The sequence below is a fragment of the Trichocoleus sp. FACHB-46 genome (genome assembly GCF_014695385.1).
Lineage (GTDB): Bacteria > Cyanobacteriota > Cyanobacteriia > FACHB-46 > FACHB-46 > Trichocoleus.
The window spans coordinates 173,015-227,244 of sequence record NZ_JACJOD010000028.1; the positions used below are offsets into that span (position 1 = coordinate 173,015).

The window sequence follows — 54,230 nt, forward strand, 5'->3', positions numbered from 1 at the left end:
GAAAACTTCAACAAAAACCTGCAACTGGTAGAGCGAGTGCAGCAGATTGCGGCGGAGAAACAAGTGACTCCCTGTCAGTTGGCTTTGGCTTGGTTACTAGCTCAAGGTCAAGACATTGTGCCCATCCCTGGAACCAAGCGGCGGCAATATTTGGAGGAAAATGTGGCAGCGGTGGATGTCACGTTAACACCAGAGGAGTTGGCCCGGATTGATGAGGTGGCCCCAAAAGGGTTTGCGGTGGGCGATCGCTATCCGGATATGAGTACAGTCAATCGCTAGCTCGAATCGCTGAAGCTAGCGCAAGGCCCAAGCCAAAAACCGCTCGACATAATAGAGAGTTACCTGGCTCCCCAGCCCTTGAAAGACTTCATCAAAGCTGTGCTCGGCCCAAGGAAGCTCTAGCAGGGCTACGGGGCTGCCCACAGACCGCAATCGTTGGTACATGCCCTGGGCAAATTTGACTTCCACCAGATGATCGCGCCGACCATGGACGAGTAATGTGGGGGGTAAAAGTCGACTGACATAGGTGGCGGGGGAAGCCTGGCGATAGAGCGCTGGTTTCTCAGTTGGGGTGCCGCCCAAGAAAGCTCTTAAAGCTGCCCGGACATCGATTGGGTCAGGTTCAGGCGGATCGGCGTAACCTGCTGTCAAGTTGAAAGGGCCGTAGTAGCTGACCACCGCTCGAATCGGCAGAGCGTCGGATTGGTAGGCTGCTAGCATCGCCAAGTGCCCACCAGCAGAGCGACCCAGTAAAGCCATGCGATCGCCATCTGCTTCATATTCAGTGGCATGTTCGCGCACAAAAGCTAAGGCGGTGCGGACATCCTCTAGTTGCGCTGGAAAAGGGTGCTGAGGCGCATGGCGGTAGTCGATCGCGAAGACCGTGTAACCTCTGGCGGCCATGTAACGGCTGAAAACAGCATTGGCTAATGGGCTTCCCCCTCGCCAAGCTCCCCCATAAATCACCACTAAGGCTGGATAGCGACCCACTTGAGGCGGTCGGTAAATATCTATGCTGAGCTGCACACCGTCTGGTTTGGCAAAAGGGATGTTGGGGTCATAGCGCACCGGACTAGCTGGAATTCCGGTGAAAACCTGCTGCAAAATAAAAGGTTGCGATCGCGGTCTCTCTAGATCTCCCTTGGTACTTTGTGCCGCCTGTCGATCTAATTGCTGGCTCACCTGCTCATAGCTCGCCCCAAAATTTGCTTGCAGCTCATCATTGTTTCGTTGTGATGCAAGGGGTAGCTGTAATAGGGGTAGCATACTTAGCCCCAGCCCCACCAAGCCCAGCAACACAGCTAAGCGTTGGAGCCAACTCCGGCGCATCCCTAGAGATGCCAGCAGGCAAGCGATCGCATTAAACCCGATCAACCAAGGGCTTAGCTCTGGCGTCGCTACTCCTAAAGGTAGCAGAGCTAGGGTTGGCGCAGGCACGACAATCCAAGCGCTCAGAAACAAGGTGACGCTACTGAGGAATAAGGCCAAACAAGCGTAAAGAGTTCGTAAAACGGACGGCATCCAAAATTACCTGCTTTGTCAGGGGATCATCATAATTAGGGCAGAATATTTCGACTTTGCTTAAAACTTTTTCTATTTCGCGCCAACCTCTATCTAAAGGAATAGGTTGCACTGAATTCGCTTTCGTTTATAAGGAAAGTACGTAAAAACCATATGACTGATAACAGTACTTAAACACTACTTAAACACTAAGTCTTGAGGGAAACTACATGCGTTCTACCATGCTTGCTTTTTTTGGCGCAGGGCTTGGAGTGCTGGTTGGGGCGGTTGCAGGTCAGGCTCAAACCGCTAACTCACCAGAGGTACTGCCCGGTAGTGTGACATTGTCCAGTCAATCTCTTCAAGGCGTACAAACTCGCAGCCTGAATGACTTTAAAGCGCCTAAGTCTCGAGTGAATCTGGAGTTACGTGGCAATTCCAATTCTGTACGTCCCTCTGCACCAGGTTTCAAAGTGCAAGATCGAACAGTGGTGATTGTAGAGCGATCGCGTCCCTCAGAAAAAAACTCAACGGTGTTCTTAGATGACGTTGGTAGCGATCGTGAGCAACGGTTTAAGGTGCAGTATCAGTTAACGGACCAGTAGTTGCAATTTTTCCTATTCTTCCTAGCAGTGGTTTTTTGCTGGAGCTACAAGCGATCGCCTGATTAATAGAGATTGTGCGATCGCTTCTTCTAGTTGTTTTCAGCATCAGAAATCTATTGACTTTGCTGCGCTAAAAACTTCTGATTGGATCGTTTCACTTTAGCTATCCAGCGACGGTATGACGACAAGATCTCCGAATAGGGAACCGTAGTGTCAGACAACAGCTCAAACAGGGAAGTTGGAAAATGCTGCGGTAATAGTTGATGCAGCACTTTGCCCAATTTCTGTCTCACTATGAGTTCCAGAAATAAGGATTTAGATAGCGGAAATGGACTATCAGACAGTTCTACCAAAGCATGAGCATCGGGTTGGCGTCGCGTACTAAAATCTGGTAACACTAAGTTTAAGTCGTCAGAATATTCATCTAATAGACGATCCAATACTTCTACATCCTCGAAAGCAGCATTGCCTCCCTGACCCAAGGAGGGGGAAACGGCGTGAGCGGCATCGCCAATCAGTAACACGCTGTTGCCATAGTGATAATGACTGCAACGGATGGTGAGCACCTGGGAAACAGGACGATTGAGCAATGCTTCCGCTTCGGCATCAGTAATGAGTGGGCTTAAATCAGGAAAATTCTGATGGAAAAACTCTAAAACTTGAGTAGTAGTGTTCAGCTTCACAAACGAATTGTTGTTGCAAGAAAAAGTAATGACGCCACTGGCGATCGCCTCGCTGGTAGGAACCGCTAGAACTGTGGTGCCATCCTCCAATCGCCAACTATGGATATGTTCTGGTTTGAGGTCTAGTCCTGCTGGCTCATTTCGTCGTAATGAAAAAAGAGTTTTGTAGTCGGTAGGCACACACTGGGCCTCAAGGGTAAATTCCTCTGTGGGCAAAAAGTGATTTCTGATTACAGAGTGCGCTCCATCAGCTCCAATCAGCAGGTCATAATCAGCCCTCAACTCCTCTGCCACGCTGTTTTCAGTAATGCTTTCAAAGGTAATGCTCTGCCGCTCAAAATGTGCGGCAATACATTTACAGTTGAAGTGGAGAGTGAGGCGATCGCTCTGGTCGGTTTCGGTGAGCTTTTCTAATAAGGTGATGACTAATTGGGTGCGATCGAGGGCAAAGAGTGGCTTCTGGCGAGATAACGTTCGCATTTTCCCTTTTCTACCATGCACCACTGTTCCCCAAATTGCGGTCCCTTGGGCTTTGACGCTATCTTCCAACCCTGGAACCTGCCTTAAAGCATGGAGGCCTCTGGCGTTGAGGGTCAGGGGGTAGGTGCGAGCTTTTTCAAAGGAGACACTGCGGGGGTCAGGACGGCGATCGTAAATTTCAATCTGATAAGCTTCCTGCCGCCGCAACAGATAATGAGCCAACAGAATCCCGCTCGGCCCAGCTCCGACAATTACAACTCTCTTCGCCATTGCTCCACCTCAAATTCGCGCTGATAGAACACTGATAGAATTAGATGCTACAGCCAATCTGCTAATGGTAGGCTGCTAACGGTTGAGTTGCTGGTCTTATGTCTGTTTTTGCTGAGATACAAAATGCCAACGCCTTGATTGTGGGTGCAAATGGAGGCATTGGTTTAGGGTTTGTGCAGAAGTTGTTGCAGGACGATCGCGTTACCAAAATCTATGCGACTTATCGTCAACCCGAATCTGCAAGTGAACTATTGGCGCTAGAACGCGAGCAGCCTGAGCGGTTAGTTTGTCTCCCGCTAGACATTACAGACGAAGCTCAAATTGCTGAATGCAGCGATCGCATTAAAGGTCAGGTAGACAAACTACATTTGGTGATCAACTGTGTCGGCATTTTGCATGAGGGAGATTTGCAGCCCGAAAAGAGCTTGCGCCAAATTAATCCCGATCATTTAATGCGCTACTTTCAGATCAACAGTATTGGAGCGGTGCTCCTGGCTAAGCATCTATCGCCTTTGTTCGCTCATAGCGAGAGAAATGTCTTTGCCACGATCTCCGCCAAAATTGGCAGCATTGGGGATAACCAGTTGGGCGGCTGGTATGGCTATCGGGCCTCTAAAGCGGCGTTGAATATGTTGATGCGGACTGTCGCGATCGAATATAAGCGCAAAAGCCCCAACACGATTGTAGTAACGCTACATCCTGGCACCACTGATACTCGTCTTTCCAAACCATTTCAGCGGAATGTGTCGCCCGAAAAACTGTTTCCAGTAGAGCGAACTGTTGCTCAGTTGTTGGCTGTGATTGAAAATCTAGAGCCTAAAGACAGCGGCGAGTTTTTCTCCTGGGATGGTAGTCGCTTGCCTTGGTAAAAGCTTGGTAAAAACAGGCTTGGCGTATTCAGCATTACAACAAGGTTTTACGAGTGAACAATTCTCCAGATAGAATCTTGTCTCTGCCTGTAGTGGAAGTTAGGGCTAGCGATCGCCAGTACGCTGCATAGCAGTAGCTGCTAACAAAGGTTTCACTATGCAAACGAACACCTCTAACTTACTTCAGCGCCTTGACGGTGCCGAACGACTTTTTGCCATGATTCTTGGTGTAGTCTTTTTAGCCGTTGGCATCGCTGGATTTATCCCCGGCTTGATTGCTATGCCTGCGGTGGCGGGAGATGCACCGCTCTATGTTCCCGACTTGTCTTTCCCAGATGGGTATGGCAACGTCTTTGGTCTGTTTCCTACTAACTTCTTGCATAACGCGGTTCATATTGCGGTCGGTGTTTTAGGTTTGGCTGCTGCCACCAGTTTCTCTGGATCATTGGTGTTTAACCAAGGATTTGCGATCGCTTATATCCTGATTGCCATCATGGGTTTGCTGCCAGCGACTAATACCACTTTTGGCCTCATGCCTATCTTTGGTAACAACGTTTGGTTCAATGCTCTGACTGGATTGGCCGCTGCTTATTTTGGTTTCATTAAGCCCCTCAAAGTTCAAGAGCAGATCACTTCTGCACCTAAAGCGTAGGTATGAGATAAGCGCGAAATAAATACAAGATAGGTGATAGGTGCGATCGCTATCTTGTAGAGTTTTCAGCATAAAGCTTTTGATTTTATTTCAGCTGACTTAATCAACTCTTCTTTTTAACTTTTCTCTCCATTCGCTCTCCCCCGACAATAAGTTTATGGGAGAGATTTTCTATGCTTCATCGAGAGAGGGAATTAGGGCGATTTGAGGCAATATAATTCTTTGGCAAATTTGTCTTTGCAGCGTAGGCTACATCTCTAGATTGATGAGTTGCCTCAGCGGAATCATAACAATGTAGGGGCTATTAACAATTCTGCAAGCGTTGTGCTGTAGCCAACTTTGCAGATAAAGAAAGTGATGGAAGAAAGTATGACTGATAATCAACAAAAACGTGCCCTAGGAGCTTTTTCTACTCGTTCAGCGGTCGAAACTGCGCTCCATGAGTTGCAAGCTACTGGTTTTCCGATGAATCAAGTGTCTGTGATTGCTAAGAACGCAGACGAAAGTCAAGAAGTGAGTGGCGCTCATATGCAAAGTCAGGTTGGCGATCAAGAAGTCGGAGCGGGAAACGCCACTGCTTCTAACTTGGCCTATGGGGGTGCTGCCGCTACGGTGTTATTGGGCCTGACCAGCCTCAGCATCCCTGGAGTCGGTGCTGTATTGGCTGCAGGTACCTTAGCGGCTTCTCTGGTGGCTAGCGTCGCAGGTGCTGGGATTAATGCCGCTTCAGCAAATAGCGTAGTGCAAGCGATGGCTGCGTCAGGAATTGCTAAAGAGCAAGCTGAGATTTACAGCGATCGCTTGTTGCGAGGTGATTATGTGGTGCTAATCGAAGGGAGTGATGCTGAGATTCAGCAGGCAGCAGATGTTCTAAGTCAGAAGAGTATTCAAGATTGGGGCATCTACGCAGCAGCAAATGCTTGAGTTATGCTTTGGGTGTTCCTAAGCTAATCGCACACGAGGCTCAGTAATCGTGACATCAGATTCAGCTAAGTTTGGCGAACAAACCCTCAATAAAATGGCGACTATGGCGATCGCTAGCATGATCAAGGATGCCGAAGAAGTGGATGTCCAAATCAAAACCGATGTGAGCAAACTGGCTCAAGGGCAAGTTGATTCGATCGCCATTAAGATCCAGGGTTTATTGATGCAGTCTAGCTTACGTCTGGAGGAATTTTACCTCCAGATCAATCGAGTGGCAGTTAAGCCTTTCAGTGCAATGTTCGGCAAAATTAAGCTGATGCATCCGGCTGATGGCACGATTCGGGTAGTCGTTAACGAAGCTAGCCTCACCCAAGCTCTGAATTCTGCCTCGGTGCGGAAGAAGTTGCCATCGCTGCCCCAGCTGACTAAAACTCAGGCGGGAGATCACTCAATTCAGCAAGTGAAATGTTATTTGCTGAGTGATGGCCATCTGGCCTTTAACGTGGGCTTGAATACACCAGATCCATCACTGCCGTCTATGTCTTTTACAGCGACACCCGAGATTGGCAACGATGGGCAAGCGATTGTGCTGCAAAATCTATCACCTGTGGATCATCCAGGCTCTTTGGCTGAAATCACGGCGGCTTTAGTGGCTCAAATTAGTGACCTCCTCAGTTTGCCTGAGTTTAAGCATCAAGGTATGTCTGTGCAAATTCAGCAACTGGAGGTGGTCACTGGCAAGTTAAGCTGGGAAGCGATCGCTTCCATCGATCAATTTCAGTCTACATAAGATCTGCCTCTATCTATCCTTAGATTAAAGCTTTATCTTGTAACCTCCTTCCATTCCGCCTGTATTCCTGCTATGACTCACTTTGGTATTATTTGTCCGCCCTATCCGGGGCACTTGAACCCCCAAGCAGCCCTGGGTCGAGAGCTACAAAGCCAGGGGCATCGAGTGACATTGCTGCAAATCCCGGATGTTGCTCTCAAAGTTCGCTCCGAAGGGCTAGAGTTTTATCCGCTTGGAGAATCTACTTATCAACCTGGATCGTTAGCCAAAACGTTTCAGCAGTTGGGTCAGTTGAGTGAAATGGAGGCGCTTAACTACTCTGTGGATTTTTGCCAACAGGTGACGGAGATTATTTGTCGGGATGCGCCAGGGGCGATCGCTGAATTAGGCATTGAGGCTTTGCTAATCGACCAGTTAGAACCAGCCGGAGAAACGGTAGCAGAAGGCCTGCATCTTCCCTTTGTGACTGTTTCCTGTGGTCAAGCAATTCATCGACGAGCAGATGTACCTCCTTTTTTTACGCCTTGGCGCTACCGAAAAGCTTTGTGGGCAAAGCTCCGTAATCAAGTCGCCTACTACATGCTAGACCGCAACTGCCAACCAATTCTCGATACCATCAACCACTACCGACAGCAGTGGAATTTGCCACCTTATCAGGGCTTATATTCCACCTCAACTCGATTAGCTCATGTTAGCCAACAGCCTGCGGCCTTTGATTTTCCTTGCCCCAATTTACCCATAGACTTCCACTACACTGGGCCTTTTCGCAATCCGTCTCCCTGTGGCGTCGATTTTCCGTTTGAGCAGTTGACGGGACAACCGCTAATTTATGCCTCCTTAGGAAGCATCCAGAACACTAAAGCTGCCCTGTTTCGGGCGATCGCGGCGGCTTGTGAAGGCTTAGATGTGCAACTCTTAATTGCCCATGGAGGTGGCATCAGTGCAGAAGATATCCAGAGTTTCCCTGGTTCTCCTTTGGTGATGGAGTATGTGCCGCAGGTAGAAGTATTAGCCAGAGCTAGCTTAACGATTACTCATGGTGGTCTCAACACAGTTCTTGACTCTCTCACTCATGGTGTGCCTTTAGTGGCGATTCCCATCACTTTCGAGCAACCCGGAACAGGAGCGAGAATCCGCGAAACAGGAGTTGGAGAAGTATTGCCGTTGAAGCGTTTGAGGGTAAAACGTCTAAGAAAAGCCATCCAACGAGTTCTCACCAAAGAGTCCTATGCCCAGAATGCTGCTAGAGTTCAACAGTCTATCTGTAACTCAGGAGGTGTGCACAGAGCGGCTGAGATTATCGAGCACGCTGTGAAATCTCAGGTGCGAGATTTATCTGAAGTGGCATCTCGTGTACCTGCGAATGTTCTACCCAGTGCCCAAGCAACGTTGTCAGAAAAGTAGATTGCTGTGGTTATGGATAGAGACCGCCTCCAGAGACTAAAAGAAAATGCTGGTAAACGTTCAATCGCTTGCCAGCATTCTACCTACAGCTCCAAAACTTCTTGGCACTCTACAGAAAACGCAGAAAACAGAGACTAGCCATGATGTTGTTTAAACAAAGCGGCCATTCGACTGCTTCCGTCTAATGCCGATCACTGCGGGCTTGGGTGGGCCTTCAGGATTTCCCTGGATATTGCTGGGCCAGTTGCTTCCCCGTAACAGCGATCGCCGTTGAGTGAACAGAGTACCGTCCAAATTCAGCATCTCAATATCCCGGCTGAGAGGTACTTGAGGGCTGAACGGACAATCTTCACCGGGATGCTGTACCGAAAGAATTAAGGTATCTCCCACAAAAGTTGGTCCTGTCATTTCACAGCGGAAAGGACCGTAGGCGAAGGGCACCACTGTTCCAGCATCCGGGCCGCTCATGGGAATGAAGAAGAGCCAGTTGTTGCCAAACACACCAATCAAATTAGAAGTCTGGACATTTTTGTTGGAGTCGGTTTGGCTCGGTGCGGTTGCCCCCACCACACTATGCTCGATTAGGAGTGGATTCGCGGCTGCACCCACATCAAAGCCATTGTGAGCGGCTGTAGACATATCGGTGACACCCCAGACATTCCCTTGACTGTCAAAGGCCAGGTTATCCGCATTGGCAAAGCCATCACCATTCTCGGTGCCTGCTTCTCCTCCCTTGGCTAAGCGCTCCCAACGGAAGGAAGTACCTGTGCCATCAGCGCTATTCTCTATAATCTTGAACAGTTCGCCGGAAGGTTGGTCGTCTCTAACGTCAGGGCTGTATTTGGAGACGACAAAGATACGGGAATCCGGATAGCCATCCCCACCTGGAGCCCCGTCGGTATAAGCGATGAAGACTTCTTTGGTGCGGGGGTGAACTTCGATATCTTCGGGGCGGGCTGTGGGAGTCGCACCAATTAGGTTGGCGGCTAAGAAGGCATCCACCAAAACCGCTCCTTGAGTGGTATAGAAGTCTGATAACTTCTTGTTGCGGTAGTCAGGCAAGAATGTCGCTTCGTTGGTTGTTTCAACGTTGAGCGAACCTCCACTGCTGGTTTGGCCTGCAATACCAACGCGCTTAGGCAGCGGTAAACGACCATTTCTGGTAGCAGTGCCCAAAGCCGCAATCTCGACCGAGGCGAGCACAGAGGGAGAAATCGGGTTGGTTGGTGCATTCAGCAGCAGCGGAATCCATTCTCCAGTGCCATTCGCGTTGTAGCGGGCCACATACAAAGTGCCATCTTCAAACAGGCGACTGTTATTTTTGTCGTTAGGAGACGTGACTCGGCCAGTGCTGACAAACTTATAAGTATGGCCACCTCGGCGATCGTCGCCCATGTAACCCACTAATTGCTTGCCCGCTTCCACTCGCATCGCAATGTTTTCGTGGCGGAAGCGACCCAGCGCCGTGTGCTTGCGGGGACGGAAATCAGGATTTGCTGGATCTATTTCTACCATCCAGCCATATTTCTCACCCACTAAGCCAAAAGCCTCGCCCGTGGTGCCTGGAGTGTAGCTGGCTTGAGTACCATTGGGTTGTACCGCTTCTGTGACCCCGACAAAGAAAGCTGCCGCTCCTTGGAAGTTTTCCTCCGCCGAAAGCACCGTGCCCCAAGGTGTAGTGCCCCCAGAGCAGTTGAAGCCTGTACCAATAATCTTAGTTCCTAACCCATCTGTACTGAGGTTGAAGACCTGAGTGGCAGCAGGTCCCGTACCGAGCAGGTAGTTTTGATCGCCTTGCTGATAGCTCTGAGTGCCCCAAGCTGTGATCCCTTTGTATGTGTCCGATCGCTGGCTGTTGATTCCCAAACCAGACAAACCATGCAGGCGGCGGTTGTTAGCATCTCCTTTGACGACACTAAAGCGATCGCTACGGCTTTGACGAGAAATTCGGACCACAGAGCCGCCGATGTTATACAAAAACTCACCGAATAGTTGCAGGTTTTTGGTGTTAGGCAAATCTTGGCCCACAACTAACGGATAAGAGCTAGGCGTTCCCTGAACATCTGCGGGCGCTTCTGGAGCCAACCCAGAGAAGGGGAAGGAAATATACTCGTGGTTGACCCAGAGATAGCCATCACTCAAACTTCGGTTGGTAGGAATGAAGGCGGTGTAGTCGTTGTTGTAGCCAAAATAGTCTTCTGGATTGGGGAAGACGCGATCGCCCCAACTCACAATGATGTAGCGCTCATACTCTGGCGGCACTACCACATCGTCTAACACGGTGTAGCTAGTAAGCCTGGTGTCAGTCGTTGGATTTAAAGTCTGACCTTGATTAATTCCTGTCGGTAGGTAGCTGGGCTGCTCTTGGTAGATAGGCAGAGGATGCGGTAAGCGTAGCGGGGTTAGTTTCAGAGGTTGAGCTGCTTCAGCAACACTAGTGTCAGTGCCAAATAGTTTATTGCCGAGGGTAGGAGCCAGCACGGCAGCACCAGCACTGCTCCCGAAGAAAATTAGCAGTTGTCTGCGGGTGAACTTGGACATGAAACTCTCTCTTTAAGGATCACTAGGAACTTTTGGGCTCAAAGCATTCTTCGCATCCAAGCTGAGCTGTGACAGACAAAAACCAAGGTTGAGTGGTTTATTGACTGGCCCTCATTGATTAACTCAATCCGTATTTTTTACGAATTGGGTGCTTGTAATTGATACATTTACCTGCCCCTCAGAAACCATATCTTGAAGAAATTAAGGTCAGTTAATCTTCGGGTTAATGAGGACTTGAATTTCTATTAATAACTTCTTAATATGCGATCGCCCTTCAGCACGCCCTTCCGGCAAAAACCCATATCCATTTCTTTAGATAGACTAACTTTTGCTGTAACTATTCCAAAAGCATGGTGTTTGATAATAAAGGCAAAACTTGACTTGGCATTAATTCAAGATTAATCAGCTTTTAACCCATTCATCCTTTATTGAGGAGAGGTAAGTAAAATTGCTGGCATCATTTTATTCAAAAACCCATGATCAAAAATACTTTCGGTTTTACGGCGCTCGTTCTTCTAACCAGCCTGGCTTTTCCTACAGCCGGGAAAGCAGACGTGGTTAACGGTAGTTTTGAAGAGGGTTTTAAAGGTTGGGAAACCATTGGTGAAACAACGATTGAGACGGAGCAATTTGGCAGTGGTCCGGTAGAAGGGAAATCTCAAGCTTTCTTGTCTACTGCTTATCAAGAGTTACTTGGTTTTGATACCCAAGGAAACGAGATTATCGGGGGTGATGCCGCGATCGCATCTTTTGTCACAGGCTTTGAAAACTTGGAAGAGTTTTTGAATCTACCCTCATCTTTTTTGTCCGACAATACTTTATCTAGTCTGGCAACCGGAGAAATTATTGAAGGCTCAGCAATTAAGCAAACTTTCAAGGCTAACGCAGGCCAATCGCTCAGCTTTGCCTGGAACTTCCTGACTGAGGAGTTTACTCAGGCAGTTGATAACAGCTCTTTTGAAGATTTCAATGATTTTGCTTTCGTGTCTCTACAGCGCCAATCTGACTTAAATACTGTGTTGCTTCCCTTAGCCGATACCCTAAATAGCTCTTTTCAATTTGCTAACCATGGCTTGTTCTTTGGGGAAACTGGCTTCCAGGAGTTCTCCTACACCTTTGACCAATCAGACACTTACACCCTCGGAGTTGGAGTCGTTGATGTAGGGGATGGCGACTTCGTTTCTGGGTTACTTGTGGACCAGGTAGATGTACCTGAAACAAGCCCAGCCGTAGGTTTAGTGGCCTTAGGTGCTTTAGGTAGCCTATCCATCATGAAGCGTCGTTGGAAGAACAGCTAGAGTCCAAAATTGATCTGGTGCCTGATCGATTGCCGCAGGCGTTAGGAGCTGAGAACGGACGACAACAGCTCCTAACGCAACAGTTGGCAGTAAGCTGGTTTACGGCACTTGTATCAATCCATCATGGCAACGATTAACGATAACTACCTCAAGCTCAAAGCAGGCTACCTGTTCCCTGAGATCGCTCGCCGAGTCAATGCCTTTGCTGAGGCCAACCCAGCAGCAAAAATTATTCGACTGGGGATTGGGGATGTCACCGAACCCTTACCTGAAGCTTGTCGCGCCGCGATGATTCAAGCGGTGGAAGACATGGGCGATCGCGGTGCCTTCCGAGGCTACGGTCCAGAGCAAGGCTACGCCTGGTTGCGGGAGAAAATTGCTCAGTTCGACTTCCAAGCTCGCGGTTGTGACATCAGCGCCGATGAGATTTTTATCTCGGATGGTTCGAAGTGCGACACAGGTAACATCCTAGATATTTTTGGCGACAACAATACCATTGCGGTAACTGACCCAGTCTATCCCGTCTATGTCGATACCAATGTCATGGCAGGTCACACGGGCGCAGCCAATGACAAAGGCGAGTTTGAGGGCTTAGTGTACCTCCCTGTCACCGCAGAGAACAACTTCACCGCTGAGATTCCCACTCAGAAGGTAGACCTAATTTACCTGTGCTTCCCCAACAACCCCACAGGCGCAACTGCTAGCAGAGAACACCTCCAAGCTTGGGTAGACTACGCCAAAGCCCACGGCTCGATCATCTTCTTTGATGCTGCTTACGAAGCCTTTATCACTGATCCAAGCATTCCTCACTCCATCTACGAGATCCCTGGAGCTAAGGATTGCGCGATCGAATTCCGCTCCTTCTCCAAGAATGCTGGCTTTACCGGAACTCGTTGTGCCTTGACTGTGGTGCCCAAAAACCTCAAGGCTAAAGCTGCTGATGGCTCGGATGTAGAACTGTGGAAGCTGTGGAACCGCCGCCAATCCACTAAGTTCAATGGCGTATCCTACATTGTGCAGCGAGGGGCTGAAGCGGTTTACTCAGAAGCAGGCCAAGCCCAAACTAAAGCGCTTGTTAGCTTCTACTTAGAAAACGCCAAAATCGTTCGCGAGCAACTCACTGCTGCAGGATTAGCGGTATACGGTGGTGTGAACGCACCTTATGTCTGGGTGCAGACGCCCAACAATCTCTCTAGCTGGGACTTCTTTGATAAATTGCTACAGACCTGCAATGTCGTCGGCACGCCTGGTTCGGGCTTTGGAGCTGCGGGTGAGGGCTACTTCCGCATTTCTGCCTTTAACAGCCGTGAAAACGTAGAAGAAGCCATGAAGCGGATCACCGAGAAGTTCAAGGCATAATCAATCCAGCCAGGATATAGGTGGGCGATCGCATACATCCATCAACGCGAGATGCCTAAATTAAACTTGGCACATCCAGTCTAAAAACTGAGGTGGGCATCATTTAGCCCACCTTATAGCCCTCACAACTCAGCCAGATATAGCAATCCGCAACAGGTTATAAGAGCAGGTTGTAAGGATAAGAGAAAAAGCAGTAGGCAGGCTTAAACCTTTGGCTAGCAAGTTTCAAGGTTTCATCCAGAAGTACATGCAGAAATGACAGTAAATTACATAGAAATGTAACTTTTCTGCCTTGCCATCCAGTATTTCTACAAGACTATGATGACTGAGTACTGAATATTTCACGACCTAGCATGAAGCAAGCTGTATTAGATTGCTGTTTAAGCAATGTGGAGGGGTGGATATGGACGTAAGCCTGATTATGTCTAACATCTTGAATCCACCAGTGCTGTTTTTCTTCTTGGGAATGACAGCGGTTTTTGTGAAGTCAGACTTGGAAATTCCGCCACCGATTCCCAAGCTGTTTTCACTGTACTTGCTGTTTGCGATCGGTTTTAAAGGAGGGGTAGAACTTGCTAAAAGTGGGCTGAATCAGGAAGTGTTCCTGACGATGCTGGTAGCAATCGTGATGGCGTGCTTAGTGCCTATCTACACGTTCTTTATTCTGAAGATTAAGCTTGACGCCTATAATGCTGCCGCGATCGCTGCAACTTACGGCTCGATTAGTGCCGTCACCTTTATTACAGCTAGCTCATTCCTACAACAACTAAGTATTGACTTTGATGGCTACATGGTGGCTGCCCTAGCTCTGATGGAGTCTCCAGCGATCATTGTGGGATTGATCTTGGTCAATCTCTTTACTCAGGATCAGACAGAGCGTGATTTTTCTTGGCCTGAAGTTTTGCGAGAAGCATTTCTGAATGGTTCAGTTTTCTTGCTAGTTGGTAGCCTGATTATTGGCTTTTTGACGGGGGAGCATGGCTGGAAAGTCTTATCTCCCTTTACACAGGATATGTTTTATGGCGTCCTGACCTTCTTCTTGCTAGATATGGGTTTAGTCGCCGCTAAAAGAATTAAAGATTTAGAGAAAACTGGTCCATTTCTGATCTCATTTGCCATACTGATCCCAATACTTAATGCTGGAATTGGGCTGCTAATTGCCAAGCTGATTGGGATGCCTCCAGGAAATGCCCTCCTATTTTCTGTGTTGTGCGCTAGTGCCTCTTATATCGCTGTGCCAGCCGCCATGAGGTTAACGGTTCCAGAAGCTAATCCGAGTCTATATATCTCTACGGCTTTAGCTGTGACATTCCCCTTTAACATCATTTTCGGCATTCCTTTGTATTTGTACGGGATCGATTTGCTATGGAGATAAGATCATGCATGTGGTAAAAAAAATTGAAATTTTTTCAGACTCCGTAGAGTTAGGCAAAATCATCAGCGCCTTGGAACGAGGCGGGGTTTCTAGTTACACCGTGATTCGTAATGTGGCAGGCAAGGGAGTGCGTGGCGGCGTATTTGATGACTCTGCCGTGACGATGTTAGACAACGCTTATGTCATCGCCTTTTGCTCGCCTGACATCCTTAAATCTGTTGTGGAAATTGTGCGACCTATTCTGAATAAGTTTGGGGGATCTTGCTTTATTTCCGATGTGATGGAGATCCGCACTATGAAGTGTGTGTCTTCTCTATAACAGGGCGATAACAGGGCGATCACCTACTAGTTGATTGCTAAAAATAATCAGTCATTCGTGAAGAAAGGTGAGAGACGCGATGAAACAAATGAGTCAACGGACGAGTCGCCGAGAGCTATTAAAGCTATTTGGAGTCGGTGGAGTTGGCTTGGTCGCTGCGACAGCTACTAGCTTGAGATATGCTGAGCCTGCCTATGCCGATCAGTCCACCGCTGAGACTGAAAATTCTGAGGCAGTGAGTTCAGAGGCGGCATTACAAAGACTGCTGGATGGCAATCAGCGGTTTATGCAGCAAAAACGGCAATACCCGCATCAAGCAGCGAGAGATTTACAGGCAGTGGCAACGGTACAGCATCCCTTTGCCACTTTGCTGACTTGTGCTGACTCACGGGTACCTGGAGAAATTATTTTTGACCAAGGTATCGGTGATTTATTTGATGTGCGTGTCGCTGGCAATGTCGTTACCCCAGAGGTCTTGGGCAGCCTAGAGTATGCGGCGGCTCTCTTAGGAACTCGCTTAATTATGGTAGTTGGGCACGAACGCTGCGGTGCTGTGACTGCGGCGATTCAAGGAGGGGCGCTTCCGGGCCACGTCAGTACGTTTGTCAAAGCCATTAAGCCCGCGCTGGCCAGCATTAAAACTAAATCGGCTGATGTCAATCAGCAAATTGATCAAGCGGTGACTGCGAATGTGCAGTATCAAGTTGAGCAGCTAAAGCAAAATTCTAGTGTGTTAGCCCAGCTAGAGTTGGAGCGCAAGCTAAAGATTGTGGGGGGACGATACGACCTAGATACAGGAGCCGTGACTCTCGTTACCTAAGATTTCTCAACAGATTTCATTGTTCAGCGTAGGCGATCGCCCTTTGAGTTAAAGGTGGATCGCCTACGCTCTTCTGTAGAGGCAAATTTGTCAGAACTAGAAGGCTAGCAAGCTCAAAACGCTACTGGGGCCGAGATGCACTTGCGAGTAGTTGGGATACGTCTGCGTGCAGCAAAGCAATCTCTGGCTCCTGTTGGATAGCGCGATAGTACCGCTTTTCTAACGTGGTCCTCCCATCCTGAGCAGGTCGCAGCATTTGGCGAGCTTGACTAAGTAGCTCATTAGCGGCACCGACTGTAATTGGCTCCTTCGCACTGAGGGCTTCATCAATCTGAACAATAAATTGAGAAATGGGACGGAGCCAGCTAAACCAGTCGTGATTTACAACCAGCTGAAAGTACTCACCCTTGGACTGGATGCGGCCAAAGAACTGCTCATAATTAACCCGTTCAAACTCTAGTAGAGCTTTGTGTAAGCGTAGTAGAGCAGCACGAACTTCCCGTAATCTTTCAATGCTGTTTTCTAGGGGTAAATTGTACACAGACATTGGTAGTGGCTCGATAAACACTGCTTTGATCTTGGCACATTCCGACGGGCCTAGAGGGAGGTTTTCCCTACAGTCCTACTACCTAAACTCACCTGGATCAACGCTGATTGGAAAGGTTATTGGGAGAGAAAACCCACGAACAGCAAGGGTAAAAGAATCAGGGCAGATACGATCAGCAATAGAGTTCCAGGTTCGAGCTTGATGATATTTTTCTCAGGATTTGGCATTGTGTTGCTTTCCTTCGCGATCGCCATATTGTCACAGCCTACCTGATCCTGGCTGACCAATTCAGCGCCGTTAGGTTGAAAAGAATCGAGTGACCTGAGGCGATCGCTCAACCTGCTTAACCGCAAATCAGGTAGGCTAATCTACGGGCAATTTTGTGGCGATTTTGCGGCAGCTAGCCCACGCTAATGCACAGAGGAGGGTTGAGGTGATGAGGAAGCTTTACTTCTTAGTTCCGGGGACAGGCGGCAAATTTGCCTGTGGTGGGCTGTGGGCAGAATTAAAGACTCTCAATCTCGCTCAACAAATTTGCTCTGCTGAAGTCGTCACGTATCGACAGCGGGAAAACACCACGCTGTTTTTAGACGATGTGCTACAGCAGAAGAACTTAGAAAACATTATTTTTGTCATTAGTTGGGGCTTTGATGTCGGGAAATTGGCCACCAGGCTCAAACCCTATCATGTGATTTATCATGCTCACAGCTCTGGTTATCCGTTTAACCTACCGCCTGAGATTCCGATCATTACCGTGAGTCGTAATACGATGGGTTATTGGGGCCAGCGATCGCCGAACTCGTTAATTTATTACCTGCCCAACCAGATTTCTGATCAATTTCAAAATCTCAATCTTGAACGCGATATTGATGTGTTGGTTCAGGTGCGAAAATCTTCAGAATATCTGCTGCAAGTCCTCATTCCAGCCTTGCAACAACAGTGTCATGTTTGTGTGGTTGATTCCTACGTCGCAGATCTAGACAAACTGTTTAACCGTGCCAAAGTCTATCTCTATGACTCCGCAGAATATTGGGCGCAGCAAGGGGTAAGCGAAGGATTCGGCTTGCAACCAATGGAAGCAATGGCCTGTGGCTGTCAAGTTTTCTCCAGCGTCAACGGTGGCTTATCCGATTACTTAGATCCTGGATTTAATTGTCATAAAATTGCTGGCTACTCCTTAGAGTACGACGTGCAACGCATTCTTAAATTGGTTAAGATAGCAACACCAATTAATTTGTCAGATCAGTTTTTCTCTGAGTATCGTACTGCGAATATTATTCAGCGTCTAACAGTGATTTTGCAAGAAGTGAATGAGTTTTTTGATCACAAGCAAAATCACTCCTCCAATATTCCTAGCTTGACTAAAACGCGAGTTAAAACACTGCAACTACAACGCATTTGGAACAAGCTAAAACAGAAATATTTTCGGTAGCTGTCAGCAAACTGATGTGGATGGTTGCAGTCGTTTCGGTCTTAACCCTTCGGGTGCAAATCCTTCGCGTTAAGTTAGAGATACTGCCAGCCCTGCTCAACTCAATCTTTCCATCTTTGGTGCCATGTCCCAACCCACTCCTACCCCAACCGCATCCAGCGAAGTCAAGCCCGCATCTGTTGGGACGGCAAAAAAAAAGCGTAGAGCTCTCCCACCTAAACTGATCATTCAGTTTGGTAAGTTTACCTGGAGTACCATGTGGCACCTGATGATGTCCCAACTGGCTCCTCGGAATCAATCGGGAGCCTATGTGCGGCCTAGCAGCCAATTCCGCAACTTTATTAGTACAGCGGTAGATAATCCTTACCAACCTGCAATTGGACGCTACAAACTCTATGTAGGGCTAGGGTGCCCTTGGGCGCACCGGACTCTCGTGGTACGAGCCCTCAAGCAACTCGAAGATGCGATCGCCATCACCATTGTCTCTCCTTCCCCTACTGAGGGAGGTTGGGTACTCAACCAGCCAGAATTAGGATGCCGCAGCTTGGCAGATCTGTATGAACTCGCGCAACCAGGTTATAGCGGACGTTGTACAGTTCCGGTGCTTTGGGATACGGAAACCAACACTATTGTGAATAACGAAAGTGCCGAGATCATTGTGATGTTGAACTCGGAGTTGAATCAGTTCGCTCAACAACCAGCTTTGGATCTCTATCCCTCAGATCTCCAGAAAAAGATTGATGCTTGGAATGAGAAAACCTATGACGCTGTGAACAATGGCGTGTATCGTTGCGGTTTTGCCCAAACCCAGGCTGCGTATCAAGAAGCTTGTGAGGAGTTGTTCGGAGCTTTAGATGAGATTGATGCGGCTTTAGAAACGAGCCGTTATCTCTGTGGCGATCGCGTAACTTTGGCAGATGTGCGTTTGTTCACTACTTTATTCCGCTTTGATGTAGTCTATTACGGGCTGTTTAAATGTAATCAGCGCCGAATTCAAGACTATAAAAATTTAGGGCCTTATTTGCGCGACCTTTACCAGCTTCCAGGTGTAGCAGATACCTGCAATTTAGAGGCTGTAAAGCAGGACTACTACGGCAATTTGTTTCCACTCAATCCTGGTGGCATCATTCCTCTAGGGCCTGATATTACCAATCTCTGGGAGCCACATGGCCGCGATCGCCTCTCTAATATCAGATGACACCACATCTTTGTAATACGGGAGCAACGATATTTTGCAGGAACTGTTTCATATAGATACTTAGTTCCTGAGGAAATGCTTGGAATTCTTCGCTAGTACTTGGGGCAAAACGAACCCCATGTTCATGAACTAGTTTCTGTGCCGCTATCTGGCACTGGTTGAGATAGGCCCGCGCTAACCTGCGTCCGGGACACCACACTTCGTACTTAGCTGAAACGGTTCTTCCCGAGTCATCTTGACGATAGCAATCATGAATATCGACGAAGACTAAATTGTTAGGCTGCGGCACTTTTGTATTGGTTAAAATTCCATCCAGCAGACGAACTCCATAAATTCGCATCAAATCACGAAATCCTTCGCCGCCTGCCACGCGAAAAATCGCATCCAAAATCGCAGAATCCTCTGGTTTAGCTTCCAGGTACTCCTTCAGCGTTTCTTCCGTGCTTTTCAACATCGCTAGGACGAAGAAAGGTGCCGTGCTATGAACGTAATGATGAATCACCCTATCCGCAAAGGGGCAATTGGCATGTTTACCAACAATAAACCCTGTAAGTGATGTGAGGGCTTCGTTGATATACCGCTCCTGTTCTTCAGTAAAAGTAGACTCTACCGTACAGGTTTTAGCACCACCTAAAAATGCGTAGGCTTTTAATCCATATTTACGAACATACATAGAAGTAACGCCTGCTCGTTCGTACCCCCCTCGTTCGATGGTAACTGTATTAAATCTTTGCCGAATATTTTGAAACAGAGTGTATGTATACTGTAGCCGCGTCTGAATAGCGTCGTAAGAATTTGTGTCTGTCATATCGCTTCAAATTCTGCCTCTGTTTAGAAAGTGTTTGTAAATGATTGTTTCGGCCTCCCTAAGTCTTCCTTTTTAAAGAAGTTAGGGAGAATCATACCTACAGACTGTTTCAGCCTCCTCAAATTCATGTACAAACAGCTTTTAACACTTGAAGCAGCCAATAATAGCTACTCAAGGTAAGCAAAATTGTCAGCCCAAAGGGTGTCAGCAAGAAGTCTACAAACTCTAATACAACTAACAGTGACTTCAGCAGTCCTAAAGATAGTTCCATCGCATTTCCTTGGCAAGTTAGCGCTTAAAGTAAGAGAGATAAATAATAAAAGATTCATCTAAAGATATTCTTTCCTTCACCATGCCAACTGTTCCCATGCTGTCGCAGTACCCTCAAGGGTGATTTTTCGGTCACTATAGCCTGGTGTCTGCTCTCCCAATGGAGTGAAATGTTACAATTCTGGTTTTTGAAACTTTCATGATAGACCGCGATCGCCCTACCTCAGTTAATTTTGCTTCTCGTCAGATTCGTTTGTGCCTGGATACTGCTGATCCAAAGCAGTGGCAGATTTGGTTACCTACAGGTCTGTTTTACGGCATCACCACCAATCCGCTGTTGCTAGAGCGATCGCAGGTGCCTTGCACAGTAGAACAATTAAAACTGTTAGCTGAACAAGCTTTCGCCCTAGGAGCCCAGGAAATCCAACTCCAGACGTGGGGTGATACTGTAGAGGCATTGGTGAGTACAGGCCAACGCTTGGCAGCGATTGATCAGCGAGTCGTGGTGAAGGTTCCGATCACCCAAGTTGGAACGACAGCAGCAGCACAGTTAATAGCGGCAGGCATTCCCATCACGTTGACTGCTGTTTATGCGGTCCACCAAGTTCTGATGGCTGCGGCGCTAGGAGGCGCCTATGCGGCTCCTTATTTGGGTCGGATCAACGATTTAGGTCGTAATGGACGAGAAGATTTAGTGGCAATGCAGCGATCGCTCGCTGGGGTTAACAGTGCCACTCGTCTCCTAGTTGCCAGCATCCGCAGTGTAGACGACATCACCTTTCTTGCCACTCACGGGTTAGATACGTTCACCTTCTCTCCCGCGATCGCCGCTGCCTTTTTTGAAGTTGCTGCTACTGAGCAAGCCGCCACAGATTTCCAGCAAGCAGCATTACGCATGGGAGCCAACTAGCCGGATTACGATCGCGTTTCTAACGGTCCTCGCGTTACCCCTAACTGATTTTGAAGTCGTAATTCTCGCCAAAGTTGGGCACCCGTGATCTCTCCTTGCAGCAGTTGTTGATAGCGCTGGATGGTTTGTGCGACCTGCTCTGACGCTTCATTAACAAACTCAATCCGGAAGTGCCGCACTCCTAGCTTCAGGAGATGTTGCACATATTCGGCCCCAGTTTGTGCTGTGCCATTAAACACAGTGTTACGACAGCCCACATCGGCTTGCAAGATATGTTCTGTGCCCACGCGATCGCGTAGTGTTACTTCATGTTCCTCACAAGGTCGGCCACAGTTGGTATAGTCCGTGCCCTCAGAGAGAAACGCGCAGAACACACAATGCTCCATGTGAAACATCGGCATATGTTGATGCACAGTCACCTCAAACCAATCAGCAGGGCAGCTAGTCAACAGCGCTTCCAACTGAGCCATGTTCAAATCATAAGAAGCCGTGAGACGCTCCAACCCATAGCGCTGCTTGAAATAACCTGCGGTCAAGGGATTGGCAACGTTGAGAGAGAAATCACCAATACAGCGATCGCCTCCAAAAAATTGCAACTGGTCATAGTTCCGCACCAGATAACCATCCGCATCGCAAGCTTTTACCTGTTGCAGAATCCAGTTCTCCCCAGCTTTGGTAATGCGCGGCGGGGCGACATAGATAGAGGGAAGAGATGAAAAAGCTTTCTCATTCTTCTCCTTCCTCACCATTTGGACTGCATCTCGGTAAGCTCTTGGATCTTCAAATTCGCAGTAGAGGGTTTGAATTCCTGCCGCCAAAGCTGCTTGTAACTGTTTCAGGTTTCGGACTAGAACTACAAGTTCGGGTGTCTGCACCTGTGAATTAGCCTGAGCTTTGAGCGTAGAGAGAGGTTGAGATAGTAGCTCTTGCCAAGAAGCTGGCGATCGCAATTGCCAACGTTTGGGTTGCGCTCTCAATTCCTCTAATTGAACGACTATCTCCCGCCGTAGTCGATTCAACTCACTTACGGGCAACATGACATTTCCAGTTATGTGGTTAGTCAGCCCCCCCAGCTCGAAAGGAGTGTTACCCAGCCGCCCTAATTGTTCTTGCAAGCGCTCTGTGGTCAAAGGCTTGTTGTGCGCTTCGACCAACGGCATGGTGGATTCCACCTGAACCACATGCCCCAATCCATCACGGGCGATCGCAATTAGGGATTGCCCAACCTCACCGTGAACTTCCACCTGAATGGGACGCTGAAATTGGGGATGCTCGCCGGAATAAGTTTGGCGAATCTCCCGATCGAGTTCGGGGTCATTGGTTTTCCAAACGCGATCGCCCACGTGAATACGGCGGAGGTTCAGCGCCTCGCGACCGAAAGTTAATGTAGCTTCTGGTCCGCGCAAATCAACGGTGTAGATGCGGCCCCCTTCTTCCTTCGCCTCTGGATGACCGCTGTCAAACACAATGCCATCTCCAGGTTTCACCGGAGCTTCCAACCGCACCGTAATCTGCTCTTGACGGATACGAGTGATTTCGCCCAAATACACTCCCCGCTTCTTGCCAAAGCGAGCATGCACGAGTTCTTGATTATCAATGCCTCGAAACCAGCCCGTCGAAAGCCCCCGCGAGAAAGCCATCTCCAAGTTGTAATGGTCTTGATCTCCCTGTTCAACTTGCCGCTCAGTCTGCCGAGGCTCTCTACTTCCCCCTTCCCCCGCAGGAAAGGGGGCTAGGGGGTTAGGTTCTCCTAGATCAGCCATGACGCGATCGAGAGCTTCACGATAGACCCGTGTGACATTCGCCACATATTCCGGTGCTTTCAAGCGGCCTTCAATTTTTAGGCTAGTGACTCCGGTTTTTACGAGTTCTGGCAATACATCCAACCCTGCCAAGTCCTGAGGGCTGAGTAAGTATTTGCGATCGCCCAGATCCACCGTTTGCCCATCGGCAATCAGCTCGTAGGTCATGCGGCAAGCTTGAGCGCACTCACCTCGGTTGGCCGAGCGTCCCCCTAGTGACTCACTGGTTAGGCACTGGCCCGAATAAGCCACACAGAGCGCCCCATGCACAAACACTTCCAGCGGCAACGCCACTTCTTGCTCAGCAATCTGGGCTTGAATTTTGTTGATTTCTTTCAGAGAGCATTCCCGCGCCAACACCACCAAATGGCAGCCGAGATCTTTGGCGAATTCCACTCCTGCGGCGCTGGTGACGGTCATTTGAGTGGAGGCGTGAATGGGGAAATCAGGCGACAGATGCCGAATCAGGCGACAGATCCCCACATCTTGCACGATCGCTGCATCTACTCCAGCGGCAATGATCGTGCGGAGATACTGCTCAGCTTCGGTGAGTTCGTTGGGAAAAATCAGGGTGTTGAGCGTGACATACCCCTTAACGCCGCGTCGGTGTAGAAACTCAATCAGCTTGGGCAAGTCAGCTTCGGTGAAATTTTGCGCTCGCATGCGGGCGTTGAAGCGATCTAAGCCAAAGTAAATCGCATCAGCTCCATTTTCTACAGCAGCTTTGGCACAGTCCCAATTTCCCGCCGGAGCCAGCAGTTCGGGGCGGTGAAAGGTAGATGAGCTGGAGTCAGTGGCTGGGTGAGCAATATTCATGGGAACTGGCACGAATCAGATGGCGATCGCCAACCGCGAGGGAGTCTTTAGCCATCATATCGTTGTTAGTTTTGAGTCAGGGGCGATCGCTCAGGATTGTTAATTTGAGATTGCGCGATCGCCCTCTGACTAGTTCGGTTAAGCTGCACCCTGATTGCATGGTGGAACTACAGGTTGGTGACCACGCCTGCAAACTTCAGCAAATCAACCATTGTGAACTTGCCACCGTTGCCCAAAGTTGGCTGCCATGCCGGGTCTTGCCGCACGTAGGAATGCCGGTCTCCTTCTAGCAGACCAATAAACACCTCAGCGACAATGCGACCACCTACTGGACCCAAACGCTTGCCATCGTCACCGAGCACATCCGCTTCCCGCAAAATGTAGAACCACAAAGGAGTCCGAGTCTCCAATTGATAGGGTTTGAGGTCATCTAAATCTCCTGCGGAGAGGATATCTTCTTTCATGGCTTTGGCTACCCGCTGTCCTGACGGCATACTGAAAGTAAGTTGCCGTAGCAAGTTACGCTGGGCCAATGATTGCGGCTCTGCACCCGGAATTCCGGGCAGGTCAAAGAGCACCGAAGAAAGCTGAGTATCAATTTTTTTGTTGGGGCGAACTCGCTTATCCCCAAAGTCAAAGAAGGTTTGCCAGTCGATAAACCGACGAGCCGCGCGTTTGCCACCCCGTAAGTCATTGGGGTCGGAAGCATCTGAACTGGGTGAACCCTGACGGCCATCGTCGAAGATTAAAGCGATAAACTGGCCGCTATCGTCTGCCTTGGGGCCAAAGTTAGCGCGGTAGCTGGGGCGCACCTGAGAATGTCCAAACCGATAAGCTGCGACAGAAAACTCAACCGGGATAAATGGTAAATTGCGCCAATCGTAGAACTTCCGTCCTTTATCCAGTACCTTCTCCACTATTTTGTGGCCGACTGTGGCAGGGAGAAATTCATGAATAATAATCCACTGGTAATGCCATCGTACCAAGCGCTGGGCCTCGGCAAATATCTCCATTGGGTTGGACCAACCCGTTTTTGTTTTCACATGGTCCACCACTGCATTATGAAACTTGAGAAAGGCCAGATGGAGTTGCGAGACAATCAGGTTTTCATCGTTGCGAGGATCGCCAATCAAGGCAGTATTCTGGCTATTTCGTGGCAAATCGAATTTTAGTTTGCCATCACGAGCGATCGCATCGGAGCCAGGAATCGGTTCCACCAGGAATTTAATCCCCCCACCATTGCCAGATTGGTCGTACAAGTGAGGTGAAGCATTGGGTCCAGAACCGTATAAATTATCGAGTTCTAGGAAGGGTGCCCGAAAGTTGGCGATCGATTCCGGGTCTTGTTGCCGCTCCAGACTGGAAGTTGTATCAAAGGTCATATCATGATCGAGGAACTGACCCAAAAACGTGATTCCAGCGGTCAAATTAGGATTATTAGGATTCTCTACATTCTTCGCTGGGTTAGTGATGAGACCGACTGGATCGTCTAGATCGTCCTTGGGGTCCATAATGCCACCCTTTTTGCCAATGTCCTTCAGGGCTTCCCGGAGCTGGGGGCTATCCATTGCGAAAGGGGGAAGTGAAGGAAAAAGCCGTCCGAACTTGCCTTGGTCGTAGTAAGTGGAGCGAGGAGGATTCTCACCACCGAGAGGCATTTGTCCATGACGAGTCATAATTTATTCTCCTAATGTTTAGATCTCTATTCAAAATTTGCTGATGGTGGGTTGCCCTCACCCGAATCAGCGAAAAGTGTATCGAATCTAACTATTTGGACCCAGGAAAAACAAAATTATGACAAGTCTGCACAGTCTTTGAAGCTACGCAAAGTCCCTGGACCAGTCACTCGCCAGCCGCAAAGTTATATTAAATTTGTCTGCTCAACGGCGATCGCTTCAGGGGCACATTTCCCTCGCAGCAGATACGTGTTCATCTCTCCTTTTCCCTTAATGACGATACTGCCTCGCTCCTCAAAAACATACTGCTGTTTCAAGCACTCATAGGTAGTCTCGCTGACCTGAATCTCTCCTGGCAAGCCTTGGGATTCCATGCGGCTGGCGGTGTTGACGGTATCGCCCCATAGGTCGTAGGCAAATTTTTTCAGGCCAATAATCCCCGCTACCACAGGCCCAGTATGAATCCCTGTGCGAATCTCCAGCATATGTCCTGTCTGAGTGTTGAGCTGCTTCAGCGCTTGGTGCATTGCCAAGGCCATCTGGGCGATCGCGGAGGCATGATCGATGCGGTGTTGGGGCAGCCCAGCCACCACCATGTAAGAATCGCCAATGGTTTTAATCTTTTCCAGCCCATGATATTCGGCTAACTCATCAAAGCGGGAGAAGACTTGGTTGAGTAGGTTGACCACCTCAGACGGTGACATTTGGGTTGAGAGTTGAGTAAAGCCGACAATATCGGCAAATAGCACCGTCACTTCCGCGAAACTATCGGCGATCGTCTGTTGTTGTTTGAGCAAGCGCTCAGCAATGGAGGGAGGGAGGATGTTGAGGAGTAACTGTTCCGATCGCTGCTGTTCTTGTCTGAGCCTGTAGCGAGTTTGGAACTCAGCTTTAGATAGGCGCTCGTAGAGATACACCACCAAAGTTGACATGAGACAAATCCATCCCATGTCGAACAGAAAACCTGTGGCTGAGATGTTGGCAGGCAAAAACTGCTGGCTCACAAGCCAACTAGTCGCAAAGAAGAAGGCATAAGCTCCCAGTTGGGAAAGGAGATGGAGCCGCCAACGAAATGGAATAATTGTGGCTTGGGCAAAGAAGGTAATTGTCCAACCCTTTAGATCCGGAATGATCACAGGATCAAGGGTTGAAGGGACGTTGGTGAGCATGGTGATGGACCAAGAGAGTCCTAGAAAGGCGATCGCTTGCTGGCGCTTTCCGACAGGCAATTGCAGCCAGACCAGCCAGCTCGCCATGCTCAACGCTGTCAGTAAATTCTTGAATACAACTGCATTCAAGGAGCGATCGCCCAACATCATTTGGATTAGGTACAGCCCTGTCAACCCTGAAAAGTAGAGTAGCCCCAATCCCAAACCTAAACTTAAACGCTTGTAGAGAAAGCGCCGTCGCCACGCCCAGTAGTTATTAAACTCCACCTCGCTAGGCGCTTCCAGTAGGGTGGGTAACCATTGCCTGAACTGGTGAATGAATTTTCCCACGGGCTTCTTCACACTCTTTGGCTCTCCAATTGGATGGGTCCGCTACCACCCTAAATACTGGCAGTATTCCCAACTCAAAACCCTATAGATTCATTTCCGGGGCCATCCTCGGAGATACTAGAGAAGTAACTAGTACAAACTGGCTGCACCAAGCCAGGTATCTAGCCGTTTTCTAAAGGATCGAGTCCTGTGTCATTGATCGCTGCGATTGAGACTGTCTTTCACAATCCTCCCATTCCCTTTGAGCCAGCCAAACACTCACTGAAAGCTTGGGCGACTTACTGCCTTAGAGATCGGGGCTTCAAGGTCGTATATGCTCAAAATGCTGACTTTGCGATCGAACCTCGTACCGGGGACAAGCTCTACTTTAAGGTCAGCCAGAGCGAACCCGAAGCTGAGGGTACTTGTGGTTGGATTGTGTGGAACAGCTCTACTAGCCAGGCAACGGTAATTCCTCCTGCCTCAGCTTAGGCAGGGTTTAGGCTGGGGCGATCGCGCCCTAAGCAAGCTTACGAAAAATCATTAGATGTTGTTGCGGTAGTAAGTTTTTGGTTTCTTGCCAAACTAAACCTACTGCCTGCATCTCCTTCTTGACCTGCCGCTGAGTCATTTTGTGGAGCGCTTTGATCGCAATCAGGGGATTCTCACCTCGGTATTCTACGAGTACCACCCTGCCTCCGGGTTTGAGCGATCGCACCAGCGCCGTCATCATTTCTTGGGGATACTCAAATTCGTGATAAGCATCCACCATTAACGCCAGATCTACGCTGGCAGGAGGAAGATGCGGATCTTGCACCGTGCCCAGAACGGGTTCAACATTGGTTGCTTGGTTTTCCTGCTTGAGAAAGTTGAGAACCTCAATCATCTCCGGTTGCACCTCAACCGCCAAAACTTTCCCGGTTGGCACCAACGGACTGAGCCGAAAACTAAAGTAGCCAGTGCCCGCTCCAATATCTGCCACCACATCCGACGGTTGGAGATCCAGCGCTTCTACGACTTTTTGTGGTTGCTCTTCCCAACTGCGACTAGAACGCTCTAGCCAAGCGGCTCCCTGATGGCCCATCACCTGAGCAATCTCTCGGCCCAAGTAGATTTTGCCGATGCCGTCAGAACGGTGGCGATCGCGCTGCTGGTAAATACTGGCGACATCTGCACTAGCGGCAGCAGGCAGGGGACTGACAATGGTGAGCCATAGCCCCAAGCCGATGATGACCAGACACGCGATCGCCCGTTTAACAAGAGCTTTTGATAGCAGAGGGCGATCGCTGATGCCACTCACGCTCATACTTTGGATGCTTCAGCCTCGAGTGCTTCTGCCTCTGAGGCGCGTACCTCACTGACCACCTCATAGGTTCTCAGGCTCGGCGGGCTGACGAATAGGGGTAGCAGTTTTTTCAGAATCGATTTATAAGCATCATTGACGTTGGCTTTCATGCTGTCTTCGCTATCCCAAAGAATCACCGAGATGCCTTTGTCAGTGCCTTGTTCTTGCAGCAAATAAGCTTCCTTAAACCCTTCCCCGTAGGTTGAAACTGCTTCGTCATAGAGGCGTTTCGCTTCGGTAAAGGTGCCCGCATGGAACTCGCCAATCGCAACTTGGGCAATGCGGTGGTTTAAACAATCGTTGAAATCTGTCATGGTAACTTTCGCAGTGAAATCAAAATTTAGATTTGGACAGGGTAAGAATAGCTGGCCCAGCCTTCTAGCTCAACCCTCTGGCTCAGTCTTCTGGCTCAGCGCAACCCCACCAGTCTAATGTGGTGTAATACTAGCAATCATCATTCCTGAGACTGCCATCTGGCATGATGGTGTTACAGAACTTAGCGTCACTTAAGTCTGCTCCCTCTAGCTGAGCTTGGTGCAAATTTACCTTGCGTAGGTTGGCCCAAGATAAACGAGCATGGCTCAAATTGGCCTTTCTCAGGTCTGCTCCGCTGAGTTGAGCGTGATTTAACACTGCTTTGCTCAGGTTAGCGGCACAAAGATCCGCTTGAATTAAACTAGCTCGGTGGAGATTGGCTTCGCTCAGATTGGCCCCTCCCAAAATCGCCTTGTTGAGGTTGACCCGCTGCAAACGAGACTTGCTTAAGTTAGCCCGATACAGGTTGACGCCATCGAGGTTGGCATCTTCTAGGTTCACTTTCTGCAAGTTGCTCTTAACCAAACTGGCGCGGCTGAGGTCTACTGCCCCTAATTTCAGCCGTTGCAGGTTGGTTTGGTTTAAGTGAGTTTGGCTAAAATTGCGTTCCCCAGATTGATAGCGCTGCTTCAGTTCTTCAGTATTCATAGCGATCGCTTTCACCCAGTTAAAGATCTCGCTTTTGTAGTGGCAATCCAAGTGGCAATCCACTACAACCTTCCAGCATTAGCTGTTGATTTCTAGCGTACTGCGAAGTTCACTGGGTAAAGACGATTATTGCAAAAACTCTACTAACTGCTCTAACTTGGCCCAAGCAGCTCCACTTTGCAGAATATCTTGAGCGATCGCCACGCCTTTGGCATAAGCTTCCAATGGGTTAGCCGTTTCAGGCAGTTGCTCGCCCACTTGTAAAGCCAAGGCCGCATTCAGAGCCACCGCATCCCGTTGAGCGGTTGTACCTTTTCCTTGCAACACTGCTTTCAAGATCGCAGCGTTTTCGGCTAAGTCCCCGCCTTGCAACGCACTGGTGGGCGCAAACTCCAACCCCAAATCTTGAGGATTCAGCGTCACTCGCTGCACCGTTTGGTTAGCCAACACCGCCAAATCTGTCACATCTGCTAAACCCGCTTCATCGAGTCTTTCCCGTCCATGTAGGACGATCGCTCGCTGGATACCGAGTTGATTCAAAGCGTCCGCGATCGCATCCACCAGATGAGGATCGCACACGCCAATGACTTGTCCGGTGGGTCTAAGCGGGTTCACTAGCGGCCCCAACAAGTTAAAAATTGTGCGAACTTTTAGGGTTCTACGCAGTGGAGCCACTCCCTTCAGGGCTGGGTGCCAACCCACAGCAAACAAAAAGGTAATGTCCACGTTTTGTAGAGCCGCTTGCACCTGTTCTGGACTAGCAGCGAGATTGACGCCTAAGGCTTCCAAGACATCCGCCGATCCCACTTTGCTAGAGGCGGAACGGTTGCCATGCTTGGCGACAGACACCCCAGCCGCTGCCGCCACAAATGCCACTGCTGTAGAGATATTGAACGTTGAAGCGCCATCTCCTCCGGTACCGCAGGTATCGATCAGGGGCGTTGAAAATTTTGGCAAAGTCATGCCACTCGCCGCAGACTGGGACTGCAATACCTGGGCCATTCCTGCTAACTCAGTTGCAGAAACTCCTTTGGCCTGAATTGCCGCCAAAATTGCGCCCGACAACACGGGTGGAATTGTCTCGCTCAGCCAGCCACGCATCAGCGTTGCAGCCTCCTCTGTTGCTAGAGATTGACGGTCTAGCAGTTGTTGGAGCAATTGAGGCCACAGGGGCGAGTCAGCGGTTAACAAGCTAGAGTCAGCAGCCGAGGTGACAGACATAGGAGAGACAATTAGGGCGATGAGTTCCTTACGTATAGTACAAGCTGCTGGGGCAGGTTGCGAGGGTAGCTCTGAGCGATCGCAAGTGACAAAAGTTCGGTTAATCAATTCTTTACTTGCTGTTACTAAAGTTTGGGCAAAAGTTTAGTTCTAAAACTCAGACAGGATGATAACTTCAGAGTAATTAGCCCCAGTCGCGTGAGTGCGTGATGAATCGATTTTTGGTCCTAGGTGTTGGCAGTTGGATTACTTGGAATTTCCTCCTCTCTTGGGCGCAAGCTCAGCCTATTTCCTACCTGCCCTGTCAACCCATCGTGACTGGCTTCAATACCACTCAGCAAGGCGATGTGATCGTGCTTGGGCAACGGAGTGGCTATTCCTATGTGGTCGCAATTCCTTCGCAAAGCCGAGCCACCTTGGATGCAGTGCGGCAATGTGTTCCTGATGCTTTCATCACTCGCTCTAAACTAGGCCCTTATGTTCATGCGGGTTCTTTTCCGACTCGGGCTGGAGCAGAAAGTTTATCTTGGTTCCTGCGATCGCGAGGCTTAGATTCACGAGTGGTCTACGTTCGCTAATCCCAATGACGGCTGCTAGGTGGCTTTTGTTGGCTCAGGTACGTTCATTTACGTCGTGTTAACCCAGCCTTACTGCCTCATTAATCTCCAGTTGCTAATCTGATCAAGGCCTCTGTGCTACACCGACCTTTGCAGAAGTGAGTGATGAAGTTGGTTGTGATTGATCAGCAATCAACTTCCTCCCTGGAGATGAATGAAACGATTGCAGCCCCAAACGAATTTTCGTCGCTGTCGAGCTATAGCTGGTTTGCCGCATCTCGCCTTAGGCTTTTGCTGCCTGTTAGGAAGCTTTAGCGCGATCGCTCCTGCAACTTTAGCGGAAACCCAACAACTCAGTTTTACGCTCAACACCGTCGGCAACCAAAGCTTTGATGATTTGATGCAGCAGGCGGAATCGTTGGCTCGAAACACAATTGAGCAAACTTTTGCCAACAACCCTGAGACGACAGCCGTTGCCGTGAGTGTGCTAGGGGAGCGCAATGGTCAGGAAGTGCCGCTCCTCTTGACCAACGTCTCGCGTGTGAGTTGGCAGCAACAGCCAAGATTGCAACCCTGGACCAAATATTTCAGCCGTCCTTCCATTACGCTCCTAGGCTTCTTAGAGCCGCAAACTACTCAACCTGCCACCGCAACGGCTAGCTTCGTCTCCCAAACCGCCAGAAGCCGATTGGAAGATACCCCTGGCTTTCGAGATGATTGAACTTGAAGATAGGGCTAGTAACAATTTGCAGTTCGTAATTCGTAATTTGAAATCCTAGCGAGTGAGTTGTTACGCTGGAATGAACTGCTGCTAGATCTCGCGAGAGGGAGACATGGCACCTCATCTAGGCCAAAATACAGGGCAAGATACAGGGCAAACAGATATAAGCACCTCGCAGTCAGCGATCGCGACCTACCTAGACGCTCACATTGCCACCGAGCGATTTATGGGGGCGGTGTTGGTAGGGCGAAGAGGAGAGATCCTGTTTAGCCAGGGATATGGGATGGCTAACTGGAAACATAGCGTGCCCAACACAACCCACACCAAGTTTCGCTTAGCCTCGCTTACAAAGCAGTTTACCGCTGCCGCAATCCTGCAATTACAAGCACAGGATTTGCTGGATGTGCAAGCAGCGATCGCCACTTATCTTCCTGACTATCCGAACGGCGATCGCATTACCATTCATCAATTGTTGAATCATACAGCTGGCATTCCTAACTACACTGCCTTTCCAGACTATGCAACCCAAAAACGTCTATCTATGTCTGTGGCAGAGGTGGTGGCTTGGTTCAAAGACAAACCGCTGGAGTTTGAACCCGGAGATCAATATCGTTACAGCAACTCTGGGTATACGTTGTTGACCCACATTTTAGAAACGGTATCTGGACAGCCCTATGCAGAGTATCTGCGATCGCACCTTTTTGAACCTTTGGGAATGACGAGTTCAGGTTATGACACTGATTGGGATATATTGCCGCATCGCGCCTCTGGTTATGACTTGACAGATACAGGGTACGGTAATGCTGAGTTTATTGATATGTCAGTGCCAACCGGGGCAGGGGGACTGTATTCAACGGTGGAAGATCTCTATAAGTGGGACCAAGCATTGGATACAGAAGCCGTGTTGGGCGATCGCGCCAAAGCTCAGATGTTTGCCCCAACAGTGCCAGTGAGTGAGGCAGGGAAGGTTTATTACGGATACGGCTGGATTGTGGCTGAGCAGTTAGGTCGTAAACATATCACTCATGGCGGTGCCATTGATGGGTTCCGCACGATTATTTCCCGGTATCCCGATGAGCAAGTAACGGTGATTGTGCTGTCCAACGTGAGTAGTGCGGCAGTGGCGGAGATTGGTGCTGGTTTAGCAGCGATCGCATTCGGAGAGCCTTATCAGTTGCCTAGGGTATATCAAGAAGTGGCGATCGATCCGGCGATTTATGCAGGTTATGTGGGCGAATATCAGTTGGCCCCAGAAAAGATTTTGGCGATTACGGCAGAATCAGACCAACTTCTTGTTCAGCTTACTGGCCAGGGAAAACTCAAAATTTACCCCACTTCTCCAACGCACTTTTTCTTGAGGATTGTGGATGCTCAGTTGACTTTTGAAATAGATGAGCAAGGTCAAGCTCAGAAGGTAACTTTGCATCAATCTGGTCAAGATTTACCAGCGCCTAGAATGCCTCAATAAGGCAGTTATTCTCCAAACTTTAGAGCGCCCAGGAATCAAGGCTCAACGGCTAACACGAAGATTAGCAACCAAAGCCACAGCTCTTTATCGAACACCGATGTTTAGTTTAAAGCCACCTGCGCCATCGCGTCGTGCCTCTGCCCGCACCAACCCTACACGTACCAAGTAATCTCCATTGCTGGGTAAGTTCCCTGTCCAGTTCGTCCCCACATATAGGGTTTCTCCTTGGGGGCTGAGCACAGCAACCTGCATATAGGTGCTATTGCTGCGTAGATCAACAGTCATCCGCTGGCCTGCTCGCGCATTCAAGAGATAGTCTCGCGTTTCATATCCTCGAACACTGCCGTTAACAGTGGCAGCAGAAGTTCCTGGCGCAAAAGAAACTCGCTGGATAGGATTGCCGTTGCCCCTGTCGAGCATCAGCAAGTCATTCCGCACCCATCCTCTAACTTTGGATTTGGAAAACTCTACATAGTGCCAGGCGTAGCCATCTGTACCACGAGCTGATCTCAAAATTTGGACGCGATCGCCTGGTATGCCATAGCTAGGTGCAGGGGCACTGGTAGAAGGTTGCGATCGCACGTTGATTTGGCTTCCTGGGTTGCCTCGCAGTGTTCCCATTTCGATTGCCAATGCTGGCAAAGCCAAACACAGAGACAACACCAGACCACCTGCCATTGCTGAAACCGATCTCAATTTCATAACTTATCCTTTTAGAACTGTACTTCACAGATAGAATCAGCAACGTACAGTTCTTTTTCGGGAATGGCTAACGTTTTTAATAAGATCGCTGTCACTCAATCTAGCTGCTACGCATCAAGTTAATTTTGCCCAGATAGATCTATCTGGCTCTGCATTATGGCTACTAGGAGCGATCGCGTTTAGGGAGTCTTACCAGTTGCCTACGGTACATCATGCAACCCGTTTAGGGGTTGAGGACAATCTCTTGTGGTTGCCGCTACACTTATCATCCTCATGCTGTGCAGTGCCAAGATTTTAATGTGATGCCAACACAAGATTCATTCAATGAGTTTCCACACTTTGAAACTACAAGGTTGCATCTACGTCCAATTATGGTTTCAGATGCAAAAGATATTTATGAAATATTTTCCAATGATGCCATAACACAGTATTACGATGTTTCTACTTATACATCGGTTAACCAAGCTGAACAATTTATTGCTCGGATGAATGACCGCTTTGCTACAGGGGAGGGTATACGCTGGGCTTTGGCTTTGAAATCCACAAATCAACTAATTGGCACTTGCGGTTATAACGCCATCTCTCAACGGAGCCAGCGTGCGATTATTGGCTATGAACTTAAACAGATTTTTTGGGGTCAAGGCTATATGCCTGAGGCACTTCAGGCAATTCTTCGTTATGGTTTTGAAGAACTCTCCCTAAATCGCATTGAAGCATTTGTGATGCTGGACAATCACCAGTCAGTTTGCATGCTCAAGAAACTGAGGTTTGTTGAAGAAGGTATTTTAAGAGAGTATGGCTTTTGGAAATCTAAGTTTTGGGATTTGCACTGTTTTTCCTTGCTAAAGCGCGAATTCTGTGACAGAGCATGAATATCTACTGACAACGTTAGCTCCCGCCAGGGGACTGGATTAGTGGTAGTTTGCAACTGGAAATTATGCTCGGCTGCCAGTTCAATAAACTTCTTGGCGATCGGGCGTTGGGGGTCGCTGATATAGGCAGTGCCGCCAGGAGCTAACAGTTGAGCGATCGCCTGCAAAATGGGCGCATGATTCCGCTCCTCATAAAGCACATCAGCCGCCAAGATGTAGTCGAACTGTTGAGTTAAGGTGATGTCTCGCCAGTCGAGCCATTGGGTGGCGATCGCGACTTGATTGGCGGAGGCGTTGAGTTGGGCAAAGTCTAACGCTTCAGTAAAGTAGTCCGTGGTGAGCATTTGGGCTCCGGCGATCGCGCCTGCCACACTCACCACCCCTACACCAGACCCTAACTCCAAGCAACGAGCTTGCTGAAACTGAGGGTGAGTGAGGATAAACTCAGCCAAGGCGATCGAAGCAGGCCAGATTTCGGCCCAGTAAGGCATCCGCTCGTCTTTCTGGAAGTCGTCGGGGTCAATTTTGTCTAGAAGTTCATAGTTATTGGCGACGTTAAAGATGGTCAGTTTTTTACCCGCGATCGCATAGGTGGTTTCAGCTAATTGGTACTCAATTGCTAGCTTTTTCTGAAGTGCTTGATTCATGCTCAGTCTGTACTCTGGGCCTTTATTTTAGCTGCCTGGATACAACTTGACTGATCTTGGGTGGGAAAGGTGGCGATCGCTCTCTCATAGGAAATGCCAATGCTAGTCTCTATTTACAGATAATTGCAGGAGATTTCCTATGTTTGGGAAAAAGAAGTCACAACCGGAGCAGCCTACACAATCACAATCCATCGATGGCGCAAATGTAGTCGGGAGTCAGGTGCAAATGACTCAGTCAGGACGAGATGCTACAGCCAATCAGGCGGGAAATTTGGCGGCACAGCAGCAAGGACTGACTGGAGGAGATGTAGTGAAGTTGCTGGAAGAGTTGGAGACGACGGTGAAGGCAGCGAAGTTACCTGCGGATCAGGAAGAGGAGGCTTTAGACTATCTCAAATCGGCAAAGCGGGAAGCAAAGCGGGAAGATGCCGATAAGGATACTGTGGCAAAGAACCTCAAGCGCGTCGGGGATGCTCTCGAAACAGCAGATAAAGCTACGCAGGTATGGGATAAAGCGCAGGAAGTGTTTAAGAATATTGCGCCTTGGCTAGGTGGAGCGGCAAAATTCCTGAGCTTTTAGCGGCTTTGAGGGTATTTTAAAACCAAGCTCATGCTGCTTATTGAGCGGCACAGCTCTCCAAGTGAGCGACTGAGGCGTTGCAGATCGTGTCGCGACAAAACTGGAAAATTAAATGACCTTTCCTGACCCGTTTCAAAAGCAATCGATCGCTAACAGTAGTTTTAGCAATAGCAACACGCAACAAACTCAAGCTGGACGCGATGCCTTGAGCTTTCAAAACTCTAGGGACAACCAGATAATCATCAACAATGTGATGGGTTTGTTTGGCTCTAGAGCATCTGAGCCACGAGTCGATTGGGATTGGGCTGCAAAGATTCTTCAGCAGCAACGGGTGGAAGTGCGAAAGCGGCTCAAGGATACGCTGGCACATCAGCAAGCCATGATGGAGATTAGCCTAGAGGAACAACCCCAGCAGGTAAATCGATCGCCCTTAGCAGCCGTGAGGACGTTAAGCATTGAAGGGCAAGCAGCCCAGACTCTTAAAACAGAGCAATTACTGATTGAGGTGTTTGGGCGAGAAGACATTGAAGGCAAACTACTAATTTTGGGCACACCAGGGGCAGGGAAGACCACAGCACTGTTGGGATTGGCCGAGCAACTGTTGAGCGGAGCGATCGCCAACCCCCGCACCATTATTCCTGTAATCTTTGAGCTGTCTACTTGGAAGAATGACAACCAGAGCATTCGGGATTGGTTAGTCGAGCAGCTTTATAACAACTTTGGCGGTGATGATCGGCGTAAGCTCAAACGTTATGAGCAATGGCTAGAGCAGCGCACATTGTTGCCATTGATGGATGGGCTGGATGAGTTAGGGCTAGATCGGCAGAAAAAATGTGCGGTCAAGCTGGAAGAATTTGCTCAACATTATCCGCAGCTTGTGGTTTGCTGTCGGGTAAAAGAATTTGAAATTGCTGGGGTGCGATTAGGCAATTTGCGTGGTGCTGTCTGTTTGCAGCCCTTGAGTGATGAGCAAATTCAAGCTTATTTGCAAGCGGTGCATCGGGCTGAGTTATGGCAGCAAATTCAAATAACGCCAGAGATGCGGCAAATGCTATCACCAACCCCAGAAGGAGAGCCTGGACTGCTGCGCGTGCCTTTATTTGTGGCGATGGCAGCGGCAATCTATGACCTGAAGCAACCGTTTCGCACTAAAGCCGAACTACTGGAAGCGTACATTGAGCAGCAGTTGAGCTATGACAAACGACAGAGCGATCGGCGCAAAGAAAATCGGCAGACGAAATGGGCTTATAAGACGGTGGGACGGGAACCCAAACAATTACAAACACGAGCCTATCTGAGGTGGTTGGCCTGCCAGCTACAAGAGCAAAACCAAGTGGAGCTGCTAATTGAGCAGATGCAGCCCAACTGGCTTGACCTAGCCCAATATATGTCTCTGTATTGGCTGCTTGTTGGGTTGATTATTGGGCTAATTACGGGGCTAATTACAGGGCTAATTACTGCGCTGCTTGTTGGCCTACCTCTTGGGTTGATCGCAGGGCTAATTACTGGGCCGCCTTTTGGGTTGATTATTGGGTTCGATGATATTACACCGGTCGAATCCTTTCAATTTTCGATATCGAATACAGGAAGCCGAGAAATTTTTCGAAAACTCAGGAGCGGACTGGTTAGTGGCTCGATTATTGCGCTAGTTATAGGACTAGCGGGCGGTTTGACTATTACTTTGGTTATAGGGATAACGGGTAGTTTGACTATTCCGTTGGTTATTGCGCTGCTTGGTGGACCCATTGGTGGGTTAATTGGTGGACTCATGAGTGGGTTAATTGGTGAGTTGACTGCTGAGCCGAAAGTTCGGTTGAAGCCAAACCAAGGCATTCGCAACTCTTTCTACAGCATGTGGCTCATATCGTTCTTGAGCTATCCCTTAGGGGTAGCGCTTGCCACAGTAGGACTACTGCCAGTGTCGGTTGCTCGTGCAAGCAGTGGAGCTCAATCCTTTGAAGCTATTCTAACGATCATCTCTCAAAGCGTTTTGGATTCACTCATTCCTGGTATTTTTGGAGCGCTATTATGTGGTTTTCTCTACGGTGGTGGTAGGGCCTGCATCCAACACCTTTGTCTCCGTCTTGTTCTCACCCGTACTCACGCTACCCCTTGGAACTACGCCCGCTTTCTCAACTACTCCACAGAGCGTCGTCTGCTTCAGCGGATTGGGGGTCGTTATCGCTTCATCCATCGCGAACTCCTCGATCATTTTGCAAGTATCCCTCTCCAACCCCTCTCCGTCTCGAGAGAGGGCTTTTAAATCCATGATCCTCCTTCCATTGCAGGGAAGAGGACTGGAGAGTTAGGTCATCTGCTAAGGCTGCACTAACCAGATAAAAACTCGGCAGGCTAGGGTTACGCGATCGCTAATTTGCCCTGATTTGCCTGATTTCCTCCTCAAACTCCTGTAGAGTCACTTGGTTTATTTTGAGGAAATAAAAATGGGTTGGTTAGATCGCATCTTTGGCAAAGAAAAAGCCGCTGCCGCACCCGCAGCACCCGCAACAACTCCATCCGCTCCTACCTCAGCACCTACACAGACTGCCGCTTCTGCCCCAGAAACCATTCCGCCTGAACGAGTTGGATTGAACGGCGAATATGACCAAAGCGGCTTAGCCAAGCGAGTCGCTCAAGCCTTCGATCGCGACCCTAACGTTGGCGACATCGAAACCCTCTGGGTTGCCCAAACAGGCAGCACCGTCGTCCTCAAAGGTACAGCCCCCAACGAGCAAGAACTGCAAACAATGGTCGCGATCGCCCGTACCATCAACGGAGCCACAGACGTAGACACCAGCCAAGTCACCATCGGCGGATAAGAAAAAGACAGTTCATAACTAACGAACAAACATCGAAACACCCACAAAAAATCTCGTTTGGAGGGGGTCTGGGGGACGCAACCGTCCCTCAGCGGGGGTCTGGGGGCAAGCGCCCCCAAGCATTTGGCTTTCGTCAAGAGACATAACTGTAGATAGATGGGGTTGTGTGGAACAGGCTTTGCCCGTCCAACACGAACGTAGTAGGTACTTACCAAGGACTCCCAATCATCGTAAAAGCTGACCAATAGTAAGGATTAGAGAGATCCTTCGTGCCCAACTCCGCCAACTCCGGCGGCAGCGTCACACTCTCACTAGCACTCTCCAACTTACCTCGGTCTACTCGAACCTGACCGCGAATCATCGCCAACTGAGCTTGACGTAACGCTTCCGTCTTAATCGGAGCAGTCTTCAGTTTTTGATAAAACTCCGTCATCAGGGCCAGCGTCCCTTCATCATCCACCGCCCACAAGCTCGCCAGCACCGATTTCACCCCTGCCTGGTACGCTACCCCCGCAAACCCTAACTCTGCTTGGCGATCGCCCAATGCCGTCCGACAAGAACTCAGTACCAACAACTGCACAGGCGGATCATTCCAACCCAGCTCAGGCAAATCAGTCAGACTTAGTTTCCGATCCCAAAGCTGAATATAAGAGTTGCTAGGGCTACCTGGCTGAAACTCCGCGTGAGTCGCCAAGTGAATAATTTCAAACGGTTGTTTCTGCCGTTGCGCCTCCAAGTTTCTCAGCGTAAACGCTTCATTTAAGAACGATTGTCCCGCCCAGCCTGCTTGAATCGCTGACAACTCCACAGGCACCGCAGGCAACGGTTTTTGGTCCTGAAACTCGGAAGCTCCCATCGCTAGCACTTCGGACTGCTTCAAGCCCTGGTAAAGCGTTTCAGTCAAGCTCAAGCTTGGCATTATGCCCAAGCTATATTGCTCCACCAAGAACTGCTGCCCGGTATGCAATGCCGCAATCGGCAGCGATCGCAGTCCCTCATCCATGATGAAGGCAATATTCTCCACTTTTCTGGCTTTCAACTCGGCCTCCAGAGGGGCAACGAGCCATTGGTAAAGTTGCTGTGCCGCTGGCAAATAATTCGTCGTATCACGGTTGGCAGGGTCCGTCAGGTCGTCGCGAAACTGCTGCGCCATCTGTAACACTTTCGCTCGCGATGCTCCCGGAATGCGCTGGCGAATTGGGTTGCCCTTGGCCGTAATCAGAATCAGTTCCAGTTGATCGTCGTCGCGCGGTTGAGGCTGACTAGGATTAGCCGCTAAGGCTTGACCTGGTAGCAGAGCGGCTGGCACGAACGTGGCATACAAGATTGCGGGTTTCACCCCGGTGGCTCGCTCAACCAAATCTAGGTGCTCGCAAATATCAGTCAAATTGTTGTTGGGACCGCGCCTAGGTTTGCTGAGATAAGTCTCAAATTCCTGGCTCACCCGCTCCTCCAAAGCGTAAATGTCCAAATCCAGCGAGTTGCAAGGTAAAGTAGCCAACTCCAAAGACAACTGTCGGGGTGGACCTTCTAGAGGGGCCGCTAGATCTGAGCGGAAAGTAGGTGGTGGCGGTGATACTGGTGGCTCTGGCTCTGGCGGTGGTAGTGGTGACACCGGCGGCTCTAGCACGGGCGGTTCTGGTACCGGTGGTGGCACTGGTGGTAGCGGTGACACCGGCGGCTCTGGTGGTGGCGGCGGTGGCGGTGGACTGCCAATGTTGATAGCGATCGCTGTAGGAGTCGAGAGCGACACAGCATCACTCGCCGCGAGGGTAAAGGCGGTGGCTAGCCCTGTGGCCCCCGCAGCAGGGGTATAAACCAATGCATCGCCGGGAGCCAGCACGGTTGTCCCAGGTATGACAGGCACTCCATTCACGGTCAAGGTTCCAGCCGGAACAGAGTTAATCACCAACGCCATATTGTCTAAGTCAACATCAGCCAAGGTAGGAGCTAAGTCGGCGTAGGTGAAGGTGATCGGCGTTTCAAACGCGGTGTTCGGCAGAGCGGGGGTAGATCCCAGAGCGGGGGGCGTATTCACCGAAGCGATGCTGATGCCATTAGGTGTGCCGCTGGCTAAACCACCCGTCGCCAAAATTGGAAAACTTCCTGTTGTTAAAGGAGCAGTCCCCGCATTGACCGTTCCTAAAAGACCATTGAGTGGAGTTCCGGCATTGACAGTGAACGGAAGATTAGCGGCACCGCCCGCCGTTTGAATCGCCACCCCAGCATTGTCAGCAGAGCCAGTGGCATCGATTGTGGCTCCATTCGGTAGTGCCACTAACCCGCTCACCGTTCCCCTAGTCGTGGCGATCGCGACATCTCCCCCGGCTCCTCCGCCTAGCCCCAGGTTGATGCCTCGGCTGTCGATGGTATCGAAACGAATGTCACTAATGGCGCTCAGGTTAACTGGTCCCCCAGTCGGTGTCGTTAAGCCACTAGCAGAGGTATTGATTGCCCCCACGCTGAGGGTGTTGGTTGCGGATAACTGAACTGCTCCCCCCGTGGTGGTGCTGCTGGTGTCAATATTGCCCAGGTTGAGATCAGTTCCAGAAATGGTCAGCGATCGCCCACCTGTCCGAATCGTGTTATTAGCTGGCATAGAGAAGGAACCTCCTCCCACGCCATCGACATCAGCAGTGAAAGTAATGGCACCCACACCGATCGCAAAGCTGAGATTTGTATCAGAGAGCGGGTTGATCAAAATATCATTGGTCGCCTGCAAAACCACATTGGTATTACCTGCCAAGCTTTCTAATGCTGCCTCCGAAATGGTGAAAGGAGCTGCGCCGCCATCTCCTGCCAATATTTGCCCATCGGCTAGTTGAGCATCATCTGGGCCACCTGCCCCCGCCACGACTGTAATGTTGATAGGGTCGAGCAGCAGGGTGCCTGTCTGGCCCTGAGGGGCACTGAGGTCTGCTTCCCCGCGAAACAGCAGAGTTTGCTTACCCGAAACCTCTGCCGATCCGCCCTGACCCGTACCTGCACCCCGCGCATTAATTTTGCCAGAGAATCCGGTCGTGCCATCTGCCCAAACTACAACCTGGCCGCCGTCCCCGTTTTGGTTGGCGTTGGCATTCAAAACCGCGTCAGAGCTGATGTCAGTGCGAGCAGCATTGGGCAGGGGGCCTTTGCCTTGGTAGTTGCCTCCCACCAAGATATTGCCGCCTTTTGTCGTACCCGATGCTTCCAGGGTTGCGCCGACGACACCGACGCGATCGCCTAACACTCTCACTGTGCCGCCTACTGCCCCAGCCGTATCCAGCTTCCCTGCGACCAATGCAGTTCCCGGAGACACATCCAGCCCAACGCCAGAACCGCTGAGCCTAACTTGACCATTGGCATTTACACCGATCTGGGTAGCATTGCTGCCGTCGCCGCCTGTGAGTAGTTCTGGCAACGTCGGAATCGGGAATGCCCAAGCGGTTGAGTTGGCGCTAGTCGGAGGCTGAACTTGTAAGCTCAGTAGGCTTCCAGATTGACTTAGTTGCACCAAACTTTGACCTGGGACAGCCGCAACGGTAATTTCACCCATTGGTGCTGTTAGGTTTCCGGTGTTAACCACGGTGCCCCCGATCAAGCTGAGCGACTGACCCGAACCAACCGTTAAATTGCCACTATTTGCGATCGCCCCTGGTTGCGACATCGTAAAGGCCAAGCTGGTGGGGTTGCCACCTAAAGCTGCATAGTTGTTGCTGCCCGCCGCGTTGAACCATTGGTCGCCAAAACCCACAGCATTCGCGCTTGTCGCCGTAAAGGCAGCAGGCAAGTTAAGACTGGCGTTGGAGCCAAAAATGATGCCAGCAGGATTGATCAGATACAAATTGGCATTGCTGCCACTGACCTGAATTAAGCCTTGAATCCAAGAAGCTTCACCTCCCACCACGCGCGCCAGAATATTCTGAACGTCAGGAGTTGCGAGAAAATTGGCAATTTGGCCTGGGCTTAACCCAAACTGACTAAAACTCTGAAAGAGATTGCTGCCATCGCCAGAACGCTGTCCCCCGGTAATGTCGTAGCGATCGCCGCTCGGTGTGACGACAGTTCCTACCCCATCTCCCGCCGGAACAATTGCCTGCGCTAGAAGTTGAGTCTCCTCAGGGCTAGCCAGGGTATTGCTGCTAGCTATAGTTTCAGGCCTAAAGGTTTCGGGAGCGCTGGGGCCAGCCAGAGCATTAGCAGGCGGGAGAGCGATCGCTGTACTTTGGGAGAGCGTTGGCGAACTGAGCGCGATCGCTTTTGCAGTTGGGGCAGCAGTAGCAGCCAGGGGTAGTTCGGGCGGCAGAATTGGGTAGAACATACTTCTCCAGTGTCTAGGACACGCCAGAACCGTTTTTCGGTCGGGATTCAGTTTACTAGATCTGGTTATTAGATCTGGATATAGATACGGAATCAACCTACCCCATCAGGACTGAATGGTTCGTGGAGTGTAGAGAATTACAGCATTCTTAGTTTAGAGGTGCTTAAAGTTAAAAGACTGATGATTTCAATCGGTTTTCGCTAGGTTAGGCAGTCTAAAGTACAAATACTCGCTATTTCACCGTGGCACTGTAATTGATTCTTTCCTTGCGATAGAACTTCCTGAATGCCGCGTTTGGCTGAGAAATAATAAGTTACTGTCTCCTACAGTTTGCACTTGCAGGATTGACCTCAGAGAGGGTTGAGTCTAAGTGCTTACAATATCTTAATCACCTACCCAGACCTGATTACCAACCGGAATTACCAACCGGAGCAGAATCATCGCTGCATCCCATTTCCGCGAAACTGTCGAGATCACGCATAGCCTAGCTGTGCCGGTTGAGTTAGATTCGAGCAGGTTGTGAGCAAAACACACAAATAGCTTTAGTCCTTGACTTAGCACCGATTCAGCCCTCATTGAAATCAGTTCCTTAATTCGCTTGAAGACCTGTGCTATGTGGAAAGCTTTTAAGCAAAGGGTGATGAGTCACTGGTGGCAACCCCGATGGTGGCAACAGGCGAACCAAGCCAGTGCGAGGGCGCGATCGCAGTTTGTTCCCGGACTGCCCACGATCGCGATCGCTAGCTTGCTAGTGACTGGAGGGCTATGGGGTATCAAGCAATTGGGTTGGTTGCAATCCCTGGAACTTGTAACGTTCGATCAAATGATTCGGCTGCAACCAGATCGTGGCGTTGATCCCCGTTTGTTGATCGTTGCGATTACCGAAGCAGATATTAGCAATCGCCGTAAGTGGCCACTTCCCGATCAGGTAATAGCGCAGGCGCTCGCTAACCTCCAGCAACACCAGCCCAGCACCATCGGGTTAGACATTTTTCGCGATATTTCTACGGCTCCGGGGCAGCAGGCTTTGGCAAAGCAGTTGCAACAATCTAATGTGTTTGCCATTACCTATCTGGGGAACAACAAAAGCGAGCGAGTATCAGCGCCGCCTCAAGTACCAGAAGAGCGCATTGGTTTTAACGATCTCCTGACCGATCCAGATGGAGTGGTGCGCCGGAGCTTGATGTTTGCGGCTGACGACAATGAGGCTGCTTTCACCTCATTCTCGCTCCAACTCGCTGTCGATTATCTCAAGCGCAGTTGTGCTCCAGCTCAAACTGCAACGAGCCAAAGCAGCCAGAATAGCCAGAACAGCCAACAACAATCTGTGGCGTCAGCTCCCAGCCCTTGCTCTAACCCACTCGAACAATTGACCAAGACAGAAGAATATCAGCTAGGTAAAGCGATTTTTCCCAAGTTGCAAGCAGATTCAGGTGGCTACCAAACGATTGATGCCCGTGGCTACCAATTCTTGCTGCGTTATCGTTCGGCTAGCCAACCCGCTCGGCAAGTCACTTTACAACAAGTGTTGCAGCAGCAGCTAGATCCCAGTTGGGTCAAAAACAAAATTGTTTTGATCGGGACGACTGCTAACAGCGTCAAAGATTTGATTTACACCCCTTATAGCAAAGTGGCGAGTGAACAGCGGCAGATGCCAGGGGTGATGGTTCACGCGCAAGCCGTCAGCCAAATTCTCGATGCTGCCAATGGCGATCGCTCACTGTTTTGGTTTTGGCCTCAGTGGGGGGAGGCGCTGTGGATTTGGGGTTGGGCGCTGACAGGAGGGCTTTTAGCGTGGCGTTTGCGGCACCCGTTAGCTTTGGGGTTGGCGAGTGCGATCGCCATTGGCAGCGGTTTTGGCGTTTGCTGTTTCATTGTGGCGCAAGTCGGTTGGGTGCCTTTTGTGCCACCTGCCTTGGCTTTAGTCATGACTGGAGGCGCGATCGTGACTTATCGGGCGCTCTACGCCAGCCGACACGATACCCTCACAGGGTTGCCCAACCGCACACTGTTTCTCAAACAGTTGCAGCGAGATTTGCAACGCAGTCAAGCCAACTCTGAACTTGGGTCTACCCCAGCAGAAGCCTGCTTAGCGGTTCTGTTTTTAGATTTGGATCGCTTCAAGGTGGTGAACGACACTATGGGACACCAGATGGGCGATCGCTTACTGGTGAATGCGACTCAACGAGTGCGAACTTGCCTGCGATCGCACGATCTATTGGCCCGCGTAGGCGGAGATGAGTTTGCCATCTTGCTCAGATCTCTGCGAGATGTGCATGAAGCGACCGCGATCGCCGAGCAGATTCAGCAGGTGATGATACCTCCTTTCCGATTGAACGGTCAGCCCGTCTTCACCAGCGTCAGCATTGGGATTGCCTTGAGCGAAGCGGAATACAACTATCAATCAGAAGACCTGCTACGGGATGCTCACACTGCTCTCTACCGAGCCAAAACTTCCGATAAAGGCGGCTACGAAGTGTTTGCCAGTGGGATGCACCTACAAGTGGTGCAACGGTTTCAGCTAGAAGCAGATTTGCGTCGTGGTTTGGAGCGGCAAGAGTTTCAGTTGCACTATCAACCGATCGTATCGCTCGCAACAGGCAGGATTGTTGGGTTTGAAGCGCTGGTTCGGTGGCGACATCCTCAGGAAGGGTTGGTGTTTCCAGCCGCGTTCATTCCCGTTGCCGAAGAAACTGGGTTAATTGTGGCCTTAGGACAGTGGATTTTGCAAGAAGCCTGCCAACAGTTACGCCACTGGCAAGATCAATTTCCCAGCGATCCTCCCTTGATGATCAGCATTAACCTCTCTGGGTGCCAGTTCGCTCAACCTGATTTAGCGGCTCGGATTGAAAAAATCTTGCATACAAATGGCTTGGATGGGCACAGCGTCAAGCTGGAGATTACCGAAACAGTAGCCATGAAGGATGTGGAATCAACCATTGGGCTACTGCTGCAACTCAGGTCGTTGAATCTACGCCTGAGCATTGACGATTTTGGTACGGGCTATTCTTCACTCAGCTATTTGCACCGATTCCCCGTGGACACCCTCAAAGTAGACCGCTCTTTTGTGAGTCGGATGAGTGATACCAGCGAAGATGCCACCATTGTTCAAACCATTACGATGCTGGGGCATACCTTGGGGATGGATGTGATTGCCGAAGGTGTGGAAACCGCTGCTCAGCGCACTAAGTTGCAAGCCTTGAACTGCGAGTATGGTCAGGGCTATTTGTTCTCCAAACCCCTAGATCCTGAAGGAGCTACCGCCCTCTTAGCCGCCCAGTTTCAACCTTGGGGCACTCGTTACCTCACTAACTAGCTGCTTTACTGGAGGGATTCTAGTTGACAGTGCGATCGCCTGCTTTCCGTTGCGTTTCATCCAGTGGCCACGATGCTTGCTAGTGCTAAGGAGGATGAAACTATTCGTTGATCAGATGCGTCTAGGGGAGAGTGCCTAAATGCGCTCAATCCTGGCTCTGAGCGATGTCAAAACGGGGCCTATCTCCGGAGGGGTTTTGAGGAAGAAATTCTATGTTTAAGCTGGTAATTACTTCCTCCTGCTGTAGACGATTGAGAAACTGTCCTGTATTAGACAATTTCTTTTAACAATTATTTTAAGATCTGCCTCATCTCGTTAGCTTGGCTGAGCTACTTCAGGAAGCATGTTTCGGCCCAGTCTCTTCTATCCTCTATCTGGACTTGGAGGTGCTAGCCAAAGTGAACCACATGATTAGCCCACAGGAGCAAAAGCTCTACAATCACTTGCTGGAATGTGCTGAAGCAGAAACGCCGCGCCAATTGATCGAGCGGTTTCGTTGCTTATTCATTTATGGCAGGGGCTATCCAGATGCAGATATGCAAAAGTTGGTGGAGCAGCTAGCAGCTTCCGAAGTAGCCGAGCAGAGTTTTCCGTTTATTCTGAATCGCTGTTGCTATATCTGCATTAACCGTTGGCAGTGGCAACCCCGGACTCAGGCTGCGATTCCAGAGTTAGTCGCTCTTTTTGATATTGTGCCCAAGCAAGTCTACTGTCGGATTGCGAAGCGACTGCAAGAGTTAGCCCAGCGCTTTGTGCAAACCGATCTCTATGCGGCTTTACAGCTTCTGGCACAAGTAATGCAGAGACCGCCAGAGCCTTGTACTTCTGTAGGCAACCAACCGCTGAAAGACCTGATTCACCGTTATCCCTATTTATATGATCACTGCTTGCTGACAACCGGAAGTGGGGGAGAGCAACAGCAAGTGATTCGGCAACTGAGAACCCAGCGGCAGCGCCAGTTTGACTTAGATTTGTCCAAGTACATCATTGGTCAAATTCGTCAGTCTCAAGGCATGGGGAAACTAAACCGCGTCGGAGATGGCCTGGGCGATCGCCTGATTGTAGTACCAGCCAAAAACCCAACTTTACTAAGTGATGTAGAGCTGGATGTGGCCTTAAAGCAGTTTGCGGGTGGTACTTATCGAAATGCAGCTCAGCAGTTTACGACTTACAGCCGTACCGCGCATTCTTATCACGAATTCAAAGATGACTTTTATGAGTATCTAACTGCCGCGATCGATCCTCGCTATGGCAAGCGCTACTTTAACGACCAGTTATATGCCCAGTTGCAAAACATCTTGCCAGACCACCATACTGAGGCGCTCAATCATTCACTGATTGTCAGCACTTGCCGTAAACTCCTCAATTTCTTGGTGGTGAATAATTCTGACCAAGTTCAGCATTTTGTTTTAGTCGACCTCATGAGCAACATGGGAGTGACCTCCACAATCGGGCTGTTGCTGAAGATTGTCTTGTTCTGCGGTGGCGCTAAATCTTATCTAGAAAAGCTATTCGCTATTTTGTTCCAGCATTACCAGAAACACACCACGGATGGAGTTGAGTGGCTGGTCAAGGCTTTGGAAAATTTAAATGTAGCTTTTAGCACTCATTTTAATGGCGCTAACTTGAGCTACTGATTCAGAGCCAGAGGCCAGGAACCAGAATAGCTCAGACTGTTTGGCTCCTTTAAACCTTGGAAAAGCTTCAACTGCTGACACGAATCATTAAAAATCCTTAACAATGGAGAAGCAAACCTTCTGGAAACCGCAGCGTTCACCCATTGTTATGGCTACTAGTTCAAACGATCGCAAAAAACGGATTATGGAGCATCTAGCTCGCAGTACTGGAAAATTTACCCAGCCTAGTTCGCAAAACTCGGACCAACGCAAGCAACAAATTCTCGACCACGTTCGCAGAACCAAAGGCTAATTTCTAGGCTCAACCGAGTTATTTGCTAGTCATTTACTAGTTGTTGACTGTCATTTATGTTTGCGATCGCTGTTTCTTGGTGGAGAGCCAGGAAGGAGCGATCGCAAAGTTTTAAGGAGAGATCGCGTTGTAGCAACTGAGCGCCGAACTTACTCGGTCGGGGCAGGTAAAGGTTCGGGCACGACGGAGACTTGTAAGGAGCGATCGCCTCGTTGAAGTTGAATCGGTAATGGACGCCCCACGCCACTCTGCTCAACTAAGCGCTGGACTTCATCGGGTGAGCTGACAGGCTGGTTGTTAATTTGCTGGAGCACGTCTCCTGGCTGAATCCCCACTTTGTCGGCGGGCGAATTGGGGCCTACTTGCAGAATTAGAATCCCTTCCTGCGCTGGAATCTCAATGTTGCGACTCTCTAGTTTCTCTCGCACTTCTGGGGTCAGGGCTACCAGTTGCACACCCAGGTAAGGATGTAGAACTTTTCCTTGAGTGATCAGGGTTTGGGCGATTTGTTGCGCTGTATCAATCGGAATGGCAAAGCCAATGCCTTGAGCGCCGCCAATGATGGCCGTGTTGATACCAATTACTTGACCGCGAGCATTCAGCAACGGCCCGCCGGAATTGCCTGGATTAATTGCCGCATCGGTTTGGATAAAGCCAATGCGTTTGTCTGAAACTCCAATATCACTGCCAGAGCGATCGGTGGCGCTGACGACTCCTAAGGTTACGGTTTCCTGCAAGCCTAAGGGGTTGCCGATCGCGATCGCCCACTGCCCTGGTCGGACATTTTTAGAACTCCCCATTTCCACCGTGGGCAGATTGGTGGCTGGAATCTTGACGACAGCAATGTCTGTCACTGGGTCCGCTCCTAACACCTTGCCCTCATAGCTCTGCCCGCCTGGGAAAGAGACCGTCACGACATCCGCTTGGTTAACCACATGAGCATTGGTCAGAATCTGGCCGTCAGCACTCATGACAAAACCAGAACCTGACCCGCGAATCACTCGTTCTCTCGGTGCTTCTGGCCGCCCACCAAAAAACTCTCGCAGAAAAGGGTCATTCAAGCCACTTGGGGCTCGGTTTCTTACCCTTTGCGCTGTGTCGATCTGCACGACCGCAGGTTCTACCCGCTCCACAACTTCTACAACAAAGTTGGTGTCTTCAGCGGTGGGAGTCAGCGGACGGTCAGGAGTTTCATTCTTGACGCTGCCTACTCCTTGCTCTGTGCGCGGCTGTGAGGGTAAAAGCCTACTTGCTGGTGTGCAACTGCCCAGTAGTAGCATGCTCATCCCCACCAGCGGTAGGAAACGGGAAAGCATACTTTTGGAGACTGGGTTGGAGTCGAGCAAAACTTTCAGCAACGCAGGTTTCATCTTCATCAAAATTTGGCTGGCGATCGCGACAATGATGCTTTGTGAGCATCAACTAAAACTTAGCCTTTTTGTAGCAGTCGTGACTAAACTTCTTGCCTGAAAGGGAATTGCTCCCCTCCTAGTGCAAAAAATGGCCCTGGTTCAAAAAATTGGATTTTGACCTGGATTGACGGCACAGATAAAGTCGCTGCCTAGTTCTAGCCATCCTTGCGGATAAGAAGTTGCTGGCCGTTGATTGGCTCCAAGCTGCAAAATGACTTGCAGGAAGTCTACGCGCTCGTGTTTGCTGAGGCCCACCCAATCCGCTCGCTGGGCAATCGGCAGAACCTCGCTAGCAGTAATGCGATCGCTCTCTTTGCCGTGATTAGTCACTAAATAAAAATCCATCCCAACTGTGACTTGAGACCAAAAATCTAAAATTTTGGGCTTGGCTTGCTTGAGTACTGCCACATCACTAGGGAGCGCGACAAGCTGCTCTGCCACTTCCGGAAACTCCAAGGTTTGGTCTTGCACGCTTAATTGTCGCCAGACAATTCCAGAGACTTGATGCTCAATTTGGTAGCGATGCACCGCAGCCCGGAAGTCTCGGTAGGCACTAAATTTTTGAATCGCTTCTGTATTGAGGAATGGAGCTACAACTGGATTCGCTTCCGCACCAGTGGCAGCCAAGTTGAGCCGCTGACCATTGAGACAAGCGCGGTACTCCTCTGCCAAAATCCTGAGCAAATCTTCTGTGGTATAAACCGTTGACATCAACCTAATTTGTCTTCTAAAAAGCAAATCGTTGAATTGGAAGCAGTCACAAGCCCTACAGCACTACATTAGTGCGAGCTACAAGCTGTTGTACAGCATTTGCTCCATCACATAGCCTGATCCAATGATCGCAAAATTTCTTGGGGATCTCAATGGACACCAAGCGTCGGGGCCAGGACTGAGTTTTGTTCTAGCTTTTTTGGGTAAGCCAAACTTTAACCAGCTCATCAAGGCACGATTCCAGCGATTAGCCCCCCCTGTAAGGGCGCAACGTTTAGAATAAAGCTGCCATGCACTAATATCAGCGGCACTGGCAAAGCAAATTAGTGGCTTTATACAGGCACGACGCAATCATGCAGGCTGGACAAATTCTCCAGGGGCGCTATCAACTCCAACAACCGCTGGGGCAACCATTAGGGCAGACCAGCCAGCAAAATGCCGCCCGCCAAACGTGGCTAGCGATCGATTTGGCATCTAACCAAGCCACAGAAACCCCAAAATCAGTAGTGATCAAGCTCCTAGGCTTCAACCCGCAACTGCAATGGGACAACTGGAAGCTATTTGAGCGCGAAGCCCAGATATTGCAACAACTTGATCATCCACGAGTGCCTCGGTGCCATACCCAGTTTTCGCTGGAACCAGTAGCAGGTGTGGCTTGGTTTGGTTTCGTCCAAGACTATATCCCTGGCACTTCTTTGCAACAGTTGCTAGATCAGGGGTATCGCTTTACGGCAACGGAAGTCCACCGATTTGCCAGCCAAGTTCTCGAAATCTTGGCAGATTTGCACAGTCTGTGCCCACCTTTATTACACCGGGATCTCAAGCCCAGCAATCTGATCCTGACGCCAGAACAGCAAATTTATCTGGTGGACTTTGGTTCTGGACAAAACCAAGCGATCGCCCCAGGCAGTAGCTTCACGGTCGTAGGCACTTATGGCTACACCCCGATGGAGCAGTTTGGCGGTCGCGCTGTCCCTGCTTCCGATTCATACGCATTGGGTGCAACTTTAGTGCATTTGCTCACAGGCGTTGACCCGGCTGATTTACCTCAGCAAAATTTGCGGCTGCAATGGCAGGCCCAGGCTCCTAGTGATCTCAGTCCTGCCTGGACTCAGTGGATTGATACCCTAATCGCTCCTGCCGTAGAGCAACGTTTTTCAACAGCTCAACAAGCTCTAGCGGCCCAACCCCGTGTAGAGGCGATCGCTGATCCGGTAGGCTTGGTAGCTCCTACTGTTACAGATCAGAGGGCGATCGTGGCTCCACCCACTACCAGTCAGATTCGCATCCATCAGTCTTCTACCACCTTTCAAGTTGAAATCGCTCCTACAGCAGCTTGGTCTGCCCCAGCGCGATTCAGTGGCAGGCTATTACTAACGATGGGGATGCTGTCTTTACCGCTCTGGCTAGCGGTGCTGGCTATTGTGCCCCTGGCTCCTCTGGCCGTCTTTCCAGAAACAATGCTGCCGTTGGTCGTTAGCACACCATTTCTCCTGTTCTTACACGCATTTTTCCTGGCTGGGTTGGGGGTCTTTAGTTCCTTGGGGCAGGAGGCGATGCAGCTAGGGCAACTCATCCAAGGTCAGCAGTCGCTATCTTTAACTCAGCATTGCTTAGCGATTGAGTCTCGTTTGTGGGGGATGAGCTATCGCTGGCAGCATGAACCCACCCGAAATATTCAGCAGGTCAGAAAAGCGGCTCTAGGTAGCATTGCTTTACAAGCCCTTGGTAAAACCCATCTCTTTGGCCTCGGTTTAGCAGCTGCAGAACAAGAGTGGCTGGTTCAGGAAATGCAAGCCTGGCTCCAAACTTACGTTTCGGTGCCCAGTCAAGCAACTGAGTTAAATGAGTTGTAGGCTTATAATTCCATTTGCCAGGCTGGGGCATGAAGCTGAAGTAGTTAGGTCTCGGGAATAGACATAGACTCGTGAAGATGCTACGAATGCTAAGTTAAACGCTAAGCTCAAGACTAGAGCAATCCCAAGGGATTGTGAAAGGTGCATCCTACCAACCTGATAAATTATTTAGGACTGCTATATCAGCTTAAAAAGTGACGATCGCTGCTTTAAAGTGTTAGTAGATAGTGTAGATTCTTACAGCCTATAGAGTTAAAATAGCGAATCTAGATACCGCTTCATTGTCCGTACTACTGGCTTGATTGATTGCAGCAACTTGACATGAATTTAGGAATAAGTTTTTGCCAAAAAACTGCATTGAATGATTCAAAAGCATAGGAGATTGTGAAAAACTTTTCACTATGAAAACGTCTACGTTGGCAAAACTGAGAAACTATGTACTTACTGCCAGCAGTTGGCTGTTCAATACACCTGAAAGATCCCTAGATCAAGCCTACGATGCTGCTCTCATGATCAAAGCCATTGAAGATGAGCACTTTCAGGGAAACAGAATCTCTGTCCGCTCAGATGGTTTTAGCAGTAATGTTTCCTCCTACTTTCAAGCCGAGCTGAGAAAATACCTCAATATTGCTAGATTTAGGCTGACCGAATTTAAAGCAAGTCGCCTATTTGTTGATCTCTCCAATCAAACGACCAACGGTTTTAAATCTACTAATAACTCTCCTGAACAGTTAGCGTATGAAGCGAGAGATAAGGCAGCTATTATCCTCGAAAAGCTAAGGTTTATTGATGAAGTTTTAGCTCGCTACAGCCCACAACGTCCAGCTCCAATCCCTCAGGCTCCACCTACTACTTCCTTGGTGCCTGTAGCGCCAACTCTGCCAACAAGAGTGGAAAATCCAAATAATACAAATGAGTGGGTTCGTTCATCTACGGTGCCTGCACCCGCTACTAAAGTTGATAAAGCCTCGGAAGGACCCAATATCGTTCCTCGATCAATTCTGAGAACTTTTATCCGCTTGAGGCGAGATTTAGACCCTAAATCAGAAGCAGAAGTAGTAGAGAATTTTCGCAATACTAAAGCGAGAACTATCATCTCGATTCGGTTTATTTTATTAGTTATTCTGATTCCTCTACTCACCCAGCAGGTTACTAAAAACTTCTTCATTGGGCCAGTCGTCGATCGCTTTAGAGATCATAAATCTGCTGAAATCTTCTTGAATCCAGATATGGAAGAAGAGGCTTTTATTGATCTGCAAAAATTTGAGGAAAGGCTGAAATTCAAGAGTTTAATTGGTACTGCTCCCAGACTGACTGGGGAAGACATTGAAACCCAAGTTAAAGAGAGAGCGGTAGAACTGGCAAGAGAATATAGCGATCGCAGTGCCAATGCGATTAAGAATGTCTTTGCTGATCTTTTATCCTTGATTGCTTTTGCTTGTGTGATCACCGCCAGTAAGCGAGAAATTGCAGTCGTCAAAGCCTTTATGGACGAAGTGGTTTATGGCCTGAGTGACAGCGCTAAAGCTTTTATCATTATCTTGTTTACAGATATCTTCGTCGGGTTTCACTCTCCCCACGGTTGGGAGGTAATTTTAGGGGGAGTTTCCAGGCATTTAGGATTACCAGAAAACCACGATTTTATCTTCCTATTTATTGCCACTTTCCCAGTAATTTTGGATACGGTATTTAAGTACTGGATCTTTCGTTACCTCAACCGAATTTCTCCCTCAGCAGTTGCGACTTACCGCAACATGAATGAATAGTTTCTATAGCTGTCAGGACTTACGCAGGAGCAATATTAGACTGGAGCAATGAGCTTCACTAAACTCGACTACTGCCAATACCTGATCAGTAGCCCGATCAACTACCCAGTGACAAACTTGGCTGACCATCTTGATGGCATTAGTCATGACCGCATCAACCGTTATTTGCGTGGTGAGAAGTTGACCCCTCGTCTGTTGTGGGACAACGTTCAACCACTA

Annotated in this window: 45 protein-coding genes and 2 pseudogenes (1 of these 47 cut by a window edge); 29 read left to right on the top strand and 18 right to left on the bottom strand. The window is 49.5% G+C overall.

Annotation, left to right across the window (positions count from 1 at the left end; genetic code table 11):
- Positions 1–279, top strand: partial view of an aldo/keto reductase gene (locus H6F72_RS16280; protein WP_190437657.1) — the 3' portion only. 702 nt of this gene lie to the left of the window's left edge; only the last 279 of its 981 coding nucleotides appear in the window; the start codon falls outside the window, past its left edge; its stop codon occupies positions 277–279.
- Positions 280–294: 15 nt separating this feature from the next.
- Here H6F72_RS16280 and H6F72_RS16285 read toward each other — a convergent pair whose 3' ends face one another.
- Positions 295–1,521 carry an alpha/beta hydrolase gene (locus H6F72_RS16285; protein WP_190437660.1) on the bottom strand — a complete coding sequence of 409 codons (1,227 nt, stop codon included), beginning with the start codon at positions 1,519–1,521 and terminating at the stop codon, positions 295–297.
- Positions 1,522–1,730: 209 nt separating this feature from the next.
- Here H6F72_RS16285 and H6F72_RS16290 point away from each other — a divergent pair, with 209 nt between their 5' ends.
- The gene (locus tag H6F72_RS16290) at positions 1,731–2,105 is read left to right on the top strand and encodes a hypothetical protein (RefSeq protein ID WP_190437662.1); all 375 of its coding nucleotides are present in this window, start codon (positions 1,731–1,733) and stop codon (positions 2,103–2,105) included.
- A gap of 113 nt (positions 2,106–2,218) precedes the next feature.
- On the opposite strand, the gene H6F72_RS16295 is transcribed toward H6F72_RS16290, so the two are convergent.
- The gene (locus H6F72_RS16295; RefSeq protein ID WP_190437666.1) at positions 2,219–3,538 is read right to left on the bottom strand and encodes an NAD(P)/FAD-dependent oxidoreductase; all 1,320 of its coding nucleotides are present in this window, start codon (positions 3,536–3,538) and stop codon (positions 2,219–2,221) included.
- A 98-nt stretch (positions 3,539–3,636) separates the two neighbouring features.
- Between H6F72_RS16295 and H6F72_RS16300 the strand changes: the two genes are divergently transcribed.
- From H6F72_RS16300 to H6F72_RS16320, 5 genes are all read left to right on the top strand, one after another.
- Positions 3,637–4,407: an SDR family NAD(P)-dependent oxidoreductase gene (locus H6F72_RS16300; protein ID WP_190437669.1), complete on the top strand. Its 771-nt coding sequence runs from the start codon at positions 3,637–3,639 to the stop codon at positions 4,405–4,407.
- A 157-nt stretch (positions 4,408–4,564) separates the two neighbouring features.
- Positions 4,565–5,059, top strand: a complete 495-nt coding sequence (locus H6F72_RS16305; RefSeq protein ID WP_190437673.1) for a DUF4383 domain-containing protein — start codon at positions 4,565–4,567, stop codon at positions 5,057–5,059.
- Between the two features lie 369 nt (positions 5,060–5,428).
- Positions 5,429–5,983: a hypothetical protein gene (locus tag H6F72_RS16310; protein ID WP_190437676.1), complete on the top strand. Its 555-nt coding sequence runs from the start codon at positions 5,429–5,431 to the stop codon at positions 5,981–5,983.
- A gap of 49 nt (positions 5,984–6,032) precedes the next feature.
- Entirely contained in the window at positions 6,033–6,773 is a 741-nt protein-coding gene (locus H6F72_RS16315; RefSeq protein ID WP_190437679.1) for a DUF2993 domain-containing protein, read from the top strand.
- A 72-nt stretch (positions 6,774–6,845) separates the two neighbouring features.
- Complete coding sequence (locus H6F72_RS16320) at positions 6,846–8,177, top strand: glycosyltransferase (protein WP_190437681.1); 1,332 nt, start codon at positions 6,846–6,848, stop codon at positions 8,175–8,177.
- A gap of 150 nt (positions 8,178–8,327) precedes the next feature.
- On the opposite strand, the gene H6F72_RS16325 is transcribed toward H6F72_RS16320, so the two are convergent.
- Positions 8,328–10,718, bottom strand: coding sequence for a PhoX family phosphatase (locus tag H6F72_RS16325; protein ID WP_190437683.1), 2,391 nt, complete (start codon positions 10,716–10,718; stop codon positions 8,328–8,330).
- A gap of 476 nt (positions 10,719–11,194) precedes the next feature.
- Between H6F72_RS16325 and H6F72_RS16330 the strand changes: the two genes are divergently transcribed.
- From H6F72_RS16330 to H6F72_RS16350, 5 genes are all read left to right on the top strand, one after another.
- On the top strand, positions 11,195–12,016 hold the full coding sequence (locus H6F72_RS16330; RefSeq protein ID WP_190437686.1) for a hypothetical protein: 822 nt from the start codon (positions 11,195–11,197) through the stop codon (positions 12,014–12,016).
- Positions 12,017–12,139: 123 nt separating this feature from the next.
- Complete coding sequence (locus H6F72_RS16335; RefSeq protein ID WP_190437688.1) at positions 12,140–13,375, top strand: LL-diaminopimelate aminotransferase; 1,236 nt, start codon at positions 12,140–12,142, stop codon at positions 13,373–13,375.
- Positions 13,376–13,778: 403 nt separating this feature from the next.
- Positions 13,779–14,750, top strand: coding sequence for a sodium-dependent bicarbonate transport family permease (locus tag H6F72_RS16340; protein ID WP_190437690.1), 972 nt, complete (start codon positions 13,779–13,781; stop codon positions 14,748–14,750).
- Positions 14,751–14,754: 4 nt separating this feature from the next.
- Positions 14,755–15,069 carry a P-II family nitrogen regulator gene (locus H6F72_RS16345; protein ID WP_190437693.1) on the top strand — a complete coding sequence of 105 codons (315 nt, stop codon included), beginning with the start codon at positions 14,755–14,757 and terminating at the stop codon, positions 15,067–15,069.
- Between the two features lie 79 nt (positions 15,070–15,148).
- Positions 15,149–15,889, top strand: coding sequence for a carbonic anhydrase (locus tag H6F72_RS16350; protein WP_242016973.1), 741 nt, complete (start codon positions 15,149–15,151; stop codon positions 15,887–15,889).
- A gap of 121 nt (positions 15,890–16,010) precedes the next feature.
- Here H6F72_RS16350 and H6F72_RS16355 read toward each other — a convergent pair whose 3' ends face one another.
- Both H6F72_RS16355 and H6F72_RS16360 read right to left on the bottom strand, forming a co-directional pair.
- On the bottom strand, positions 16,011–16,436 hold the full coding sequence (locus tag H6F72_RS16355; RefSeq protein ID WP_190437695.1) for a hypothetical protein: 426 nt from the start codon (positions 16,434–16,436) through the stop codon (positions 16,011–16,013).
- Between the two features lie 116 nt (positions 16,437–16,552).
- Positions 16,553–16,789 carry a hypothetical protein gene (locus H6F72_RS16360; protein ID WP_190437842.1) on the bottom strand — a complete coding sequence of 79 codons (237 nt, stop codon included), beginning with the start codon at positions 16,787–16,789 and terminating at the stop codon, positions 16,553–16,555.
- A gap of 83 nt (positions 16,790–16,872) precedes the next feature.
- On the opposite strand from H6F72_RS16360, the gene H6F72_RS16365 reads away from it, so the two are divergent.
- Together H6F72_RS16365 and H6F72_RS16370 are read left to right on the top strand one after the other, a co-directional pair.
- Positions 16,873–17,868, top strand: a complete 996-nt coding sequence (locus tag H6F72_RS16365) for a glycosyltransferase (protein WP_190437697.1) — start codon at positions 16,873–16,875, stop codon at positions 17,866–17,868.
- Positions 17,869–17,992: 124 nt separating this feature from the next.
- Positions 17,993–19,066, top strand: coding sequence for a glutathione S-transferase family protein (locus H6F72_RS16370; RefSeq protein WP_190437700.1), 1,074 nt, complete (start codon positions 17,993–17,995; stop codon positions 19,064–19,066).
- On the opposite strand, the gene H6F72_RS16375 is transcribed toward H6F72_RS16370, so the two are convergent.
- A complete protein-coding gene (locus tag H6F72_RS16375) occupies positions 19,059–19,739 on the bottom strand; it encodes a hypothetical protein (protein WP_190437703.1) in 681 nt (226 codons plus the stop codon). The two genes, H6F72_RS16370 and H6F72_RS16375, sit on opposite strands and share 8 nt — an antisense overlap.
- A 604-nt stretch (positions 19,740–20,343) precedes the next feature.
- On the opposite strand from H6F72_RS16375, the gene H6F72_RS16380 reads away from it, so the two are divergent.
- Positions 20,344–21,054, top strand: a complete 711-nt coding sequence (locus H6F72_RS16380) for a transaldolase family protein (RefSeq protein WP_190437704.1) — start codon at positions 20,344–20,346, stop codon at positions 21,052–21,054.
- A 5-nt stretch (positions 21,055–21,059) separates the two neighbouring features.
- On the opposite strand, the gene H6F72_RS16385 is transcribed toward H6F72_RS16380, so the two are convergent.
- From H6F72_RS16385 to H6F72_RS31155, 3 genes are all read right to left on the bottom strand, one after another.
- Entirely contained in the window at positions 21,060–23,672 is a 2,613-nt protein-coding gene (locus tag H6F72_RS16385; protein WP_190437707.1) for a U32 family peptidase, read from the bottom strand.
- A gap of 167 nt (positions 23,673–23,839) precedes the next feature.
- Positions 23,840–25,348 (bottom strand): heme peroxidase family protein, encoded by a 1,509-nt coding sequence (locus H6F72_RS16390; RefSeq protein WP_190437710.1) that lies wholly within the window; start codon positions 25,346–25,348, stop codon positions 23,840–23,842.
- 185 nt (positions 25,349–25,533) lie between these two features.
- A complete protein-coding gene (locus H6F72_RS31155; RefSeq protein ID WP_190437712.1) occupies positions 25,534–26,859 on the bottom strand; it encodes an adenylate/guanylate cyclase domain-containing protein in 1,326 nt (441 codons plus the stop codon).
- A gap of 177 nt (positions 26,860–27,036) precedes the next feature.
- On the opposite strand from H6F72_RS31155, the gene H6F72_RS16400 reads away from it, so the two are divergent.
- Positions 27,037–27,318, top strand: a complete 282-nt coding sequence (locus H6F72_RS16400; protein ID WP_190437714.1) for a hypothetical protein — start codon at positions 27,037–27,039, stop codon at positions 27,316–27,318.
- Positions 27,319–27,346: 28 nt separating this feature from the next.
- On the opposite strand, the gene H6F72_RS16405 is transcribed toward H6F72_RS16400, so the two are convergent.
- The 4 genes from H6F72_RS16405 to trpD form a co-directional block, all read right to left on the bottom strand.
- Positions 27,347–28,132, bottom strand: coding sequence for a class I SAM-dependent methyltransferase (locus H6F72_RS16405; protein ID WP_190437717.1), 786 nt, complete (start codon positions 28,130–28,132; stop codon positions 27,347–27,349).
- A complete protein-coding gene (locus H6F72_RS16410) occupies positions 28,129–28,485 on the bottom strand; it encodes an antibiotic biosynthesis monooxygenase (RefSeq protein WP_190437719.1) in 357 nt (118 codons plus the stop codon). The genes H6F72_RS16405 and H6F72_RS16410 overlap by 4 nt, the downstream gene beginning before the upstream one ends.
- A gap of 130 nt (positions 28,486–28,615) precedes the next feature.
- A complete protein-coding gene (locus H6F72_RS16415) occupies positions 28,616–29,134 on the bottom strand; it encodes a pentapeptide repeat-containing protein (protein WP_190437721.1) in 519 nt (172 codons plus the stop codon).
- Positions 29,135–29,260: 126 nt separating this feature from the next.
- The gene (gene trpD / locus H6F72_RS16420) at positions 29,261–30,463 is read right to left on the bottom strand and encodes an anthranilate phosphoribosyltransferase (RefSeq protein ID WP_370527510.1); all 1,203 of its coding nucleotides are present in this window, start codon (positions 30,461–30,463) and stop codon (positions 29,261–29,263) included.
- A gap of 101 nt (positions 30,464–30,564) precedes the next feature.
- Between trpD and H6F72_RS16425 the strand changes: the two genes are divergently transcribed.
- From H6F72_RS16425 to H6F72_RS16435, 3 genes are all read left to right on the top strand, one after another.
- Positions 30,565–30,933, top strand: a complete 369-nt coding sequence (locus H6F72_RS16425) for a hypothetical protein (RefSeq protein WP_190437723.1) — start codon at positions 30,565–30,567, stop codon at positions 30,931–30,933.
- 193 nt (positions 30,934–31,126) lie between these two features.
- On the top strand, positions 31,127–31,633 hold the full coding sequence (locus H6F72_RS16430) for a hypothetical protein (protein ID WP_190437725.1): 507 nt from the start codon (positions 31,127–31,129) through the stop codon (positions 31,631–31,633).
- A 112-nt stretch (positions 31,634–31,745) separates the two neighbouring features.
- Positions 31,746–33,101, top strand: a complete 1,356-nt coding sequence (locus H6F72_RS16435; RefSeq protein WP_190437728.1) for a serine hydrolase — start codon at positions 31,746–31,748, stop codon at positions 33,099–33,101.
- Positions 33,102–33,185: 84 nt separating this feature from the next.
- On the opposite strand, the gene H6F72_RS16440 is transcribed toward H6F72_RS16435, so the two are convergent.
- Positions 33,186–33,803 carry an SH3 domain-containing protein gene (locus H6F72_RS16440; RefSeq protein ID WP_190437731.1) on the bottom strand — a complete coding sequence of 206 codons (618 nt, stop codon included), beginning with the start codon at positions 33,801–33,803 and terminating at the stop codon, positions 33,186–33,188.
- Positions 33,804–34,174: 371 nt separating this feature from the next.
- On the opposite strand from H6F72_RS16440, the gene H6F72_RS31160 reads away from it, so the two are divergent.
- The gene (locus H6F72_RS31160; RefSeq protein WP_370527511.1) at positions 34,175–34,675 is read left to right on the top strand and encodes a GNAT family N-acetyltransferase; all 501 of its coding nucleotides are present in this window, start codon (positions 34,175–34,177) and stop codon (positions 34,673–34,675) included.
- A 29-nt stretch (positions 34,676–34,704) separates the two neighbouring features.
- Here H6F72_RS31160 and H6F72_RS16445 read toward each other — a convergent pair.
- Positions 34,705–35,322 (bottom strand): annotated as a pseudogene (locus H6F72_RS16445) (methyltransferase); the annotation flags it as partial.
- A gap of 139 nt (positions 35,323–35,461) precedes the next feature.
- On the opposite strand from H6F72_RS16445, the gene H6F72_RS16450 reads away from it, so the two are divergent.
- The 3 genes from H6F72_RS16450 to H6F72_RS16460 all read left to right on the top strand — a co-directional run bounded on the left by H6F72_RS16450 (position 35,462) and on the right by H6F72_RS16460 (position 38,721).
- A complete protein-coding gene (locus tag H6F72_RS16450; RefSeq protein WP_190437737.1) occupies positions 35,462–35,902 on the top strand; it encodes a hypothetical protein in 441 nt (146 codons plus the stop codon).
- A 112-nt stretch (positions 35,903–36,014) separates the two neighbouring features.
- Positions 36,015–38,165, top strand: coding sequence for an NACHT domain-containing protein (locus tag H6F72_RS16455; RefSeq protein ID WP_190437741.1), 2,151 nt, complete (start codon positions 36,015–36,017; stop codon positions 38,163–38,165).
- 181 nt (positions 38,166–38,346) lie between these two features.
- Entirely contained in the window at positions 38,347–38,721 is a 375-nt protein-coding gene (locus tag H6F72_RS16460) for a BON domain-containing protein (protein ID WP_190437744.1), read from the top strand.
- A 208-nt stretch (positions 38,722–38,929) separates the two neighbouring features.
- Here the strand turns inward: H6F72_RS16460 and H6F72_RS16465 are convergent, their stop codons facing one another.
- On the bottom strand, positions 38,930–43,021 hold the full coding sequence (locus tag H6F72_RS16465) for a CHAT domain-containing protein (RefSeq protein ID WP_190437745.1): 4,092 nt from the start codon (positions 43,019–43,021) through the stop codon (positions 38,930–38,932).
- 640 nt (positions 43,022–43,661) lie between these two features.
- Between H6F72_RS16465 and H6F72_RS16470 the strand changes: the two genes are divergently transcribed.
- From H6F72_RS16470 to H6F72_RS16480, 3 genes are all read left to right on the top strand, one after another.
- A complete protein-coding gene (locus H6F72_RS16470; RefSeq protein WP_190437747.1) occupies positions 43,662–46,337 on the top strand; it encodes an EAL domain-containing protein in 2,676 nt (891 codons plus the stop codon).
- A 407-nt stretch (positions 46,338–46,744) separates the two neighbouring features.
- On the top strand, positions 46,745–47,974 hold the full coding sequence (locus H6F72_RS16475; RefSeq protein ID WP_190437750.1) for a hypothetical protein: 1,230 nt from the start codon (positions 46,745–46,747) through the stop codon (positions 47,972–47,974).
- Positions 47,975–48,122: 148 nt separating this feature from the next.
- Entirely contained in the window at positions 48,123–48,266 is a 144-nt protein-coding gene (locus H6F72_RS16480; protein ID WP_190437752.1) for a hypothetical protein, read from the top strand.
- Between the two features lie 149 nt (positions 48,267–48,415).
- On the opposite strand, the gene H6F72_RS16485 is transcribed toward H6F72_RS16480, so the two are convergent.
- Both H6F72_RS16485 and H6F72_RS16490 read right to left on the bottom strand, forming a co-directional pair.
- A complete protein-coding gene (locus H6F72_RS16485) occupies positions 48,416–49,636 on the bottom strand; it encodes an HhoA/HhoB/HtrA family serine endopeptidase (RefSeq protein ID WP_242016974.1) in 1,221 nt (406 codons plus the stop codon).
- Between the two features lie 141 nt (positions 49,637–49,777).
- Positions 49,778–50,389: a hypothetical protein gene (locus H6F72_RS16490; protein ID WP_190437755.1), complete on the bottom strand. Its 612-nt coding sequence runs from the start codon at positions 50,387–50,389 to the stop codon at positions 49,778–49,780.
- A gap of 353 nt (positions 50,390–50,742) precedes the next feature.
- Between H6F72_RS16490 and H6F72_RS16495 the strand changes: the two genes are divergently transcribed.
- From H6F72_RS16495 to H6F72_RS30300, 3 genes and pseudogenes are all read left to right on the top strand, one after another.
- Complete coding sequence (locus H6F72_RS16495; RefSeq protein WP_199299125.1) at positions 50,743–52,245, top strand: serine/threonine-protein kinase; 1,503 nt, start codon at positions 50,743–50,745, stop codon at positions 52,243–52,245.
- Positions 52,246–52,646: 401 nt separating this feature from the next.
- The gene (locus tag H6F72_RS16500; protein ID WP_190437758.1) at positions 52,647–54,011 is read left to right on the top strand and encodes a proton extrusion protein PcxA; all 1,365 of its coding nucleotides are present in this window, start codon (positions 52,647–52,649) and stop codon (positions 54,009–54,011) included.
- 48 nt (positions 54,012–54,059) lie between these two features.
- Positions 54,060–54,230: pseudogene (locus H6F72_RS30300) on the top strand (IS701 family transposase); the annotation flags it as partial.

Bases quoted from the DNA above. Each gene is read 5' to 3' on its own strand.
- H6F72_RS16450 (WP_190437737.1), top strand. From the start codon at position 35,462: ATGTTTGGGAAAAAGAAGTCACAACCGGAGCAGCCTACACAATCACAA.
- H6F72_RS16285 (WP_190437660.1), bottom strand. From the start codon at position 1,521: ATGCCGTCCGTTTTACGAACTCTTTACGCTTGTTTGGCCTTATTCCTC.
- H6F72_RS16300 (WP_190437669.1), top strand. From the start codon at position 3,637: ATGTCTGTTTTTGCTGAGATACAAAATGCCAACGCCTTGATTGTGGGT.
- H6F72_RS16415 (WP_190437721.1), bottom strand. From the start codon at position 29,134: ATGAATACTGAAGAACTGAAGCAGCGCTATCAATCTGGGGAACGCAAT.
- H6F72_RS16455 (WP_190437741.1), top strand. From the start codon at position 36,015: ATGACCTTTCCTGACCCGTTTCAAAAGCAATCGATCGCTAACAGTAGT.
- H6F72_RS16340 (WP_190437690.1), top strand. From the start codon at position 13,779: ATGGACGTAAGCCTGATTATGTCTAACATCTTGAATCCACCAGTGCTG.
- H6F72_RS16480 (WP_190437752.1), top strand. From the start codon at position 48,123: ATGGCTACTAGTTCAAACGATCGCAAAAAACGGATTATGGAGCATCTA.
- H6F72_RS16290 (WP_190437662.1), top strand. From the start codon at position 1,731: ATGCGTTCTACCATGCTTGCTTTTTTTGGCGCAGGGCTTGGAGTGCTG.
- H6F72_RS16465 (WP_190437745.1), bottom strand. From the start codon at position 43,021: ATGTTCTACCCAATTCTGCCGCCCGAACTACCCCTGGCTGCTACTGCT.
- H6F72_RS16325 (WP_190437683.1), bottom strand. From the start codon at position 10,718: ATGTCCAAGTTCACCCGCAGACAACTGCTAATTTTCTTCGGGAGCAGT.
- H6F72_RS16435 (WP_190437728.1), top strand. From the start codon at position 31,746: ATGGCACCTCATCTAGGCCAAAATACAGGGCAAGATACAGGGCAAACA.
- H6F72_RS16460 (WP_190437744.1), top strand. From the start codon at position 38,347: ATGGGTTGGTTAGATCGCATCTTTGGCAAAGAAAAAGCCGCTGCCGCA.
- H6F72_RS16440 (WP_190437731.1), bottom strand. From the start codon at position 33,803: ATGAAATTGAGATCGGTTTCAGCAATGGCAGGTGGTCTGGTGTTGTCT.
- H6F72_RS16355 (WP_190437695.1), bottom strand. From the start codon at position 16,436: ATGTCTGTGTACAATTTACCCCTAGAAAACAGCATTGAAAGATTACGG.
- H6F72_RS16305 (WP_190437673.1), top strand. From the start codon at position 4,565: ATGCAAACGAACACCTCTAACTTACTTCAGCGCCTTGACGGTGCCGAA.
- H6F72_RS31160 (WP_370527511.1), top strand. From the start codon at position 34,175: ATGGTTTCAGATGCAAAAGATATTTATGAAATATTTTCCAATGATGCC.
- H6F72_RS16310 (WP_190437676.1), top strand. From the start codon at position 5,429: ATGACTGATAATCAACAAAAACGTGCCCTAGGAGCTTTTTCTACTCGT.
- H6F72_RS16345 (WP_190437693.1), top strand. From the start codon at position 14,755: ATGCATGTGGTAAAAAAAATTGAAATTTTTTCAGACTCCGTAGAGTTA.
- H6F72_RS16385 (WP_190437707.1), bottom strand. From the start codon at position 23,672: ATGAATATTGCTCACCCAGCCACTGACTCCAGCTCATCTACCTTTCAC.
- H6F72_RS16375 (WP_190437703.1), bottom strand. From the start codon at position 19,739: ATGTATGTTCGTAAATATGGATTAAAAGCCTACGCATTTTTAGGTGGT.
- H6F72_RS16295 (WP_190437666.1), bottom strand. From the start codon at position 3,538: ATGGCGAAGAGAGTTGTAATTGTCGGAGCTGGGCCGAGCGGGATTCTG.
- H6F72_RS16330 (WP_190437686.1), top strand. From the start codon at position 11,195: ATGATCAAAAATACTTTCGGTTTTACGGCGCTCGTTCTTCTAACCAGC.
- H6F72_RS16390 (WP_190437710.1), bottom strand. From the start codon at position 25,348: ATGACTCGTCATGGACAAATGCCTCTCGGTGGTGAGAATCCTCCTCGC.
- H6F72_RS16475 (WP_190437750.1), top strand. From the start codon at position 46,745: ATGATTAGCCCACAGGAGCAAAAGCTCTACAATCACTTGCTGGAATGT.
- H6F72_RS16320 (WP_190437681.1), top strand. From the start codon at position 6,846: ATGACTCACTTTGGTATTATTTGTCCGCCCTATCCGGGGCACTTGAAC.
- H6F72_RS16485 (WP_242016974.1), bottom strand. From the start codon at position 49,636: ATGAAACCTGCGTTGCTGAAAGTTTTGCTCGACTCCAACCCAGTCTCC.
- H6F72_RS16370 (WP_190437700.1), top strand. From the start codon at position 17,993: ATGTCCCAACCCACTCCTACCCCAACCGCATCCAGCGAAGTCAAGCCC.
- H6F72_RS16350 (WP_242016973.1), top strand. From the start codon at position 15,149: ATGAAACAAATGAGTCAACGGACGAGTCGCCGAGAGCTATTAAAGCTA.
- H6F72_RS16495 (WP_199299125.1), top strand. From the start codon at position 50,743: ATGCAGGCTGGACAAATTCTCCAGGGGCGCTATCAACTCCAACAACCG.
- H6F72_RS16380 (WP_190437704.1), top strand. From the start codon at position 20,344: ATGATAGACCGCGATCGCCCTACCTCAGTTAATTTTGCTTCTCGTCAG.
- H6F72_RS16365 (WP_190437697.1), top strand. From the start codon at position 16,873: ATGAGGAAGCTTTACTTCTTAGTTCCGGGGACAGGCGGCAAATTTGCC.
- H6F72_RS16470 (WP_190437747.1), top strand. From the start codon at position 43,662: ATGAGTCACTGGTGGCAACCCCGATGGTGGCAACAGGCGAACCAAGCC.
- H6F72_RS16425 (WP_190437723.1), top strand. From the start codon at position 30,565: ATGAATCGATTTTTGGTCCTAGGTGTTGGCAGTTGGATTACTTGGAAT.
- H6F72_RS16405 (WP_190437717.1), bottom strand. From the start codon at position 28,132: ATGAGCGTGAGTGGCATCAGCGATCGCCCTCTGCTATCAAAAGCTCTT.
- H6F72_RS16490 (WP_190437755.1), bottom strand. From the start codon at position 50,389: ATGTCAACGGTTTATACCACAGAAGATTTGCTCAGGATTTTGGCAGAG.
- H6F72_RS16335 (WP_190437688.1), top strand. From the start codon at position 12,140: ATGGCAACGATTAACGATAACTACCTCAAGCTCAAAGCAGGCTACCTG.
- H6F72_RS16430 (WP_190437725.1), top strand. From the start codon at position 31,127: ATGAAACGATTGCAGCCCCAAACGAATTTTCGTCGCTGTCGAGCTATA.
- H6F72_RS16500 (WP_190437758.1), top strand. From the start codon at position 52,647: ATGAAAACGTCTACGTTGGCAAAACTGAGAAACTATGTACTTACTGCC.
- H6F72_RS16410 (WP_190437719.1), bottom strand. From the start codon at position 28,485: ATGACAGATTTCAACGATTGTTTAAACCACCGCATTGCCCAAGTTGCG.